Annotated in this window: 56 protein-coding genes and 1 other RNA gene (2 of these 57 cut by a window edge); 30 read left to right on the top strand and 27 right to left on the bottom strand. The window is 58.2% G+C overall.

Features of this window, described 5'->3' with window-relative positions:
* From gshB to NOR51B_RS04180, 6 genes are all read right to left on the bottom strand, one after another.
* On the bottom strand, positions 1 to 124 hold the start of the coding sequence (gene gshB / locus NOR51B_RS04205) for a glutathione synthase (RefSeq protein WP_040482335.1). Its footprint begins 836 nt before the window's first position; only the first 124 of its 960 coding nucleotides appear in the window; the start codon lies at positions 122 to 124; its stop codon lies off the left edge, out of view.
* 124 nt (positions 125 to 248) lie between these two features.
* Positions 249 to 977: a 16S rRNA (uracil(1498)-N(3))-methyltransferase gene (locus NOR51B_RS04200; protein WP_009018985.1), complete on the bottom strand. Its 729-nt coding sequence runs from the start codon at positions 975 to 977 to the stop codon at positions 249 to 251.
* Positions 977 to 1825: a methylenetetrahydrofolate reductase [NAD(P)H] gene (metF, locus tag NOR51B_RS04195; RefSeq protein ID WP_040481752.1), complete on the bottom strand. Its 849-nt coding sequence runs from the start codon at positions 1823 to 1825 to the stop codon at positions 977 to 979. Before metF ends, NOR51B_RS04200 begins: the two co-directional genes overlap by 1 nt.
* 10 nt (positions 1826 to 1835) lie before the next feature.
* Positions 1836 to 3227, bottom strand: a complete 1392-nt coding sequence (ahcY, locus tag NOR51B_RS04190) for an adenosylhomocysteinase (RefSeq protein ID WP_009019652.1) — start codon at positions 3225 to 3227, stop codon at positions 1836 to 1838.
* A 45-nt stretch (positions 3228 to 3272) separates the two neighbouring features.
* Positions 3273 to 4433: a methionine adenosyltransferase gene (metK, locus tag NOR51B_RS04185; RefSeq protein WP_009019174.1), complete on the bottom strand. Its 1161-nt coding sequence runs from the start codon at positions 4431 to 4433 to the stop codon at positions 3273 to 3275.
* Entirely contained in the window at positions 4430 to 5443 is a 1014-nt protein-coding gene (locus NOR51B_RS04180) for an ArsR/SmtB family transcription factor (RefSeq protein WP_154647596.1), read from the bottom strand. Before NOR51B_RS04180 ends, metK begins: the two co-directional genes overlap by 4 nt.
* A 96-nt stretch (positions 5444 to 5539) precedes the next feature.
* Between NOR51B_RS04180 and rpiA the strand changes: the two genes are divergently transcribed.
* Positions 5540 to 6211 (top strand): ribose-5-phosphate isomerase RpiA, encoded by a 672-nt coding sequence (rpiA, locus tag NOR51B_RS04175; protein WP_009021713.1) that lies wholly within the window; start codon positions 5540 to 5542, stop codon positions 6209 to 6211.
* Between the two features lie 7 nt (positions 6212 to 6218).
* On the opposite strand, the gene NOR51B_RS04170 is transcribed toward rpiA, so the two are convergent.
* Entirely contained in the window at positions 6219 to 7634 is a 1416-nt protein-coding gene (locus NOR51B_RS04170; protein WP_009021146.1) for an FAD-binding oxidoreductase, read from the bottom strand.
* A gap of 153 nt (positions 7635 to 7787) precedes the next feature.
* On the opposite strand from NOR51B_RS04170, the gene serA reads away from it, so the two are divergent.
* Both serA and NOR51B_RS15365 read left to right on the top strand, forming a co-directional pair.
* Positions 7788 to 9017 (top strand): phosphoglycerate dehydrogenase, encoded by a 1230-nt coding sequence (gene serA / locus NOR51B_RS04165; RefSeq protein ID WP_009020434.1) that lies wholly within the window; start codon positions 7788 to 7790, stop codon positions 9015 to 9017.
* A 7-nt stretch (positions 9018 to 9024) separates the two neighbouring features.
* Positions 9025 to 9201 carry a hypothetical protein gene (locus tag NOR51B_RS15365; RefSeq protein ID WP_009018860.1) on the top strand — a complete coding sequence of 59 codons (177 nt, stop codon included), beginning with the start codon at positions 9025 to 9027 and terminating at the stop codon, positions 9199 to 9201.
* A 114-nt stretch (positions 9202 to 9315) separates the two neighbouring features.
* On the opposite strand, the gene fba is transcribed toward NOR51B_RS15365, so the two are convergent.
* Genes fba through tkt form a run of 4 tightly spaced genes read right to left on the bottom strand, consistent with a single transcriptional unit; the run spans position 9316 to position 14573 of the window.
* On the bottom strand, positions 9316 to 10365 hold the full coding sequence (gene fba, locus NOR51B_RS04160) for a class II fructose-bisphosphate aldolase (RefSeq protein ID WP_009019819.1): 1050 nt from the start codon (positions 10363 to 10365) through the stop codon (positions 9316 to 9318).
* 19 nt (positions 10366 to 10384) lie between these two features.
* Positions 10385 to 11539, bottom strand: a complete 1155-nt coding sequence (locus NOR51B_RS04155; RefSeq protein ID WP_009019836.1) for a phosphoglycerate kinase — start codon at positions 11537 to 11539, stop codon at positions 10385 to 10387.
* Complete coding sequence (locus tag NOR51B_RS04150) at positions 11536 to 12576, bottom strand: type I glyceraldehyde-3-phosphate dehydrogenase (protein WP_009020350.1); 1041 nt, start codon at positions 12574 to 12576, stop codon at positions 11536 to 11538. Before NOR51B_RS04150 ends, NOR51B_RS04155 begins: the two co-directional genes overlap by 4 nt.
* Positions 12573 to 14573, bottom strand: coding sequence for a transketolase (tkt, locus tag NOR51B_RS04145; RefSeq protein ID WP_009019373.1), 2001 nt, complete (start codon positions 14571 to 14573; stop codon positions 12573 to 12575). Before tkt ends, NOR51B_RS04150 begins: the two co-directional genes overlap by 4 nt.
* A 191-nt stretch (positions 14574 to 14764) precedes the next feature.
* Between tkt and ilvA the strand changes: the two genes are divergently transcribed.
* Entirely contained in the window at positions 14765 to 16300 is a 1536-nt protein-coding gene (gene ilvA, locus NOR51B_RS04140; protein WP_040482333.1) for a threonine ammonia-lyase, biosynthetic, read from the top strand.
* A gap of 312 nt (positions 16301 to 16612) precedes the next feature.
* Here ilvA and NOR51B_RS04135 read toward each other — a convergent pair whose 3' ends face one another.
* From NOR51B_RS04135 to NOR51B_RS04130, 3 genes are all read right to left on the bottom strand, one after another.
* Positions 16613 to 17191 carry a 5-formyltetrahydrofolate cyclo-ligase gene (locus tag NOR51B_RS04135; protein WP_009019738.1) on the bottom strand — a complete coding sequence of 193 codons (579 nt, stop codon included), beginning with the start codon at positions 17189 to 17191 and terminating at the stop codon, positions 16613 to 16615.
* A gap of 105 nt (positions 17192 to 17296) precedes the next feature.
* Positions 17297 to 17477, bottom strand: a non-coding RNA gene (gene ssrS / locus NOR51B_RS15140) — 6S RNA.
* 31 nt (positions 17478 to 17508) lie between these two features.
* The gene (locus tag NOR51B_RS04130) at positions 17509 to 17826 is read right to left on the bottom strand and encodes a cell division protein ZapA (RefSeq protein WP_009021637.1); all 318 of its coding nucleotides are present in this window, start codon (positions 17824 to 17826) and stop codon (positions 17509 to 17511) included.
* A 35-nt stretch (positions 17827 to 17861) separates the two neighbouring features.
* Between NOR51B_RS04130 and NOR51B_RS15360 the strand changes: the two genes are divergently transcribed.
* The 6 genes from NOR51B_RS15360 to gcvH all read left to right on the top strand — a co-directional run bounded on the left by NOR51B_RS15360 (position 17862) and on the right by gcvH (position 22975).
* Positions 17862 to 18008, top strand: a complete 147-nt coding sequence (locus tag NOR51B_RS15360) for a hypothetical protein (RefSeq protein WP_009019639.1) — start codon at positions 17862 to 17864, stop codon at positions 18006 to 18008.
* Positions 18009 to 18183: 175 nt separating this feature from the next.
* Entirely contained in the window at positions 18184 to 18756 is a 573-nt protein-coding gene (locus NOR51B_RS04125; RefSeq protein ID WP_230198400.1) for a UPF0149 family protein, read from the top strand.
* On the top strand, positions 18756 to 20072 hold the full coding sequence (pepP, locus tag NOR51B_RS04120) for a Xaa-Pro aminopeptidase (protein WP_009019424.1): 1317 nt from the start codon (positions 18756 to 18758) through the stop codon (positions 20070 to 20072). The genes NOR51B_RS04125 and pepP overlap by 1 nt, the downstream gene beginning before the upstream one ends.
* 6 nt (positions 20073 to 20078) lie before the next feature.
* Positions 20079 to 21299, top strand: coding sequence for an FAD-dependent monooxygenase (locus tag NOR51B_RS04115; protein WP_009020090.1), 1221 nt, complete (start codon positions 20079 to 20081; stop codon positions 21297 to 21299).
* Positions 21296 to 22498, top strand: a complete 1203-nt coding sequence (locus NOR51B_RS04110; RefSeq protein ID WP_009019383.1) for a UbiH/UbiF/VisC/COQ6 family ubiquinone biosynthesis hydroxylase — start codon at positions 21296 to 21298, stop codon at positions 22496 to 22498. The genes NOR51B_RS04115 and NOR51B_RS04110 overlap by 4 nt, the downstream gene beginning before the upstream one ends.
* Positions 22499 to 22582: 84 nt before the next feature.
* The gene (gcvH, locus tag NOR51B_RS04105) at positions 22583 to 22975 is read left to right on the top strand and encodes a glycine cleavage system protein GcvH (RefSeq protein ID WP_040481751.1); all 393 of its coding nucleotides are present in this window, start codon (positions 22583 to 22585) and stop codon (positions 22973 to 22975) included.
* Between the two features lie 10 nt (positions 22976 to 22985).
* Here gcvH and NOR51B_RS04100 read toward each other — a convergent pair whose 3' ends face one another.
* A complete protein-coding gene (locus NOR51B_RS04100) occupies positions 22986 to 23639 on the bottom strand; it encodes a histidinol-phosphatase (protein ID WP_009019122.1) in 654 nt (217 codons plus the stop codon).
* Between the two features lie 128 nt (positions 23640 to 23767).
* On the opposite strand from NOR51B_RS04100, the gene NOR51B_RS04095 reads away from it, so the two are divergent.
* From NOR51B_RS04095 to NOR51B_RS04040, 12 genes are all read left to right on the top strand, one after another.
* On the top strand, positions 23768 to 24307 hold the full coding sequence (locus NOR51B_RS04095; protein ID WP_009019110.1) for an RNA pyrophosphohydrolase: 540 nt from the start codon (positions 23768 to 23770) through the stop codon (positions 24305 to 24307).
* Positions 24300 to 26573, top strand: coding sequence for a phosphoenolpyruvate--protein phosphotransferase (gene ptsP / locus NOR51B_RS04090; RefSeq protein ID WP_009019596.1), 2274 nt, complete (start codon positions 24300 to 24302; stop codon positions 26571 to 26573). Before NOR51B_RS04095 ends, ptsP begins: the two co-directional genes overlap by 8 nt.
* Positions 26570 to 27385 (top strand): prolipoprotein diacylglyceryl transferase, encoded by an 816-nt coding sequence (lgt, locus tag NOR51B_RS04085; RefSeq protein ID WP_009021508.1) that lies wholly within the window; start codon positions 26570 to 26572, stop codon positions 27383 to 27385. The genes ptsP and lgt overlap by 4 nt, the downstream gene beginning before the upstream one ends.
* Positions 27386 to 27398: 13 nt before the next feature.
* On the top strand, positions 27399 to 28232 hold the full coding sequence (locus tag NOR51B_RS04080; protein WP_009019172.1) for a thymidylate synthase: 834 nt from the start codon (positions 27399 to 27401) through the stop codon (positions 28230 to 28232).
* A 2-nt stretch (positions 28233 to 28234) separates the two neighbouring features.
* Positions 28235 to 28765, top strand: coding sequence for a dihydrofolate reductase (locus NOR51B_RS04075; RefSeq protein WP_009019810.1), 531 nt, complete (start codon positions 28235 to 28237; stop codon positions 28763 to 28765).
* Between the two features lie 196 nt (positions 28766 to 28961).
* Positions 28962 to 29744, top strand: a complete 783-nt coding sequence (locus NOR51B_RS04070) for a DUF3450 domain-containing protein (protein ID WP_040481750.1) — start codon at positions 28962 to 28964, stop codon at positions 29742 to 29744.
* 1 nt (position 29745) lies between these two features.
* Complete coding sequence (locus NOR51B_RS04065) at positions 29746 to 31170, top strand: MotA/TolQ/ExbB proton channel family protein (RefSeq protein WP_040481748.1); 1425 nt, start codon at positions 29746 to 29748, stop codon at positions 31168 to 31170.
* Positions 31171 to 31194: 24 nt separating this feature from the next.
* Positions 31195 to 31713, top strand: coding sequence for a MotA/TolQ/ExbB proton channel family protein (locus NOR51B_RS04060; protein WP_009021524.1), 519 nt, complete (start codon positions 31195 to 31197; stop codon positions 31711 to 31713).
* A gap of 26 nt (positions 31714 to 31739) precedes the next feature.
* A complete protein-coding gene (locus NOR51B_RS04055) occupies positions 31740 to 32144 on the top strand; it encodes an ExbD/TolR family protein (protein ID WP_009020589.1) in 405 nt (134 codons plus the stop codon).
* Positions 32145 to 32148: 4 nt separating this feature from the next.
* A complete protein-coding gene (locus tag NOR51B_RS04050) occupies positions 32149 to 32571 on the top strand; it encodes an ExbD/TolR family protein (protein ID WP_040481746.1) in 423 nt (140 codons plus the stop codon).
* A 5-nt stretch (positions 32572 to 32576) separates the two neighbouring features.
* The gene (locus NOR51B_RS04045; protein WP_009021571.1) at positions 32577 to 33179 is read left to right on the top strand and encodes an energy transducer TonB; all 603 of its coding nucleotides are present in this window, start codon (positions 32577 to 32579) and stop codon (positions 33177 to 33179) included.
* A 22-nt stretch (positions 33180 to 33201) separates the two neighbouring features.
* Positions 33202 to 34524 carry a tetratricopeptide repeat protein gene (locus tag NOR51B_RS04040; RefSeq protein WP_009018925.1) on the top strand — a complete coding sequence of 441 codons (1323 nt, stop codon included), beginning with the start codon at positions 33202 to 33204 and terminating at the stop codon, positions 34522 to 34524.
* Positions 34525 to 34776: 252 nt separating this feature from the next.
* On the opposite strand, the gene NOR51B_RS15130 is transcribed toward NOR51B_RS04040, so the two are convergent.
* The 3 genes from NOR51B_RS15130 to glpQ all read right to left on the bottom strand — a co-directional run bounded on the left by NOR51B_RS15130 (position 34777) and on the right by glpQ (position 37600).
* Positions 34777 to 34983 carry a cold-shock protein gene (locus NOR51B_RS15130; RefSeq protein ID WP_009019767.1) on the bottom strand — a complete coding sequence of 69 codons (207 nt, stop codon included), beginning with the start codon at positions 34981 to 34983 and terminating at the stop codon, positions 34777 to 34779.
* A 194-nt stretch (positions 34984 to 35177) separates the two neighbouring features.
* The gene (gene pyk / locus NOR51B_RS04030) at positions 35178 to 36632 is read right to left on the bottom strand and encodes a pyruvate kinase (RefSeq protein ID WP_009020231.1); all 1455 of its coding nucleotides are present in this window, start codon (positions 36630 to 36632) and stop codon (positions 35178 to 35180) included.
* Complete coding sequence (gene glpQ / locus NOR51B_RS04025; RefSeq protein ID WP_009020928.1) at positions 36629 to 37600, bottom strand: glycerophosphodiester phosphodiesterase; 972 nt, start codon at positions 37598 to 37600, stop codon at positions 36629 to 36631. Before glpQ ends, pyk begins: the two co-directional genes overlap by 4 nt.
* A gap of 144 nt (positions 37601 to 37744) precedes the next feature.
* Here glpQ and NOR51B_RS04020 point away from each other — a divergent pair, with 144 nt between their 5' ends.
* The 5 genes from NOR51B_RS04020 to NOR51B_RS04000 all read left to right on the top strand — a co-directional run bounded on the left by NOR51B_RS04020 (position 37745) and on the right by NOR51B_RS04000 (position 42793).
* Entirely contained in the window at positions 37745 to 38113 is a 369-nt protein-coding gene (locus NOR51B_RS04020; protein ID WP_230198398.1) for a hypothetical protein, read from the top strand.
* 259 nt (positions 38114 to 38372) lie between these two features.
* A complete protein-coding gene (locus NOR51B_RS15355; protein WP_154647594.1) occupies positions 38373 to 38708 on the top strand; it encodes a hypothetical protein in 336 nt (111 codons plus the stop codon).
* A 46-nt stretch (positions 38709 to 38754) separates the two neighbouring features.
* On the top strand, positions 38755 to 40911 hold the full coding sequence (locus NOR51B_RS04010; protein WP_009020702.1) for a TonB-dependent receptor: 2157 nt from the start codon (positions 38755 to 38757) through the stop codon (positions 40909 to 40911).
* 62 nt (positions 40912 to 40973) lie between these two features.
* Positions 40974 to 41534, top strand: coding sequence for a UbiX family flavin prenyltransferase (locus tag NOR51B_RS04005; RefSeq protein ID WP_009020834.1), 561 nt, complete (start codon positions 40974 to 40976; stop codon positions 41532 to 41534).
* The gene (locus NOR51B_RS04000) at positions 41531 to 42793 is read left to right on the top strand and encodes an MFS transporter (protein ID WP_009018857.1); all 1263 of its coding nucleotides are present in this window, start codon (positions 41531 to 41533) and stop codon (positions 42791 to 42793) included. The genes NOR51B_RS04005 and NOR51B_RS04000 overlap by 4 nt, the downstream gene beginning before the upstream one ends.
* A 9-nt stretch (positions 42794 to 42802) precedes the next feature.
* Here NOR51B_RS04000 and NOR51B_RS14820 read toward each other — a convergent pair whose 3' ends face one another.
* Complete coding sequence (locus tag NOR51B_RS14820; RefSeq protein ID WP_009020573.1) at positions 42803 to 43474, bottom strand: cupin domain-containing protein; 672 nt, start codon at positions 43472 to 43474, stop codon at positions 42803 to 42805.
* A gap of 42 nt (positions 43475 to 43516) precedes the next feature.
* Here NOR51B_RS14820 and NOR51B_RS03990 point away from each other — a divergent pair, with 42 nt between their 5' ends.
* Positions 43517 to 44473 (top strand): 2-hydroxyacid dehydrogenase, encoded by a 957-nt coding sequence (locus tag NOR51B_RS03990; RefSeq protein WP_009019938.1) that lies wholly within the window; start codon positions 43517 to 43519, stop codon positions 44471 to 44473.
* On the opposite strand, the gene NOR51B_RS03985 is transcribed toward NOR51B_RS03990, so the two are convergent.
* Genes NOR51B_RS03985 through gor form a run of 3 tightly spaced genes read right to left on the bottom strand, consistent with a single transcriptional unit; the run spans position 44474 to position 47220 of the window.
* The gene (locus NOR51B_RS03985) at positions 44474 to 45058 is read right to left on the bottom strand and encodes a DUF4136 domain-containing protein (RefSeq protein ID WP_040481740.1); all 585 of its coding nucleotides are present in this window, start codon (positions 45056 to 45058) and stop codon (positions 44474 to 44476) included.
* Between the two features lie 21 nt (positions 45059 to 45079).
* Positions 45080 to 45847, bottom strand: a complete 768-nt coding sequence (locus tag NOR51B_RS03980; protein ID WP_009019124.1) for a sulfite exporter TauE/SafE family protein — start codon at positions 45845 to 45847, stop codon at positions 45080 to 45082.
* Between the two features lie 5 nt (positions 45848 to 45852).
* Positions 45853 to 47220, bottom strand: coding sequence for a glutathione-disulfide reductase (gor, locus tag NOR51B_RS03975; RefSeq protein WP_009021103.1), 1368 nt, complete (start codon positions 47218 to 47220; stop codon positions 45853 to 45855).
* Between the two features lie 111 nt (positions 47221 to 47331).
* Here gor and NOR51B_RS03970 point away from each other — a divergent pair, with 111 nt between their 5' ends.
* Positions 47332 to 48468 (top strand): DUF481 domain-containing protein, encoded by a 1137-nt coding sequence (locus NOR51B_RS03970; RefSeq protein ID WP_009020149.1) that lies wholly within the window; start codon positions 47332 to 47334, stop codon positions 48466 to 48468.
* Between the two features lie 15 nt (positions 48469 to 48483).
* Positions 48484 to 49860, top strand: coding sequence for a ribonuclease J (locus tag NOR51B_RS03965; protein ID WP_009021240.1), 1377 nt, complete (start codon positions 48484 to 48486; stop codon positions 49858 to 49860).
* Between the two features lie 81 nt (positions 49861 to 49941).
* Here NOR51B_RS03965 and NOR51B_RS03960 read toward each other — a convergent pair whose 3' ends face one another.
* From NOR51B_RS03960 to NOR51B_RS03940, 5 genes are all read right to left on the bottom strand, one after another.
* Positions 49942 to 51051 (bottom strand): PQQ-dependent sugar dehydrogenase, encoded by a 1110-nt coding sequence (locus tag NOR51B_RS03960; protein ID WP_009019297.1) that lies wholly within the window; start codon positions 51049 to 51051, stop codon positions 49942 to 49944.
* A 102-nt stretch (positions 51052 to 51153) separates the two neighbouring features.
* Complete coding sequence (locus NOR51B_RS03955) at positions 51154 to 52701, bottom strand: MltF family protein (protein ID WP_009020404.1); 1548 nt, start codon at positions 52699 to 52701, stop codon at positions 51154 to 51156.
* The gene (locus tag NOR51B_RS03950) at positions 52698 to 55613 is read right to left on the bottom strand and encodes a S8 family serine peptidase (protein WP_009021614.1); all 2916 of its coding nucleotides are present in this window, start codon (positions 55611 to 55613) and stop codon (positions 52698 to 52700) included. Before NOR51B_RS03950 ends, NOR51B_RS03955 begins: the two co-directional genes overlap by 4 nt.
* Before the next feature lie 17 nt (positions 55614 to 55630).
* Positions 55631 to 56632: an NAD(P)H-quinone oxidoreductase gene (locus tag NOR51B_RS03945; RefSeq protein WP_009021723.1), complete on the bottom strand. Its 1002-nt coding sequence runs from the start codon at positions 56630 to 56632 to the stop codon at positions 55631 to 55633.
* Positions 56629 to 56701, bottom strand: the end of a protein-coding gene (locus NOR51B_RS03940; protein ID WP_009019504.1) for an alpha/beta hydrolase. 872 nt of this gene lie beyond the right edge of the window; only the last 73 of its 945 coding nucleotides appear in the window; its start codon lies off the right edge, out of view; its stop codon occupies positions 56629 to 56631. Before NOR51B_RS03940 ends, NOR51B_RS03945 begins: the two co-directional genes overlap by 4 nt.

Genomic DNA, 56701 nt, shown 5'->3' with positions numbered 1-56701 from the left:
GTTGTTCCATATAGAAGAGTGACCAACCGCGATCCCGGGCGGCCCACAGCAGTCCCAGGGTAGTGTCTTTTTTGAAATTGATCCCGGCGATGGGATCCATTACTACGCCGACGCGACGACTCAAGGTGTTGTCCTCAATTGATGGGAGATTGTACGTTACGAGGTAGCCTCGCCAGCCGCAAGCCACGAATAGCTCGACGTGGCCCATGGTATCAAGCATGGTATCAAGAAAGCGTCGTACGCTTCCCTCAGGTCTGGAGGTCGCCCCAGCGATTGCCCAGAACCGATAGTGCGACAACCGGCGCCGTCTCGGTACGCAGCACCCGGGGTCCGAGTTGCAGGCGCTGAAACCCGGATGCCTCCGCAAGCTCGAGCTCACTCTCGGTCAGGCCACCTTCGGGACCGATCAGTAATGCGACGCGGTCCGGTTTTTCTTCGGGAAGCGCCGTCGCGCTGCGATGATCGAGCACCAATTTCAGGGGTGCCTCGACGCGTTCAAGCCACGGCCTAAGCTGGGTCGGCGATGATACCCCCGCGAGGGTGCTGCGTCCGCACTGTTCACAGGCACTGATAACAATGTTGTGCCAATGGGTGCGTTTTTTCTCCTCCCGCTGGGGGTTCAGCCGTACTTCCACCCGTTCGCTGACCAGCGGTGTAATGTGGGCAACCCCGAGCTCCGTGGCTTTCTGAACGGCCCAATCAAATCGATCGCCCTTTGACAGCGCCAGCCCCAGTTCTACCTCCAGTGGAGAGGTCGTCCCATTGGTTGCTACCGAATGCACCTCGATGCTGACACTGCGTTTTGTCACTGTGGTGATGGTCGCGTGGTAATCCTCGCCGTCGCCGTTGAATACAGTCAGGGGTTGGCCGGAATCCAGACGCAGAACCCGGCCTATGTGCAAGCTGGCGTTGTCGGGGAGCGTAAACTCTGCCCCCTGTGCAAGCGGTAAATCGGCAAATATTCGAGGGGTCCGCATTACGGGGTATCGATCAGTCCCAGATTAGCGGCAATGGTCAGTGTCGGCTCTACCTGATTCATGGTGTAAAAATGCACCCCGGGCGCACCACTTTCCTGCAGGGTGGCGCAAATCTGGGTCACCACTTCGATGCCGAACTTGCGCACACTCTCCTGGTCGTCGCCGAAACCCGCTACCCGCTGACGGATCCACCGTGGAATCTCCGCGCCGCAACTGCCGGCGAATCGCTCGAGGTTGGTAAAGTTGACGATCGGCATGATTCCCGGGTGAATCGGCTGCTCGATCCCCGCGGCCTGGCAGCGATCGAGAAAGTAAAAGTAGCTGTCGACGTTAAAAAAGAACTGGGTAATGGCTTTGTCAGCCCCCGCGTCGAGCTTTTGTTTGAGGTAAAAAATATCGGTCTCGTAGCTCTTTGCCTGGGGGTGGATTTCCGGATAAGCCGCCACGGCAATCGAGAAGTGGTCACCGCTGTGCCGACGGATGAAATCCACCAGTTCATTGGCATGGACGAGGTGGCCGCCACCACCCATACCCGATGGAATATCCCCGCGCAGGGCGACCAATCGAGAAATCCCCATCTCTCGATAGCGCTCAAGCAATGCAGCCATCGCCGCTTCGTCGTCGGCACCAAAGCTGAGATGAGGGGCCACGTCCTGACCCTCCCGCTGGAGACCGTCAACAACCCCTACGGTGGTTTCCCGAGTCGACCCGCCGGCCCCATAGGTCACCGAACAATACTCGGGAGCCAGTGGGGCGAGCGCCGGCAGTGTCTGTTCGACAAGCTTCACTCTCCCCGCCTCTGTTTTTGGCGGGAAGAACTCGAGGCTGACCTCTTGGTTACTGGTCATCGGCGTGTCCTCAGTACTTGTAGCTATCCGGCTTGAACGGGCCATTGGCATCGACACCGATATAGTCCGCCTGTTCGCTGGTGAGCTTGGTGATCACACCACCGAAACCCTGCACCATAAAGGCAGCAACCTGCTCATCGAGGTGCTTGGGCAGTACTTCAACGGTAATCGCCGCCGCTTTTTCCTCGGCGGGAAGGTCGGCGAACTTCTTGGCGTAAACGTGAATCTGCGCCAGCACCTGATTGGCAAAAGAGCCATCCATGATCCGCGAGGGATGGCCGGTGGCATTCCCGAGGTTAACCAGACGCCCTTCGGAGAGCAGCAGCAGATAATCATTCTGTGCGCGGTCGCGATAGATGCGATGAACCTGGGGTTTGATTTCCTCCCACTCCCAGTGCTCGCGCATGTAAGCGGTGTCGATCTCGTTATCAAAGTGGCCAATATTGCAGACCACCGCCGTCGATTTCAGCGCTCGCAGCATGGCGGCGTTGCAGACATCGTAGTTACCCGTGCTGGTGACAATCAGGTCTGTGCTGCCCAGGAGTTGCGTGTCAACGGAAGCATCGGTGCCATCATTCACCCCATCGATGAAGGGTGATACGACTTCAAAGCCGTCCATACAGGCTTGCATGGCGCAAATCGGGTCGGCTTCGGTGATTCGAACAATCATTCCTTCCTGGCGCAACGATTGGGCAGAGCCCTTGCCCACATCGCCGTAGCCGATGACCAGCGCCCGCTTTCCAGAGAGCAAATGATCCAGGCCTCGCTTGATGGCATCGTTCAGGCTGTGGCGACACCCGTACTTGTTGTCGTTCTTTGACTTGGTGACCGCATCGTTAACGTTGATTGCCGGCACTTTAAGCAGTCCCTTGGCCTGCATCTCGTACAGGCGGTGTACGCCGGTGGTGGTCTCTTCGGTAATCCCGTGGACGTTATCGAGCATCTCCGGGTACTTGTCGTGCAGCATCATGGTCAGGTCGCCACCATCGTCGAGGATCATATTGGCATCCCAGGGTTGGCCATCTTTAAGAATGGTTTGCTCGATACACCATTCGTACTCTTCCTCGGTCTCACCCTTCCACGCGAACACCGGGACACCGGCACCTGCAATGGCGGCGGCGGCGTGATCCTGCGTGGAAAAAATATTACAGGAGGACCAGCGGACCTCAGCACCGAGCGCCACCAGGGTCTCGATCAACACCCCGGTTTGTATGGTCATGTGGATGCACCCGAGAATACGGGCACCTGCAAGGGGTTGCTCGCCCCGGAAATGTTCGCGCAGTGCCATCAGTGCGGGCATTTCGCTTTCGGCGATCTCGAGTTCTCGGCGTCCCCAGTCGGCCAGGCTGATATCGGCGACTTTGTAGTCAGTAAAATTTGCAGTGTTTACAGCGGTATTCATGATTCGCGTCCTTGGTCGGTTGCGTGGATTTCGTGTTTGGAAAATTTAGTGGGCGGCGCTTCGCAGTGCATCGGCACGATCGGTGCGCTCCCAGGTGAAGTTGTCGTCATTGCGACCGAAATGGCCATAGCTTGCCGTGGCCTGGTAGATCGGTCGCTTGAGGTCGAGCATGTCGATAATGCCCTTGGGTCGAAGGTCGAAATGGTCGCGTACCAGCGCAACGATCTGCTCATCGCTGATCGCTCCGGTGCCAAACGTATTGACCGAAATGGAGGTCGGCTCAGCCACCCCAATGGCATAGGAGACCTGAATCTCGCAGCGCTCGGCAAGTCCGGCCGCCACAATATTTTTAGCGACATAGCGCCCGGCGTAGGCGGCGGAGCGATCCACCTTGGAAGGGTCCTTGCCGGAGAACGCGCCACCACCATGGCGCGCCATACCGCCGTAGGTATCGACGATGATTTTTCGTCCGGTCAGGCCACAATCACCCACCGGGCCGCCGATTACGAATATCCCGGTAGGGTTGATGTGAAAGCGGGTATCCCCGTGCAGCCACCCGGCGGGTAAAACGGGCTTGATGATGTGCTCCATCACCGCCTCATGGATATCAGCCTGGGAAATGTCGGGATCGTGCTGGGTCGAGAGTACGACCGCGTCAACCTTGATTGGCTTACCGTCGCTGCCATAACGCAGGGACACCTGGCTTTTGGCATCGGGCCGCAACCAGGGCAGCGTTCCGTTTTTCCGCAACTCCGCCTGCTTTTCCACAAGGCGATGGGAGTAGTAGATGGGGGCTGGCATCAGAACATCGGTTTCGCTGCTGGCGTAGCCGAACATAAGACCCTGGTCACCGGCACCCTGTTCCTTGCTGTCGTCCTCGTCGACACCTACCGCAATGTCGTGGGATTGTTTGCCGATCGCATTGAGCACGGCGCAGGATTCACCGTCGAAGCCCACGTCGGAGCTGGTATAGCCAATACCGGTGACCACTCTGCGGACCACTTCCTCGAGGTCGACGTAGGTATCCGTGGTCACTTCTCCGGCGACCACTACCATCCCAGTCTTGACCAGCGTCTCAACAGCCACCCGCGCGTCGGGATCATCCCGGATAATACTGTCTAGAATGGCGTCTGAAATCTGGTCGGCCATTTTATCGGGATGACCTTCGGATACCGATTCCGAAGTAAATAGTGAGTACTCGCTCATTTTAAATCTCCAGTAGATTCGGACCGGCGAAACAACCGGACCTGGATTTGAAAGCCGTTTCGTTGGGCGATGAATACTTCGGCGCTGGCGGTAAGACCGGTACCCTCGGCCCAATGTGACAACTGTGCGGGTTCAAAGCCCAGCCAGAGGTCACCGCAGTGCTCCCGTGCCCACGCCTGGTCATGGGCGCAGAGTTCGCTGATGATCAATGCGCCCCCTGGCTTCAGGTGTGCTGCAGACGCGGCGAATACTTTCTCGGGGTGGGGCGTGTGGTGCAGCACCATATTGGCTACCACGACATCGAAGCACTGGTCTGCGAGGGCGCCGGCGCCGATATCCCCCTCGATAAACGTGACCGCCAAACCGGGGTCGATTTTGGTGCGGGCGATATCCAGCATCGCCGGGGAGTTGTCCAGCGCAGTGAGGTTTGTAACGCGCTCGGCAAGTGCGGGGAGGAGGTCGCCCTCTCCGGGGCCGATTTCCAGTACCGAGGCGTCGTCGGCCAGCGCCAGCGTGTCGAGGAGGTGTAGCGAGGCGTCGGCATAGTCGCTGTAGGACGCGATCATTTCCCTGTTTTCGCGAAACTGGGTGAGGTGGTCGCGAAAGAAATTCAGCGAGTTGAGCTCCCGCTGGTGGTGCACTTTTGCCAGGCTATCCACCAGTTCTTCATCGAGAGCGACGTCGTCAAGAGCCGCATAAACCGCCTGTAATAATGCTTTGTCGGGCCCGTCGGGCACCTGCCGGCGATAGAAAATAGCCGTGCCCTCGCGGCGCCTGACCAGCAGATCGGCGGCGACCAGGACTTTGAGATGGTGGCTTAAAGCGCTCTGTCTGAGATCAAACACATCACACAGCTCGGATACGCTGAAGGAGTCGCCATGCAATACCCGCAAAATATTCAGCCGCAACGCATCGCCGAGTGCCTTGAACAGGCTCGGATAATCGACAGCAGATTTTTGCCCCGCCGCGGGGCGCATGGGCAGGGGGGTAACAGTGTTGACATTGGACATCGGCACAGATTACCAGCGCCTTTGTCTTTTATCAAAATATTTTGATGGAAGCCGCGGTGTATAATCACGCCTATCTTAAGATTGAGTGAACAGCCCTTGGACAAAGCCCAGTTAAAAGCCCAGGTCGCTGCCGCGGCGATTGAGCGTGTTGCCGCGCTGCATAACGATGATCTCGTGCTGGGTATTGGCACGGGTAGTACAGCGGAGGCCTTTATTCAGCTCCTGGGTCCGCTGCGAGCGCGCATCGATACCACGGTGTCCAGCTCGGAACGTTCAAGTACGCTGCTTCGCGAGATGAATATCCCGGTTTCGGATCTCAATGCCGTGGGTGAAGTGGATATCTACGTCGACGGCGCCGATGAGGCCAATGCGGATCTCCAGCTGATCAAGGGCGGGGGCGCGGCACTGACCCGCGAGAAAATTGTTGCGGGGGCTTCCAGGCAGTTCATTTGTATCGCCGACGAGAGCAAGCTGGTACCCACCCTCGGCGCGTTTCCCCTGCCGGTGGAGGTTATTCCCATGGCACGAAGTTATGTGGCTCGCCAAATTGTCGCACTCGGGGGTCAGCCGGTCTGGCGCGAGGACGTAGTCACCGACAATGGCAATGTTATACTCGACGTCTTCAATCTGTTAATCGACCAGCCCCTGACCCTCGAAGGTCAACTCAATGATATTCCCGGAGTTGTGTGCAATGGTTTATTCGCCCTGCGCGCCGCGGACGAACTGTTACTCGGAACACCTGACGGCGTTCGATCCCTGACCCGATAGTCGGGTTTTACTCCGCGGATGGCTGAGCGGGGAACACTTTACCCGGATTCATGATGTTATCCGGGTCAAATGCCGCCTTGATACTCCGCATCAGCCCGATCTCCGCCTCGCTGCGCGAGTACCGTAAAAAGTCACGCTTCAAAAGCCCCACGCCGTGCTCGGCGGAAATACTTCCGCCCTGGGCCGCAATCTCGGTAAAGATTTCCGCCGATACCGTTTTGCAGCGCGCCTGAAATTCATCCATGGGTACGCTCTCGGGCTTGAGAATATTCAGGTGCAGGTTGCCGTCGCCGATGTGTCCATACCAAACTACCTCAAGGTCGGGATAATGGCGGTCGACAATCTCCTCGACGGCGGCGAGAAATCCCGGGACCTTGGCTACCGTGGTTGAAATATCGTTTTTATAGGGTGTCCAGTGGGATAGCGTCTCGGAGATATCCTCCCGCAGGCGCCAAAGGGCGCGAGCCTGCGCGACACTCTGACTCATGACCGCATCGGCGACCCAGCCCGACTCCATGCACCGCTCAACTATCATAAGAATCTGCGCCTCGGTATCCTCTCCGAGATGCTCGAATTCAAGAAGCGCGTAATAGGGTGTGACCTCGTTGAACGGGCGCTGCAACCCCTGCTGCTGAACGACTTTTTGCAGCGCCAGCTCGGAAAAAAACTCGTAGGCCAGCAAGTCGATTTCCGACTGGAAGGCGGCCAGTACCTGCATGATGGACTCCATGTCAGGGAGTCCCAGAACAATTACCTGGGGATTTCGGGGCGGAGTGCAGAGTCGAACCGTCGCTTCGACAATCAGGCCGAGAATGCCCTCGGAACCAATCATCAAATGACGCAGATCAAGGCCCGTATTGTTCTTGACGAGTCCCCGGTTCAAGTCGAGTAACTCGCCGGTGCCGGTGACGACCTTGAGCCCGGCTATCCACTCCCGTGTCATGCCGTAGCGAATCACCTGAATGCCACCGGCGTTGGTGGCGATATTGCCGCCGATCTGACTGGAGCCGCTGGAGGCAAAATCCACCGGATAATGCAGCCCGGCATCACCGGCGCGCTGCTGTATCTGCTCGGTAATCACGCCGGGGCCGCAGCACAGTGTGCGCTCGGTCAGGTTCACGTCCGAGAGGGTATTCATTCGGTCCATGGCGACTACCAGTTCGCCGGCGGCGGCTACCGCGCCACCACTCAACCCGGTGCGCCCACCCGAGGGTACCAGCGGCGCCTCGAAGCGGCGCGCGACCGCAACAATATGCTGTACCTGCTCAATCGTCTTCGGCAGCACGATCGCGCTCGGTGCGGGCTCCGCAAAACGGGTCCAGTCGCGACCGTAATGGGTCAGCGAATCGGCGTCGGTGAGTATCTGATCGGGACCCAGCTGTTGCCGCAGCGCGTCGAGCAGCTCGTTGGAGGCGGTGAACATGTGTTAATCCTGTGGGGTGATAGCGGCCATAATGACGCATTTACCTGCGCAGGCCATGGTAACATCGCCGCCCTTCGTGGGTGCGCCCCGGTCTAAACGTGCCGATGGCGCCTGTACCGCGAGACTCTATTGCCGCGAATCCGAGGAATTACCGTGAGCCAGACCTCGCTCAACAAAGACAAAATCAAGTTCCTGTTGCTCGAGGGCATTCATCCCTCGGCGGTGACCCGGCTGCAAAGTGCCGGCTATACCAATGTGGTGACCCATGACAAGGCACTCTCGGGAGACGCGCTAAAAAAAGCCATCGCCGGCGCCCACTTTGTAGGGATACGCTCGCGCACGCAGCTCACGGAGGACGTGTTCGCTGCCGCGGATAAGCTGGTCGCGGTGGGTTGTTTCTGTATCGGTACCAACCAGGTTGATCTTGAGGCCGCCGCATCGCGGGGCATTCCCGTATTCAATGCACCCTACTCCAATACCCGGTCGGTGGCGGAGCTGGTGATTGCGGAGGCGATTCTGCTGCTGCGGGGCATCCCGGCCAAGAACGCGGCCGCCCACCGTGGACAGTGGATGAAAAGTGCGACCAATTCCTTCGAAGTTCGCGGGAAAACCCTGGGTATTGTCGGTTACGGTAATATTGGTATGCAGCTCGGTGTGATTGCTGAAGGCCTGGGTATGGTTGTCGAGTTTTACGACTCGGTGGCGAAGTTGCCGTTGGGAAATGCCCGGCAGATACCCGAGCTCGACACCCTGCTCGGTCGCGCCGATGTGGTTAGCCTGCACGTGCCCCAGACGCCTTCTACCGCCAATATGATAGGTCCTAGCGAGCTCTCGGCAATGAAGGCCGGTGCCATCCTGATCAATGCATCGAGGGGCAATGTGGTGGATATCGATGCTCTGGCCGAGGCGCTGACATCCGGTCATTTGCTGGGTACCGCGATTGATGTATTTCCGGTGGAGCCCAAATCCAACGACGACGAATTTGTATCGCCCCTGCGCGGCATCGATAACGCGTTGATTACGCCCCATATTGGCGGCAGCACGGTTGAGGCCCAGGCCAATATAGGCACCGAAGTGGCTGAAAAGCTCACCCGCTACAGCGATAACGGCACGACCTTGTCCGCAGTTAATTTCCCTGAAGTCGCGTTGCCCGAGCACGATGACCAGCACCGGTTGCTACACGTGCACCGAAATGTGCCGGGTGTGATGGGCGCCTTCAATAGGATCTTCTCAGAGAGCGGTATTAACATCTGCGCGCAATATTTGCAGACGATCAACGATATTGGCTATGTCGTTGTGGATGTGGATTCGGAATACTCTGAGCGTGCACTGGCACAGCTTCGGGCGATCGAGGGCACACTGCGCTGTCGGGTGTTGTTCTGATTGATCGATGGCAGAGTTAATGGCGGCGTCTTCATTGAAGCACCGTAAGTGGCCACTGCCCTATCCGTGGGATGAACACCGAAGCAGTGCAGCAGTCGACCGGCTTGCTGGAGCGTCGACGCGTGGGCCGCCTGGTACACCGGTGCCGATCGAGCCCGGCGAGCAGCTCAAGCTGCTCGAGTAAAGCGGGGGTTGAGCCGCCGGAGCCAGGTACAATGTGATACACGAAGCCTGTGCGGGGAGCGCGATGATCCCTGAGATCTGCAGTGAAGCGAAAGAAAGGTCATCGCGGCGGGCGTTAGAGTGCGCCGCTGTCGTAGGCGGCTTGAACACCTTCGAGGGACATCGGATTGATTTTGTGTGCCTGTCCCGCGGTGCCAAACGCCTCATAACGCGCGATGCAAATGTCGCGCATCGCCTTCAGGCTTTCGCCCAGGTATTTGCGTGGGTCAAATTCTGCAGGGTGCTCGGCCAGATAGCGCCGGATCGAGCCGGTGGCGGCCAGGCGCAAATCGGTATCGATGTTGACCTTACGTACTCCGTGTTTGATGCCCTCTACCACCTGTTCGACAGGCACGCCGTAGGTTTCGGGTATTTCACCGCCGTTGGCGTTGATAATTTGCAGCCAGTCCTGGGGCACGGCTGAGGAGCCGTGCATGACGAGGTGGGTATTCGGTATGCGCCGGTTGATTTCCTTGATTCGATCAATGGCGAGGATGTCGCCCGTGGGCGGACGGGTAAACTTGTAGGCGCCATGGCTGGTACCGCAGGCAATGGCCAGTGCATCGACGCCGGTGTCGGCGACAAACTGGGCCGCCTCCTCGGGGTCTGTGAGCATTTGGTCGAGGGTCAGTTTGCCCTCGGCGCCAATGCCATCTTCTTCTCCGGCCTCGCCGGTTTCCAGTGATCCGAGACAGCCGATCTCCCCCTCGACGGAGACGCCGCAAGCGTGTGCCATATCAACCACCGCCCTGGTAACCCGCGCGTTGTAGGCGTAGTCGGTGGGTGTTTTGCCATCTTCGCCCAGTGAACCGTCCATCATGACCGAGCTGAAGCCGAGCTGGATTGAGCGCTGGCAGACGGCCGGGGACGTGCCGTGGTCCTGATGGACCACCACGGGTATGTGCGGGAATTCATTCATGGCGGCTTCCATCATCGCCCGCAGGAAGGGGGCTCCGGCGTACTTCCGCGCTCCGGCACTCGCCTGCATGATGACCGGAGAGTCGGTGGCATCGGCCGCTTCCATAATGGCTCGGGTCTGCTCGAGGTTATTGACGTTGAACGCGGGCACCCCGTATTGGTGCTCTGCGGCGTGGTCGAGTAGTTGTCTGAGACTGATCAAAGCCATTTCAATTCCTCCAGGGTTTTCAATTGTGCGCGCGGTCTTCCAGGATCGCTACCGCCGGTAGCGTTTTGCCCTCGACATATTCCAAAAAGGCGCCGCCACCGGTAGAGATATAGGAAACCCGGTCACCAATACCGAAGGCATCAATCGCCGCGAGCGTATCGCCACCGCCGGCGAGTGAGAAGGCGTCGCTGTCGGCGACGGCTTCGGCGATTGCGCGGGTACCCTTCGCAAAGGCATCGAATTCAAAAACGCCGACGGGGCCATTCCATAAAATGGTACCGGCCCCTTTTAGCTGCTCGGCGATAGTGGCTGCCGCTCTGGGGCCAATATCGAGGATCATATCGTCCTCGGCGACTTCTGCGGCGAGCTTGGTCACGGCCGGCGCATCAGCGCTGAATTGCTTGGCAGTGACGACATCGACAGGCAGGGGTATTCGGGTTTTATCCATCAGGCGGCGCGCGGTATCGAGCAACTCGTGTTCACAGAGCGACTGACCGACCGGGTAACCCGCTGCCGCCAAAAAAGTATTGGCAATGCCACCGCCAACAATCAGCGCGTCGCATTTTTCGGCCAGTTGCTCAAGTACGTCGAGCTTGGTTGATACCTTCGAGCCCCCCACGATAGCCACCATGGGTGGTCTCGGAGCGGCGAGTGCCTTCTCGAGTGCGTCGAGCTCGGACACCAGCAAAGGCCCGGCGCACGCTTCTTTCGCAAACTGCGCCACCCCATGGGTCGACGCCTGCGCCCGGTGCGCCGTGCCGAAGGCATCCATGACAAACACATCACACAGTGCCGCGTAATCCCTGGCGAGTGCCTCATCGTTACTCTTCTCGCCCACGTTGAAACGAACATTTTCCAGCAGTGCGATCGATCCAGGTACTATCGCTGCCTGCTTCCACTCTTTGATCAGCGTGACCGGCCGGCCAATCAGCTCTCCAAGCCGAGTGGCTACCGGTGCCATTGAGAATTGGTCATCAAATTCGCCTTCAGTGGGCCTGCCCAGGTGCGACATCACCAGAACACCGGCACCGGCGTCCAGAGCCATTTTCAGTGTGGGCGCTGCGGCCACGAGGCGGGCATCGCTCGAGATAACGCCGTCGGCAATAGGGACATTGAGGTCTTCGCGAATCAGCACTCGCCTGCCGTCGAGGTTGAGGTCGGCCATATGCTTCATGGATTGCGGTCTCCGTTGGCATTCATACGATGCAGCGCCAGCGCTATATCCACCAGGCGGTTGGCATAGGCCCATTCATTATCAAACCAGACCAGCACTTTGACCAGGTGGTCGGCGCTCACCTGGGTTTGGCTGGCATCGACCACACCGGAGCAGGCCTCACCGGCAAAGTCGCAGGAAGCCAGCGGCTCGGTCGTAAAGCCGAGAATCCCCTTCAGTGAGCCTGCGGACGCCGTTTGCAATATATCGTTCACGGTCTCCGCGGAGCAGGGCTCACGGGTATAGACCGCAAGATCGATCGCCGAGACGTTAAGCGTTGGCACCCGCAGCGCATGAGCGGTGAGCTTACCCGAAAGCTCAGGCAGGATGCGCTGTATACCAACGGCCAGCGCCGTATCCACCGGGATTATCGATTGCGAGGCGGCGCGTGTTTTCCGAAGGTCGGTATGGTGGTAAGCATCGAGTACGGGCTGGTCATTCATTGCCGAATGGATGGTGGTGATAGTGCCTGCCGTAATGCCCAACTGCTTATTCAGTACATCCAATACCGGCACAATGGCATTGGTAGTGCAGGATCCGGCGGAAATGATCAGCTGGTCCCGTTGGAGCTGTTCGTTGTTAATGCCCCAGACAATGGTCGCATCCACGTTGGCTTTGGCTGGCTGGGAAAACAGGACGCGGTGGGCGCCTGCGCTCAGGTGTAGTTCGGCGGTGGCGCGGTCGGTGAAAGCGCCGGTGCACTCAAGCACCAGGTCGATATCGTGTTGCGCCCAGGGTAGCTTTTCCACGTCGGGCTGATGGGTCAGGGCAATTGAGCGCCCATTGACGATGAGCGCACCATCATTGCCCTCAAGCGCGCCGGTAAAGCGGCCGTGGGTGGAGTCGTAGCGCGCGAGGTGCAATACGGTGGCAGCGTCCCCGATTTCGTTAATTGCACATAGTTCCAATTCGGAACCAGCGTCGGCGCGCTGGTGCAATACCCGAAAGAAGGTGCGGCCAATGCGGCCGAATCCATTGATGGCAAGTTGCGATTTCAATCGAGGATGACGTCTTCGACGGCGGAAACCACCGCTTCAACGGTGATATCGAAGTGTTCAAACAGCGCGCCGGCTGGGGCCGATTCGCCGAAACTGGTCATGCCAACCACGCGACCATCAAGGCCGACGAACTTGTACCAGTAATCCGTGTGTGCAGCCTCCACCGCCACCCGTGCCAGGGCATCGCTGGGTAAGACCGACTCGCGGTACATGGCGTCCTGGCCACTGAAGGCTTCTGCGCAGGGCATCGATACCACGCGAATTCCTCGGCCCTGCGCCGTCAATTGTTGCGCTGCTTCGACGGCGAGACCGACTTCGGAGCCAGTGGCGATAATAATGGCGTCGAGTTCACTCGCTTCATCCACCAGTACGTAACCGCCTCTCTCGATATTGGCGATCTGATCATCGCTGCGGATCTGGTGGGGTAATCCCTGCCGAGAAAATACCAGGGCTGTAGGGCCGGTATCGCGCTTGACCGCCATTTTCCAGCTGACGGCAGATTCGACGGTATCGCAGGGGCGCCAGGTGCACAGATTGGGTGTGCTGCGCATGGCGGTGAGCTGCTCGACCGGCTGATGGGTTGGACCATCCTCGCCCAGACCAATCGAGTCGTGGGTGTAAACGAACACGGCTCGCTGCTGCATCAACGCCGCCATACGCAGCGCGTTGCGGGCGTATTCCATGAACACCAGAAAGGTGGCACCGTAGGGGATGAAGCCCCCGTGTAACGCAATCCCATTCATCATTGCCGACATGCCAAATTCCCGCACGCCATAATTAACGTAGTTACCGCTGGCGTCATCCCTGCTCAGCGGAGCCGAACCGGCCCATAGTGTCAGATTGGAACCCGCAAGATCCGCCGACCCCCCCAGCAGCTCGGGTAGCATGGGTCCCAACGCGTTCAGGGCCTGTTGCGATGCTTTGCGCGATGCCACATCGGCGCCCTCTTCTGCGCACTGGCGGATATAGGCATCGATGCCCGCATCAAAATCATCCGGCAAGTCACCGCACATGCGCCGTTCGAAACTCGCCGCGAGATCGGGGTGGACACCTTTATAGCTGGCGAAGCGCCGCTGCCACTCAGACTGGGCGGCGGCACCCCGATTACCGGCGTCCCAGCCCGCATAGATGTCATCGGGAATCGAGAATGCCGGATGGGCCCAGCCGAGGGCCTCTCGGGTTGCCGCGACTTCGTCTTCGCCGAGAGGCGCGCCATGGCAGGATTCAGAACCCGCTTTGTTTGGACTGCCCTTACCGATGACGGTCTTACAGCAGATCAACGTGGGCCGTCCGTCCTCGGCTTTTGCAGTGGTGATGGCCGATTCGATGGCCGCTGGGTCGTGGCCATCGACATCCGCGATGACCTGCCAGCCATAGGCGTTGAAGCGAGCGGGTGTATCATCGGTAAACCAGCCCTCTACCTCGCCATCGATCGAAATACCGTTGTCGTCGTAGAACGCAATCAATTTGCCCAGACCCAGTGTTCCCGCCAGCGAGCAGACCTCGTGGGAGATGCCCTCCATCAGGCAGCCATCGCCCAGAAAAACCCAGGTATGGTGGTCAACGATTTGATGCTCGCCCCGGTTAAACTGGGCCGCGAGGACTTTCTCGGAAAGCGCCATGCCAACTGCGTTGGCCAGCCCCTGACCCAACGGGCCCGTTGTGGTTTCCACACCAGGCGCGTAACCGTACTCGGGATGACCCGGGGTTTTGCTGTGCAACTGTCGAAATTGCTTCAATTCGTCCAGCGGCAAATCGTATCCGCTCAGGTGCAGTAGCGAGTAAATCAGCATCGATCCATGACCGTTGCTCAGCACGAATCGATCACGATCCACCCATTTGGGATCGGCGGGGTTGTGCTTTAGGTGGTCGTTCCAGAGCACTTCGGCAATGTCGGCCATGCCCATTGGCGCACCGGGGTGCCCGCTTTTGGCGGCTTGGACCGCGTCCATGCTCAACACACGAATGGCGTTGGCGAGTTCATAACGGGAAGGCATTGCGCGGACTCCGGCTTGGAAAATAAAGGGCCCGTATTGTCGGTGATGCAGCACGTCGCCGCAAATGAAACCGCGGTAAATACGGAGGTTTTACTGAGTCCCTTAAATCAGGAGGGAGAAAAACGGCTGACAATGACGGCGAGGGGTTAAAGCCGTAACATGCGCGATTGTCAGAAAAAGCCAAGCCCATCATGCCAGAGACCTATATCAAACGAATTCTCAATGCCCGCGTTTACGACGTGGCTCGAGAGACACCCCTCGACATCGCGCCGCTGATGAGCCGGCGATTGTCCAATCAGGTGTGGTTCAAACGCGAGGATCTGCAGCCCGTTTTCTCGTTCAAGTGCCGCGGCGCTTACAACAAGATGGTGAACCTGACACCCGAGGCCCGGGCCAAGGGTGTCGTGGCCGCATCCGCTGGAAACCACGCTCAGGGGGTTGCACTGGCGGCCCAGCGGCTGGGTGTGAATGCCAAAATTGTGATGCCCGTGACGACACCCACCATCAAGGTTGATGCTGTGCGCAACCTCGGAGCGACCGTGATTCTTCACGGCGATGCCTTCGACAGTGCGGCACAGCTGGCGGAACAATTGGTCGATGAAGAGGGGCTGACCTTTTTGCATCCCTTCGATGATCCCGATGTGATAGCGGGACAGGGCACTGTCGCCATGGAGGTCGCCCGCCAGGCCAGCGCGCCGCTGGATGTGGTATTTATCTGCTGCGGTGGTGGTGGCTTATTGGCGGGGATGTCCGCCTATTTGCGCTACGTATGGCCAAAAACCAAAATAATCGGTGTGGAACCCGAAGACGCCGCTTGCGCCAAAGCAGCCCTGGAAAAGGGACGACGGGTGCGACTCAAGCACGTGGGTCTTTTCGCTGATGGCTGCGCGGTTGCCCAGGTGGGCAAGGAAACGTTTCGCATCATTCGCGAAAGCGTGGATGACATCATCACCGTTTCAACCGATGAAATCTGTGCCGCCGTTAAGGATATCTTTGAGGATACTCGATCGATCGCGGAGCCCGCCGGCGCCCTGTCCGTTGCCGGCATGAAGAAGTACGTCGAAGAGCACCAGATTACCAATCAATCCTTGCTGGCGGTGGTTAGCGGCGCCAATACCAATTTTGATCGGCTGCGCTACATATCGGAACGGACCGAGATCGGTGAGCGCCGCGAGGCTATCATCAGCGTCAAGATTCCCGAGAAACCCGGTGCCTTCCGCACATTCTGCGCCGCCCTGGGCAAGCGTAATATCACCGAGTTCAACTACCGCTACGAAAGCGCCGCGGTTGCACAGGTATTCGTAGGATTGACCGTTACCCCCGCCACTGACGATTTTGGGCAGCTTTGTCTCAAGCTGCGTGACCTCAATTACGAGGCGGTTGACCTTACCGACAACGAGACCGCGAAGCTCCATGTCCGCTACATGGTGGGCGGTCGGGGCGACCCGGCATTGGGTGAAGAACTGGCGTTTCGTGTCGAATTCCCCGAAAGGCCCGGTGCACTCCTGACCTTCCTAACCGCCCTTGGAGACGATTTCAATATTTCCATGTTCCACTATCGCAATCACGGTGCGGCGTTTGGCAGGATTTTTGTCGGTTTTGTCGTGCCGCCGGGTAAACGCGGTGCGCTGAGAAAGGTGCTCGAAGAGGTCGGCTACCGCTATTGGGAGGAAACGGCCAATGACGCCTACCAGATGTACCTGGGCTCCCTGGAGAGTGCACCATAGGGATGGCTACTCCTGTCGCTTCGGAGAGCCCGCTGACCGGCTCGCGATAATTTTTGGACATAAGATTGGCAATTTCGTAATTTTGCGGGTATAAAACCTAGACTCATTCGGGACAAAGTGTCCCAAGTGCTAACCAGCTCAAGGAATCAGCTATCAGTCATGCGTGATAAAAAGCCGGATATCTTTTGGGTTGTAGCCGTTGTCGTGGCGCTCGGTATCGCATCGACCACCTTAATGGGTGAGCCCACTCCCCAAATGAGCCCGCAGCAAGCGGGGATTATGGTTCGCTAAGGCGCGCCTCCCGGGAGTTGTCTAAAATCTGAAAAACCCGTTCTCGGTGACCAGACCGTGGAGGGGGATGTCGTGAGCTTCTCGTGGGCAGCGAGAGACCTGTTGCCAACTGTACCCAACCCCGACCCTGAACCCGGCGCTGCCGGCGAGCAGACGGTCGTAAAACCCACCGCCAAAACCCAGCCGAATCCCCTCTGAATCGCAGGCCAGTAGTGGCACGATGATCAGCGTTCGCGCGTCTATCCTGGCGGAGCGACTCGATGCAGTGGGCTGCCTTACATGGCCCCTGCCTACCTCCGTGGCCTCACCGGGACGCCAGGCGCGAAGTTCCATAACCCCGGCGGAGATCACCCGGGGCACGGCGGTTTCCTTGCCGCAATCCGCCGCGTGGCAAAGGGTGGGCATCGGGTCGATTTCGCCGGGCAGCGGCAGGTAAGCCGCCACCGTGGTCGCGTCGCGAAATTCTTCGAGTTCGATGATTGCGTTGCTGATAGCGATTGAGCAGTCGGTGCGCTGCGCACTGGATACCTGACGCCTGCGCGCGCTCATGCGCTCGCGCAGTGAGGCTTTTTCGGCCAATGGGTCGTCAAGAGCTGACATGGGGATCCTCGATGGGTTCCCGGCCCGGGGCGGGGGCCGCCGGCCATGCAAAGTGGTCGCTAAGCAGCATCCGAGAGTCGCGCAGGGCGCTCCCGGTTCGAGAGAAAAACACCCGACGTACCGCTGGTAGTTTCGCCCTTGAACCCTGAGGCTCAAGGTGGGTGACCGCCACACCGTATCAGGCTTTCCGATCGAGACGGACCTGCACAACAACGATGCTCGGTGGTCCCCTGGTGTTGCATTATCGGCTCGAGGACTCACTACCTCGCGAATACGCCAGGATGCTCCCAGTATAACGCACTAATTAAGCAATGCCGTTAACTGATTTCGAGTTGTCTCAGCTGGTAAAGCGCTTCATCGAGACGGGTGTTTACCGCTTCGATTCGGTCTTCGTGGTTTTCCAGGGACTGGTTGGGCTTGCCCCCACGGAGGCCGAGGAGCTCGTGACTGAGATTGAGAGCCGCCATAATCGCGACCCGCTCAAGGCCAATTACTTTACCGGTTGCCCTGATATCGCGCATTTGCTGGTCGAGGTAGCGAGCGGCCGCCACCAGCTCGGCCTCCTGTTCAGGAGGGCAGGCAACCTGGTATTCCTTGTCGAGGATTTCAACGGCGACTGACGGCTGGCGACTCATGGTCCGCCCTCAATTTTTCGTAAACGGGAGAGCGTATGATCGATATGCTCGCCTGCCACCCGTTGTCTCTCAAGCAGTTCTCTTCTTTCGCGCTGGAGTTCAGCGGCGCGCAGTTTCAACTGTTGATTCTCTCGGTTCAGGTCGCGAGCGAGGCCGATGAGATCGGTGACCTTCGCTTCTAGCGCTTTGATGAGTTTCTCGGCCACGAGGGTTACACTGCAGACTGGATTCACGAGCACTATAGGGCGAGCTTTCCAGCCGGTCAACGACGGGAAACCTTTTATAATTCAAAGCAATGCCCAGGATTGCGAACGCTGACTATCATTTGGCGTTCCCGGGTCGGGCGAGGGACAAGCAGTGCTGTTTGATTCATTGGGTGAATTCGAGGATATGCCGACCTGGGCGGAAGCGGCCGATGTGCTGTTCGACGCCGGTCTGACCACCAACCCCTCCGAGCTCCACGGTGCCCTGATGGGGCTTTTGGGCAGCGGCGCCCCAGTGAGTGATGGCGATATGGTACCGGCATTGGAGCGCGCCCTGGGTATCGAATGCCGCGGCGAACTGGTGGACCTTGTGCAACGTTTGCATCGAGCCACGGTATCGGCGGTACGGGATAGCAACTACGCTTTTTATCCGCTTTTGCCCGAGGATGATGATGATCTCGAGGCGCGCCTCCTGTCGCTGGGCCTTTGGACGACCGGTTTCCTGACCGGTTTCACCCAAGGCGTTACGATTGCAGGTGCTGGAAGTGAAGGGGTGGCACCCGATACCGCCGAGGCGCTAAAAGACTTCGCGGTCATTGCACAGGTCGATAGCGCCGAACCCGAGACCGATGACGCAGAGCGAGACTTCGAGGAGCTTGCCGAATACGTGCGTTTCGCTGCACTCAATACGGTTGAAAACGCACTTCAAATTCAGGACGGGAATTGATGAAGATAAGTCGCGCCGAGTTCGCCAGACGCCGAAAGCATCTGATGTCGATGATGGACAGCAACAGCATCGCGATTATTCCAGCGGCGCGTGAGGTCACGAGAAGCCGTGATACGGAATTCGTTTTTCGCCAGGACAGCGACTTCCTCTATTTGACCGGATTCGACGAGCCGGATGCCGTACTCGCTTTACTACCTGGCCGACGTCAGGGTCAGGTCGTTATGTTCTGTCGTGATCGCGACCCGACCATGGAACTGTGGAATGGCTATCGCGCCGGCCCCAAGGGCGTCGTGGAGCGGTATGGTATGGACGATGCGTTTCCCATCGACGATATCGATGAGATTCTCCCGGGACTGATCGAGGGTCGCGGCCACATCTATTACTCGATGGGTCACAACGACGCGTTTGACCGCCGGGTGATGCGGTGGGTAAACCGGTTGCGGCGCCAATCCAGAACGGGAGCCAAGCCTCCCGGTGAATTCACCGATCTCGGTTTTCTGTTGCACGAACAACGTCTGATCAAGAGTGCGGCAGAGCTGCGCCTGATGAAGAAGGCCGGTGACATCAGTGCCGGGGCTCACGCCCGTGCGATGCGTGAATGCAGGCCTGACCGCTTCGAGTATCAGCTGGAGGCCGCAATTCTGCATGAATTCGCCGAAAACGGGGCTCGCTCTGCCGCCTATACCAGTATTGTCGGTGGTGGTGCCAATGCCTGTGTGTTGCATTACGTCGAGAATCGCGACAAGTTGCGTGACGGCGATCTGGTGCTGATCGATGCGGGCTGCGAGTATCAGGGCTACGCCGCTGACATTACGCGAACCTTCCCCGTCAACGGGCGCTTCTCGCTCGAGCAGCGGGCAATCTATGATCTTGTTTTTAAAGCGCAGTTGGCGGCGATCAGGAAGATTGCCCCCGGTGGTCACTGGAACCAGCCACACGATGCGACGGTGCGCGTTATCACCCGTGGTCTGATTGAACTGGGTTTGCTCAAAGGCAAGGAAAAGGACCTGATCAAGTCCGGTGCCTATCGCGATTTTTATATGCACCGCGCGGGCCATTGGTTGGGTATGGACGTGCATGATGTGGGCGACTACCGAATCGATGGCAAATGGCGGCAGCTGGAGCCGGGAATGGTAATGACCGTCGAGCCGGGTATTTATATCGCGCCCAATAACCGCAAAGTACCGAAGAAGTGGCGCGGTATCGGCGTTCGCATCGAGGACGATGTGGTGGTTACCGAGTCGGGCTGTGACATTCTCACCGCTAACGTACCCAAAGACGCCGAGGCCATCGAAGCGTTAATGGCAGGGAGCTGATTCTACTTGGCCCAGCAGGTAATTATTGTTGGCGGCGGTATGGTGGGTTTCGCTTTCGCGGTGGCATTGCGTGTGCGCTGCCCGACCATCGTGGTGACCCTGCTGGAGGCGAGAGAGCTGCCCAGTGGTGAGCCCGACCCATTGGATACCCGCGCCTCTGCACTCAACCTCTACAGCAGGCGATTGTTAACCGAAAGTGGCGTTTGGCCGGAAATCGACCCCCACGTAGCATCAATACAGACCATCCATGTGTCGAACCAGGGGCGTTTTGGCAGCAGCGTTATCGACTGCGCCGATGTGGGTGAGGCCCAGCTGGGCTATGTTTGTGAGAACCACCATATTGGGCGTGGCCTGCTGGCACGATCCGAGCAGCTCGGCATCAACCTTGAGGCGCCGGTATCGGTCGAGGGTTTCTCGGAGGATGGCGACGGCTCGCGCGTGACGCTGTCCGATGGCCGCACGCTGCGAGCCGATCTCGTTGTCCTCGCTGACGGCGGCCAGTCATCCCTGCGCGAAAGTCTCGGAATCGGTGTTCAAACCCGTAACGTCGGCCAGGTGGCGGTTGTGGCCAATGTTGCTTTTGCCGGTGAACAGGAACACAGGGCATTTGAGCGCTTTACCGCCAGTGGGCCCCTCGCAATGCTCCCGCTACCCTCGGTGCAACGCCATTCTGCCCGCTTCAATACCGTATGGTCGCTCCCGGAGCCGGCGGCAGAAACCATTATGGATCTGGATCAGCATGCCCTCATGGAACAGCTTCAGCGCGCTTTCGGTTGGCGCCTTGGCGCCATTACCGCCGTGGGCCGCCCCAGTTATTGGCCGTTGGTTCGAACCGTTGCCCGGGAGCAGACCCGTCCCGGTTTTCTCGTCGCCGGGAATGCAGCGCACGGTCTTCATCCGGTAGCGGGTCAGGGCTTCAATCTGTCGCTGCGGGATGCGGATACGTTCGCCGCGGTCGCGGCCGCAGCCGTGTCTGAAGGTCGTTCGGTGGGTAGCCGAGAGGCCCTCGACGAATACACCGAACGGGCTGCGGACAATCAGCGCCGAATTATTGACGCCACTGATCTACTGGCAACGCTGTTCAATCGGCGCGGCTGGCTACTGGACTTTCCCCGCGATGTGGCCCTGGTCGCGCTGGATACTTTGGCCCCCTTACGCCGGCAGATTGCGGCAATGGGGACGGGCCAGCCGTCGTCGATGGCGTCCGTTATGGATGCCGTGCGATGAGTCGCGACGGGCCTGTTGACGTGTTGATCGTTGGCGGTGGTATCGCCGGGCTCGCCCTCGCCGCATCGCTGTCGGGTTCGGGGTTGTCAGTCACCCTGCTGGAGGGTGGTGAGCAGCCAGGATCTGTGCCCCGTGGCGAGGCACTTTCGGAATGGGACTCCCGGGTTAGTGCGCTGACCCCGGTATCGGTGGCAATGCTCGAGGCCCTGGGTGCCTGGCGACATATTCCACAATCGCGCACCGGTCCGTACCAGTTCATGTCCGTTTGGGATGGGCAGGGAACCGGGTCAATCCGTTTCAGCGCTGCCGAGCAGGGTGCCGAGTGGCTGGGTCATATTGTGGAGAATCGGGAAACCATAGCTGCTCTACTGGCGCAGGTTACGGCGTCCTCCCGCTGCGATGTTCGCTGGGCCACGCGGGTGAGTGCGCTCAACCGTACCGAGGAGGGCCTGCCATCGGTGAGTACCGATTCCGGTGACCGCTATAGCGCACGATTGCTGGTGGGGGCTGATGGCGCCCGCTCTCCGATCCGAACACTGGCTTCCATGCGGGTGAGAGAGTGGAGCTACCAACAGCGCGCCATCGTGGCGACGGTGGCTCTGGAAAACGACCATGCCGGCACCTGCTACCAGGCCTTTTTGCCCACCGGCCCCCTGGCATTGCTACCCCTGGCTGACCGCAAGAAATGCTCCATCGTATGGTCGATTGATGATTCCCGGTGGGAGTCGCTCATGGCGCTCGATGAAGCGGAGTTCTGCGCGGCATTAAACGCGGCGATTGCGAACCGGGGCCCGGTCGTGTCCGGTGTAGGAAGGCGCGCTGCATTCCCATTGCGCCAGTGTCACGCCGTCGATTACGTCGATGACCGCGTGGTACTGGTGGCGGATGCGGCGCACAGCATCCATCCGCTGGCCGGACAGGGGATTAACCTCGGCCTCAGCGATGTCCGCGTGTTGGCTCAGGAACTGGCAGAGGCAGCCATCAACGGACTGGATTGGGGCGATCAGACCGTGCTCAGGCGATACCAGCGTCAGCGTAAGACCGAGAACCTGGCGATGATGGCGGCGATGGAAGGCTTCAAGCGCGGATTTGGGTCCGATGTGCCGCTCCTCCGGGTTCTGCGAAACGCGGGACTTAGCTGGGTCGATGGCGCGCTTCCCCTGAAACAGTGGTTGGCGAAGCAGGCGCTCGGGCATTGATTTACCCGCCGCCATTGCGATGCTTGAGGCAGCCACTTACCCTTAGCCGCAGTCCAGTTTTTATTCATTAGAGGTCTGTAAACCATGAGCCATAACCCCCCCGAGTTGAAATACGCGAAGAGCCATGAATGGGCGCGTCTGGAGGAAGACGGTTCGGTCACGATTGGAATTACTGATCATGCCCAGGAGGCGCTGGGCGATGTGGTTTTCGTCGAGACTCCCACAGAGGGCGATGCCATTGCTGCCGGAGATCAGGCGGGAGTGGTCGAGTCGGTCAAAGCCGCCTCTGATATCTACGCACCCGTTGGCGGGGAAGTGATCGGAGTGAATGAAGGACTCGAGGACGAACCCGAGCGTGTCAATTCAGATCCTTATAACGACGGCTGGTTTTTTCGTCTGCAACCCGCTGATACCGGCGAATTGGACGTCTTGATGACCGCGGAGGAATACGCGGCGATGTGCGACGAGGACAGTTGATCGATACGAGCTAGCGCAGGCTTATCACGGGCCACTGATTTTGGTCGGCGATTTGCTTCAGTGTGGTATCCGGATCCACGGCCACGGGGTGCGCCACCTCCCTTAATAGGGGAAGGTCGTTGTGTGAGTCCGAATAAAACCAGGCGTCGGCCATGGATTCGGAGTGCGTCCCCAGCCACTGTTTCAACCGGACCACCTTGCCCTCGCGATAGGACGGCACGCCTACCGACGCGCCCGTGTAACAGCCCCCGATTATCTCAGGTTCGCAGCCGATCAGGTGCTCAATACCGAGCCGGTCAGCGATGGGTCGCGTCACAACGGTATTGGTCGCGGTGATGATCAGCAGCGTGTGTCCGCGGGCACGATGGTCTGCGATTAGCGCGTCTGCCCGGGGCAGCATCAGCGACTCGATATAGTCCGTCATAAATTGATTCTGCAGGACTTCAACCTGAGTAGGATCCATGCCCCTGATGGGGTCGAGCGCAAAATGCAGGTAGGCGAGAACATCGAGCTCACCGCGCCGGTAGTCGGCGGCGAACTGCGCATTTTTCTCCCGATGCGAGGCGCTGTTCGCAAGCCCGATATCGCAGACAAACTCGCCCCATAAATGGTCTGAATCACCGGCGATAAGCGTGTTGTCGAGGTCGAAAATGGCGAGTGTCACGCGGTGATTTATCCTTTTACGGCTTATTTTTTCAAAGCCGCTAACGAAACGGGCGGCAGGTGTGGAAGAATACCATCACGTGGCCGTCACAATGTGGCGGCACCATTTCTTTATAGGGATTTCGGGTTTTGGGTATTGCACAAGACAGCCAGCGAGTGATCGATGCCGACGGCTTCCGTCCCAACGTTGGCATGATTATCGCCAATGACGCGGGGCAGGTGCTCTGGGGCAAGCGGATTGCGGGCCGGGACTCCTGGCAGTTTCCCCAGGGTGGCATCCACCCGGGTGAGAGCCCCGAGCAGGCCATGTATCGCGAGCTCGACGAGGAGGTGGGGCTGTCGCGGGATCAGGTGCGTATTCTGGCCACGACGCGAGGGTGGCTTCGCTACCGCTTACCCGCGCGCTACATTCGTCGCCATGAGCAACCGGTCTGTGTGGGGCAAAAACAAAAATGGTTTTTGCTGCGATTGACGGGCGCTGACAGCGATGTCCGGGTTGATGCCCACCCGGATCCCGAGTTCGTGGGATGGCGATGGGTGAGCTACTGGTACCCGATTACCGGCGTGGTCGACTTCAAACGCGGCGTCTACCGAAGTGCGCTTTGCGAGCTCCACGGTGGGCTTGCGCCGAGGAAAAAGCGCCGCCGTAAGGGACCCCGGCGTGATTGAAACCCTGCGCAAAATCGTTCAGGCGGTCAACAACGCCGATTCGCTGGAGGACGCTCTGGGCTTGATCGTGCGCGACGTCCGCGCCGCCATGAACACTCAGGTCTGCACCATATATCTGCTCGATACGGCGACCAATCGGTTGTTGTTTCGCGCCACCGAGGGCCTGAATACCTCAAAGGTCGGCAAGTTCAGTCTTGGCTTTGATGAGGGTTTGGTAGGCCATGTCGCCACGCGGGGTGAACCGTTGAACCTTGACAATGCAATGGCCCATCCGAGCTTCCAGTTGGTCCCCGGGCTCGGTGAAGAGCCCTTTGAGGCCTTTCTCGGTGCCCCGATCATCCACCAGCGTGCCCTGCTCGGTGTACTGGTCGTCCAGCAGGCCGAGCGCCGGCGTTTCAGCGACGATGAAGAAGCATTCCTGATTACGGTATCGGCCCAGCTGGCCGGGGTTATCGCTCATGCTGAAGCCACCGGTGCGGTTAGCCACGCTTCCGCGACACCGGAAAAGCTTACCCGCTTTGTGGGTGTTCCGGGCTCGCCCGGGATTGCTATAGGCACCGGTGTACTGGTGTCGCCCGCGCCTGATCTGCAAGCGGTGCCGTCGCGCAAAGTAGACGATCGTAAGAATGAATTACGCGCGTTTCGTGCGGCGTTATCCCGTGTTCGGGATGATATTGAAATTGCCGCGGAAAATTTGCGCGAAGAACTTGGACCCGAGGACCACGCGTTATTCGGTGTATACCTTGGCATTCTTGATGACTCGACACTGGGCGGGGAGGTAGCGTCGCTCATCAAGGAAGGGGAGTGGGCGCAGGGTGCTCTTTCACAGGTCATGTTGCGGCACATCCGGCACTTCGAGCGCATGGAGCATTCCTACCTCCGGGAGCGCGCGGTCGATGTGCGTGATTTAGGCACCCGGGTGCTCGCCTATCTTCAGGACGATGATCGAACCCGTGTCACCTATCCGGAAAACACCGTGCTTGTCGCTGAGGAAATAACGGCATCGGCGCTCGGTGAAATTCCTCGTGATCGCCTGGCTGGTGTGGTGTCCATGCGTGGCTCGGCAAATTGCCACGCCGCCATTTTGTGCCGCGCCATGGGGGTGCCAGCGGTTTTGGGCGCCGCTGAGCTTCCCTTTACCCGACTCTCTGACCGCGACCTGGTTATCGACGGCTACAACGGTACGGTGATGGTTAACCCGCGACCGGAGGTACGCCGGCGCTTCGAACAACTGGTGGCCGAAGAGGAGGCGATGACGGCAGAGCTTGCCGAGCTTCGCTATGAGGAGGCAACAACCCTCGATGGCAAGCATCTCCCGCTGTGGGTCAATACCGCCGTTGCTGCCGATGTTCAGCGGGGGCAGGAGCAGGGTGCTGAAGGCGTGGGTCTCTATCGAAGCGAAGTGAGCTTCCTCGTTCGGGACCGTTTTCCCAGCGAGGAGGAGCAGCGACAGCTCTACCGCAACCAGCTCGAGGCATTTGCGCCCGCCCCTGTCACCATGCGGACGCTTGATGTGGGTGGCGACAAGCCGCTGCCCTATTTTCCGATCGAGGAAGACAACCCTTTTCTGGGTTGGCGCGGGGTTCGCGTAACCCTCGATCATCCCGAAATATTCCTTTCCCAGGTCCGCGCCATGCTCAAGGCGAATGAGGGTCTCGGTAATTTGCGTATCCTCTTGCCCATGATTTCAGGTCTGTCGGAGCTTGAAGAGAGCCAGACATTGATTCGTCGCTGCCATGAGGAGGTGCTCAATGAGGGCTGTACGGCGCCTCTGCCGCCGATTGGCGTAATGATCGAAGTGCCTTCAGCGGTTTTTCTTGCCCCCGCGCTGGCGCGTAACGCCGATTTTTTCTCGGTGGGGTCCAACGATTTAACCCAGTACCTGCTCGCCGTTGATCGAAACAATCCCCGTGTCGCCGATCTTTACAACCCCCTGCATCCGGCGGTGCTATCCGCGCTGCTGACCGTAGTCGAGGCTGCCCATACTGCCGGTATCGGGGTGAGTATTTGTGGTGAGCTCGCGGGTGATGCTCGTGCGGCACCGTTGCTGCTTGCCATGGGTTTCGATCAACTGTCGATGAACGCCGCGAGCATACCGAGGATTAAGCAGATTGTGCGCTCATTGCGCAGCGACGATAGTGATGCCTTGTTGCAATCGGTACTCAAGCTTGATTCACCGGAGGCGGTGGTCGACCGCATCGATCACATGATGAATGAGCGTGGGCTTACTCGCTTTATCAAACTGGGTGAGCAGCGCGATCAATGATCTCCTACCCCCAGATTGATCCGGTCGCATTCTCGATCGGACCCTACCTTCAGGTTCACTGGTACGGGTTGACCTATCTCGCGGGCCTGGGGTTTGCGTGGTGGTTGGCGACGCGCCGGTGCCGGCGGCCGGACTCGCCCCTGCGACGAGAGCTCGTCGACGATCTGATTTTTTTTGCCGCGGTGGGCATTGTTCTCGGTGGTCGCGTCGGCTATGCCCTCTTTTACGGCCTCGATCAGTTGTCACAGGATTTAAGCTGGCTGGTTCGCGTTTGGGAGGGCGGTATGTCTTTCCATGGTGGGTTGCTCGGTGTTGTTGCTGCCACGGTATTTTTTGCGCGCAAGCACCGCGTCGCGGTTGGCGATATCGCCGATTTTGTCGCGCCGCTGGCACCGGTGGGGCTCGGATTGGGGCGCCTGGGTAACTTCATCGGTCAGGAGCTGTGGGGTCGGCCAACCGATGTTCCCTGGGCGATGGTATTTCCGAGGGATCCGCTGGGCCTGGCTCGCCATCCCTCGCAGCTTTACCAGTTTGCGTTTGAGGGTTGCTTGTTGTTTATCATCGTCGCCGGATTTAGTCGCAGGCCGCGGCCGCGCTGGTCCGTTTCCGGCGTTTTTCTGGTGGGCTATGGGGTGCTGCGTTTTATCGTTGAGTTTTTCCGTGCCCCGGATTCACATTTGGGATTCGTCGCCTTCGGCTGGATGACGCGGGGCCAGGTGCTGTGCGTGCCGATGGTTGTCATTGGTCTGGCATTGATCGGGTTCGCCTATCGAGCCCGGCCGTCGGGACATCCGAACGCAATAAACCGATAATTCAGAGGGAGATATGCGGGCTTATTTAGAGTTATTGCGCGATATTCGCGACCACGGTGTTGACCGCGGTGATAGAACCGGCACCGGAACACGCTCCGTGTTTGGTCGGCAGTTGCGATTCGATTTGCGCGAGGGGTTTCCTCTGCTCACCACCAAGAAAATCCATTTCAAGAGCGTGGTTAACGAGCTGATCTGGTTTCTAAGCGGAGACACCAATACCCGCTGGCTCAAAGAAAACGGCGTCAGCATCTGGGACGAGTGGGCCACCGAGGACGGCGATCTGGGTCCGCTCTACGGGGCACAATGGCACGCCTGGCCCACCCGGGATGGCGGCAGTATCAACCAGATTGATTACGTGCTTGACTGCCTGCGTAATCGCCCCGAAAGCCGTCGTATTCTTTTTCATGCCTGGAATGTGGAATACCTGCCGGACGAGAGTATGACGCCCCAGGACAATGTTGCCGCGGGCCGGATGGCGCTTCCGCCGTGCCATCTGCTCTATCAGTTTTATGTGGCCAACGGGGCGCTTTCGGCGCAGCTCTACATTCGTTCAAGCGACGTTTTTCTGGGTTTGCCGTTCAATATCGCATCGCTGGCGCTACTGACCCATATGCTGGCCCAACAGGCTGATCTTTCGGTAGCTGAGGTGATTGTCTCCCTTGGCGATGCGCATATTTATTCAAACCACCAGCGGCAGGTAGAGACACAGCTGGCCCGTGAGCCCGGTAGTGCTCCCACGCTCGCGATCGGGCGGCGACCCGATACGATTTACGATTACCGTTTTGAGGATTTCTCGCTGCACGATTATGACCCGCAGCCCCCTATACCCGCACCGGTAGCGGTGTGACGATGGGGCCGATCGCGCATTTGCCTGTAGTTCTGGTGGTCGCTGTCGCTGAGAACGGCGTGATCGGTCGCGGCAATGGGCTTCCCTGGGACCTGCCCGACGACCTGCAGCACTTCAAGTCGGCGACCATGGGCCGTCCCATTGTGATGGGTCGTAAGACCTTCGAGTCGATCGGGCGGCCTCTGCCTGGAAGGACCAACATTGTGCTTACCCGTGACGCCGGGTGGCAGGCGCCCGGTGTCGACACCGTGCACGATTTCCCCGCCGCTATTCAACGGGGCGAGGACCAGGCGATGCTCGATGGTGCCGACGCCCTGATGGTGATCGGCGGTAGTGAGGTATACCAGTTGGCGTTTCCCTACGCGGAGAGAGTGATTCTTACGGCGGTTCATGCCGAGGTGCAGGGCGACGCTTTTTTTGATCTGGAGCAGCTCTCGGATTGGGTTGAGCTATCCAGAGCGGAGTATGCTGCAGGTACGCGCAACAGCCATGACTTCGCCGTGGTTGACTTGTGCCGGCCGGAAGCCGCCTGACTTTGCTGTCAGAAAGCGACTAATCAAATTTGCCTTTGTTACTGACAATCATTTATGGTTCCTACCTCGTCAAAAATGCGAACGTTCAACGATAACTTACAAAGTTTACGCGTCATTGTTTTAACCCCAACGATCTGAAGTATGGTCCTTAAGGATGAGTCTTCAGTTTTTGTCCACGAGAGGAAGTAACGACCCCATGACTATGAATCGTTTCAAATCTGTTCTGCTCGCGGCCTGCGTCGCTAGCGGCGCCCTGGGTGTCGCAGCGTCGGCCAGCGCCGAATCACTTGAACCCATCCTTGAAGTGGGCAAGCAGCGAACCGCTGATGCCAAGGCTTCTCAGGCAAAAATCGATCGGCTTGCGGATGAGACCCGCGACCTGCTCTCTGACTATAAAACGGTCATGAAGCAAATCGATGGCCTCAAGGTCTACAACGCTCGACTCGAGCGTCAGATTGCCAACCAGAATCGGCGCATCACGGATATCGACAGCTCCGTGGCCGAGGCGGCGGTCATTCAGCGGCAAATTCCACCCCTGGTGGCGCGTATGCTGGATGGTCTGGAGCAGTTTGTTGCCCTCGATTATCCCTTTGAGCTCGATCGTCGCGAAGGCAACATTGAGGCGGTTCGTTCGAATCTCGATCGCTCTGACGTGACCTCTGCGGAAGCCTTTCGGCAGGTGCTTGAGCTGTACAGCATCGAGCTTCAGTACGGTCGCGGCATCGAATCCTATGCAGAGACCATCGAGCTCAATGGCGTCGAGCGCGAGGTTAATATTCTTCGCATCGGCCGCATTGCCTTGATTTATCAAAGCACCGATGGTGCAGAGACCGGGGCCTGGAACAACGAAACCCGATCCTGGGAGCCGCTGTCTGCAGGTGACTACGCCAGGGCTGTCCGAACGGGTATTCGAATTGCGAATAAGCAAGCCACTATTGAATTGTTGAATATGCCCATCGCGGCTCCGGAGGCGAACTAAGATGAGTGCTAAGTTTGTGAAAGCCACTGCGCTTGTAGTTATGGGAGCGTTCGCTTCTGCCGGCGCTTTTGCTCAGGAAGAGGGTCAGCCCGAAGTCCCGGCGGGTCCGACTCCGCAGGAAGTCGCGGCGGAGAACATGGATCAGCTGCTGGACCTGGTAAAGCAGGGTCGGGCTCGTGCTGCTCAGGACAACTCAGCTCGCGAGCAGCGATTTGCCCAGGACAAGGCGAATCAGGCGGCAGAGCTTCGTCGCGCTGAGAAAGAGCGGGCAGATGAAGAAGCCCGCTCGGCACGCCTCGAGAAGCAGTTCGAAGAAAACGAACTGCTGATTGCCCGCAAGCAGGAACAGTTGAAGGAGCGTCTCGGTACCCTGTCAGAGCTGTTTGGACACCTGACAGCGGCATCGGGTGACCTCGCCTCCAACATCGATGTGTCGCTGGTGAGTGCTCAGTATCCCGGGCGTCAGCAGTTCCTCAAGGACCTCATCGCCAAGATGAGCGGCACCGACCAGCTTCCCAGCGTTCAGGAGCTGGAAAAGGTCTGGTACGAGATGCTTCGCGAAATCAGTGAGTCGGGCAACATCGCCAAGTTTACGGCTGAGGTTGCAACGCCAGCGGGTGAGCTGAGCAACCGTGAAGTGGTGCGTGTCGGTGCCTTCAACGTCATCGATACTGACGGTAATTACCTCGCCTACGAAAACGAAAAGCTATCCGAGCTGCCTCGTCAGCCCGGTGGTGCGTTCACGGCTCAGGCCGCGGAGCTCGCCAACGCTACCTCGGGTCTGCACCAGTTCGGTGTTGACCCCACGGGTCCTACCGGCGGTTCCTTCCTGGCGGCTATCATTGACAGCCCAACCCTTGAAGAGCGCTGGCACCAGGGCGGATATGTCGGGTATGCCATTACCGCAGTGGGTGCTTTTGCCTTCCTGCTGGCCATCTATCGTCTGATCGTGCTGACCGTTGTTGGCGGCAAGGTGAGTGCTCAGCTCAAGGCCGACAAGGCCAATGAAAACAACCCGCTGGGACGAGTTCTCAAGCTACACGAGGACAACCCTTCCATGGATCCCGAGACGCTCGAGCTGAAGATGGCCGAGGGCGTGCTCAAGGAAACGCCCAAGCTGGAATCAGGCCTCACGCTACTGAAGATTATCGCTGCCGTAGCGCCGCTGATGGGTCTCCTGGGTACGGTGACCGGTATGATTATCACCTTCCAGGCGATCACTATCTTTGGTGCGGGCGATCCCAAAGCCATGGCCGGCGGTATTTCCGGCGCCCTGGTAACCACGGTATTGGGTCTGTTGGTCGCGATTCCGACGGTTCTCCTTCACACAGTGGTCAATGGGCGCGCGCAGCGGGTCATCCACGTGTTGAACGAGCAGGCTACCGGTATTGTCGCCGAACACGCAGAAGCCGAGCACAGTAAGTAATTGGCTGCTGAGGGAGTCTGAACGATGCCAGTTATACTCGATCCCATCTTTGCCTTTATGGATAAAGGCGGCAACGTACTCTGGTTGATTGCGCTGTTGGTGTTCTTCATGTGGACATTGATCTTCGAGCGCTTCTGGTACTTCACCATTGCCTGGAAGCGCGATCGCGCCGCTGCAGTCGACAGTTGGGAAGGCCGAAGCGAACGAAAATCCTGGAATGCCAAACAGATCCGCATGCGGCTTCTGTCCGAGTCCAGACAACTGATCAATGACAACATGAACGTGATCACGACCTGCGTCGCTCTCTGTCCGCTACTGGGGCTGTTGGGTACCGTTACGGGGATGATCGAAGTGTTCAATGTCATGGCAGTAACCGGCGGTGGTGATGCCAAGTCCATGGCGGGTGGTGTGGAGCGTTCAACGATTCCTACCATGGCCGGTATGGTGGCAGCACTGTCCGGGCTTTTTGCCAACACCTATTTGCAGCGGATCGCCGGAAGGGAACAACAGTTCCTCGAGGATCAACTCACGTCAGATCATTGATCTGACGTCTGGAGGATTAACAATCCATGCGCAGAATTGCTAAACAAGCAGAGGAAGAGAGTGCTGAGATCGACCTGACGCCCATGCTGGACGTCGTCTTTATCATGCTGATCTTTTTCATCGTGGTGGCCTCCTTTATCAAGGAGGCGGGTATCGAGGTGAATCGCCCCGACAACAACCAGCCACAGAATCCCGAGGAGTCAACCAGCATTCTTGTGAGAATCGAAGCCGACAACCAGATCTGGATGGAGAATCGACGCGTCGATGCGCGTGCGGTTCGAGCGAATATCCAGCGAATGCTCGCTGAGGACCCCGAAGCACCGGTCACCATCAAGGTGACCAAGGGCGCCGAGGCGGGTGTTGTGGTCGATGTGGCTGACGCGGCGCGAGAGGCCGGTGTCGGTGCAGTGAACTGGGCCTCCGGGGGTTGATGGTATGAGTATGCGGGATCAAGCAACTCGCCGCCCCAAATCGGGTGGCGACGAGGGACAGATCGACCTGACGCCGATGCTCGACGTCGTCTTTATCATGTTGATCTTTTTCATTGTTACCTCGTCTTTTGTGAAAGAGCCTGGCGTCGAGATCTTTAAGCCCCAGGCGACCACTACCGAGGCCTGTGAGCGCGGCACGATTATTTTTGCTGTCGACGATCGTGGCGATATTTACTACAACAAGAACAAGGTTCCGTTGGATCGCGCCCTGAGACTGGCGGAGGCGGCGAAGAAAGACGCTCCGCAGGCCAACGTTGTTGTTCAGGTTGATCGTGAGACACCGGCGTTTGCGGTTGAGGAGCTGATCGATGCGGTCAGGCCCATCCTGAGCGCGCCGCCGTGCATCTCTACGGACGATGAGGTTTAATCGTTATGAATAGCTCTGTTCGAGTTATTGTCGGTGCGGCGCTCGCCGTACCTGTTGCTGTCGGCCTCTTTTTTATCATGCTCAGCCTGGTTGATCGGGATTATGAGCAGGAGGACGTCAAGAACCGTAAGATCGCGGATATCGTTGTTCCGGAGAAAGAGGTTGAGACCAATCTTAAAGAGGTGAAACCCGAAAAGGTGGAGGACCCCGAAGAGCCTCCGCCCGAGCTGGAGCCGATTCAGTTCGATACGGATATCGATATGAATGTCTCAAACAGCGCGCCGGTCGCGAGTGTCGATGTCAGTATCAGTTCCTCCGGCATGGCTTCGGGTGATGGCGAGTATCTGCCCATCGTGAAGGTTGCTCCCATCTATCCGCGACGCGCTCAAACCCGCGGTATCACCGGCTATTGCATCGTCGAATATACGGTGACCACCACTGGGGCAATCCGCGATCCGCAGGCGGTAGATTGCGAACCGTCAGGTATTTTTGAACGTGCGTCGGTGAAAGCCGCGGAGAAGTTCAAGTACAAGCCCAGGGTTGTCGATGGCGAGGCGATCGAGGTCGCGGGCGTCCAGAACAAGTTCACATTTGAGCTCGAGAATTGATCAAGCGAGCAGGGGTTAAGTGATGCTATCGCGTGTTTTAACAGTTTCCGCATTGGCTCTGGCAGTATCCACCGCCAGCGTCGTTATTGATCAGGCGGCGCCGGTTACCGGCCTGGTAAGCGCCGCGGCCGCCCAGGATGACAAGAAGCCACAACGGGAAACACGGCGCACTCCGGCACTGCGCAACAAGGTTTACGAGAAGTTGGCTGAAGCCCAAACCTTCGCCGAAGAAAAGAATTACACCGCTGCTGGCAAAGTACTTGACGGCATGATCGCGGGCGAGGGCAAGAAGGCGCTGAACAGCTACGAGCTTGCAAACGTTTACAATCTGTATGCGTTCCTGCGCTATTCGGCAGAAGACTATGCCGGCGCTGTCCGCTACTACGAGCAGGTGATTGCACAGCCCGATATTCCCCTGGCAATGGAGATAAATACCAAGTTCACCATTGCCCAGCTGTATTTTGTTCAGGAAGACTGGAACAAAGGTATCAATACCCTGCTCGCCTGGTTTGAGTTGACTGATGAGCCGAACGCGAATGCTTACGTACTGTTGGCGCAGGGTTACTATCAGAAGAAGGACTATGACGAGGCGCTCGTCAATGTTGAGACGGCGATCTCAATGTACGAGGCCAAAGGTAAGTTGCCCAAGGAGCAGTGGTACAACCTTGCGCGCTTTCTCTACTTCGATAAAAACGATATCGACAATGCCCTCGCTACACTTGAACTGTTGCTGATGTACTACCCGAAGAAGTCCTATTGGGTTCAGGCATCGCACCTATACGGTGAAAAGAAGCAGGAAGGGAACCAGTTGGCGATGCTTGAAGCTGCCCACGAGCAGGGTCTACTCGACAAGAGTTCGGACCTTGTGACACTGGCTTACCTGTATCTCAACGCCGAGGTCCCCTACCCTGCAGCCAAAGTGATGACCGCTGGTTTTGAGGCCGACGTGATCGAAGACAAGTCGACGAACTACGAGCTGGCGGGCACCGCCTGGCGTCAGGCTCAGGAGCGTAAGAAGTCTATTCCGTACATGGAAAAGGCGGCCAGCAAATCGGATGAAGGGGAACTCTTTGTCCGCCTGGGCAACCTCTACCTTGACGGCGATCAGTTTAAGCAGGCGGTTACCGCACTTGAAAAGGGTCTCAAAAAAGGCGGTGTAAAGCGGCCGGATCAGGCACGACTCGCGCTGGGCATGGCCCATTTTAATCTGGGCAACTATTCGAGCGCGCGCAAAGTCTTTCGCGTAGCCGCGAAAGATGATCGCTCCGAGAGCTATGCGCGGCAGTGGCTGAAATATATTCAGAGTGAGGAAGATCGCCAGAAGCAGCTCGCCAAGGAGATCTGACACCATTTGGAGTGGACGCTCGGGCAGCTTAGTTTGCGCGCCCGTCGAGGCCGGTAAACGTCATTCGAAAATCCCGCCTCTCACTGCCTTGATGATGGAACCACTTTAAGCAGCTCGAGTGCTAATGGCTGGTCTGTCCAGATCAGGTACGCCGTCATACGCTAAACCTATGCAGGGACAGTGACGATCGCTGTCGTTCTCGATGAACCAAAAAAAAGGGGCCCTAAGGCCCCTTTTTTATTACTGCAGGATTCAAGCAGGAACGACGTTCTCAGCCTGAGGACCCTTCTGGCCGTTGGCCACGGTAAATTCTACCTTCTGACCATCGGAGAGGGTTTTAAAGCCATCGCCTTGGATTGCACTGAAATGAACAAAGACGTCCGGGCCGCCTTCCTGTTCGATGAAGCCGTAGCCTTTGGTTTCGTTAAACCACTTTACGGTGCCTGATACTGTTGCCATGTTAAAACTTACCTGTATTGCTGAATTACAAACCCGGTATAAGACCGGGAAACCGTGCTTGTTTAGAACGAAACCGAAAGTTGGAAACCTGCGATGGCTCTGAAAAGCATTGCCGGCGTACCACCGACTTCGCGAGTGTAGCACTGTCTCGGGGCTTGTCGCCCCTTTTTTTGGCCGATTATTTACGGGCCGGATTACTCGACCAGTAGAATTTTCAGGATGTTGGTCCCACCGACCTGGCCGACTGCGCTGCCATTGGTGAATAAAATGTAGTCATCATGGGTGATATAGCCGCCATCTACCAAAAACTCCAGCGTGCGTGATTCAACATCCATAGGATCAAAAGCAGAGGCGTCGAAATAGAGCGGAATCACGCCACGGCACAAGGATAGCTTTTGCAGCGTCTTGTCACTTCTACTCAGCGCGAAAATGGGCAGTCCCGAGCTGAGTCGCGACATCATCGTGGGGGTGTTTCCCGTTTCGGTAATGCTGGCGATTCCCCGCACACCGGGAAAGTGGTTGGCACCATACATGGCGCATAGCGCAATGGTTTCCTGTGCGGATCGGAATTCCCGGTCGAGCCGATAGCGCGAAGTGCGCGCGACAGGGTGTCTTTCGGCGCCCAGCGCAGCATCGGCCATGGCCGCGACCACCTCTACAGGAAATTTTCCGACCGCGGTTTCTGCGGAGAGCATGACGGCGTCGGTGCCGTCGAGAACCGCGTTCGCCACATCAAAGACTTCGGCGCGGGTGGGCATCGAATTGCTGATCATCGATTCCATCATTTGTGTCGCGGTAATCACGAGGCGATCCATGCGACGTGTTCTCGAGATCAGGTCTTTCTGTATACCAATCAGCTCGGCGTCGCCGACTTCCACGCCAAGATCGCCCCGGGCGACCATGATGCCGTCGGAAATCTCGATAATGCTGTTCAGCAGTTCGCTATCGGCGACCACTTCGGCGCGCTCGATCTTCGCGACGATGGCGGGTGTCTGGCCCACATCGAGTAATAGTGCCCTCGCCTGATCAATATCATCTCGGCTGGATACGAAGGATACGGCGACAAAATCCGGTTGCACTTGCGCCATTTCCCGAATGTCGAGAAGATCCTTTTCCGTCAGTGCCGGTGCCGCCAGGCCGCCGCCCAGCTTATTCACACCTTTGCGGGATCCCAGACGCCCACCAATAATGACGGTACAGTCGACGGCTCGCTCGCTAACCTCGTCGACTCGCAGACGTAATTTGCCGTCGTCCAGAAGTAAAATATCGTCGACTGCAACACTTTGAGGCAGTGGCTGGTATTCGACACCGACACCGGAGTGATCACCCGCCTCGGCGTCAATATCGAGATCGAGTCGGAACGGATCACCGGCGACAAGCGAAACAGCGCCATCGGCAAATCCACGAATTCGGATTTTTGGTCCCTGCAGGTCGGCAAGAATACCAACGTAACGACCCTGATGTCTCCCCTGCCGGCGGATACGCCTGGCGACCTCGGCATGGTTCGCGGGGTCTCCGTGACTGAAATTCAGCCTGAAAGTATCCACCCCCGCCTTGATCAGTCGGCCCAGCATGTCCTCGCTTTCGCTGGCCGGGCCAATGGTTGCCAGAATCTTGGTACGTCGTTGGACGGTGGGATGGCCTCTCACGGGGTTTGGTCTCCATTCTGTGAAATGTGGGTATCAATGAACTTTCGGGTTAAATCGACAAAGTCCGTGAAAGCGCCGTCGACCCTGGCATCGATAAATAATCTCGCTTGCAGCGCGTCGAAGGTGGGCGCACCCAGCAGTAGCTCGTCCGCGCGCAAGGTATAGGGATGTATTGCCAATTCCAGCGCCCGGGCGTGCGTCGCGAGTGGCGACAACGCCAGACCGTCGGTACTGAACAGCTGTGGAATCCACGGTCCAATGCCATCGGCGTACTCGGCCACCTGCGCGAGTCCCTGCGGTGTTTGCATGTCATCATAATCGACGCCGGGGGTCTCCTGCCAATCATTGTCCGCGATCAATTGAACCAGGGGTAGTCCCAGCGACTGCTCTGCCAGACGGCGCAGGGTATCCGGATCAAAGCATTGCAGGTAAACCCGGTCAGGTTTGTCGTGAAGACCGTGACGGGCGAGCACGTCCAGCAGCACTCCAGCAATATCCAGACCGGCCGCTTTATGTAATCGCGGCGCCTTCAGCTCGATATAAAACCCGATGCTCTGTTGCCGGGTCCGATTAAGCCCTTCGATAAGATTGATTTCTTCACTCAGCGTGGGTATCCGCAGTCCGAGGTTTACCACGGGGAAACGGTCGGGAAAAACGGCATCGCCGTTGGCTTGACGGCGCTCAACGACCTCCAGTTGTTTGATCTCCGCAAGCGTGAAATCCATCGCGTAGTAGCGGCCGTCATCGCGGCAGCGCGCTGGAAAGACGGTGGCAACATCGGTTGTGGAATCGAGATAAATGTCGTGCAGTACAATAGGAATGCTGTCCGAGGTCAGCACCACGTCCTGCTCAATATAATCAGCCCCGAGCAAATACGCCGCCACTACCCCTGGCAGCGTATGTTCGGGGAGGTAGCCACTGGCCGCACGGTGTGCGATAACAATGGGCCGGCCGCGGGCGCTGGTCATGGGGAAACCTGTAGGCGATAGGTCAGACGAGCAGCGGATAAGCCGCTAACGAACCAATGTGCCAACTTTTGCTCTCCTTCGCTGTCAGGGCTTGCAGTATTGCATTGCTTTGGCGTTGCGCACTATCGCAGTTTGGTCCAGTGCTTGGCGAAAGGGTCAAAAGTCTGCTATCCCTGCGTCATGTGCAACGATGAGCGAACACCAAGTCCCCCGCTGGGTTACTCCTGTGAATGCGATCTGCCGCTCGGTCGGCAGATCGAGCTGGTGGCAGAGTTCCACGCTTACCGTATACGCCCCGCACGAATTGCTTACCGCCTTGGCATCGATATTGCGCTTATTGAGTCATTGGTTGCCGGTGAGCTCGACCCTGAAAAATTTGACCACCTGGTGCGGCATTACCGCGGTCGGCGGCTCCAGCAGCGCCTGAAACAGGCGGATCGAATGCGCGGGCAGCGTAGTTATGAACTTCGACAACGCGCTGCATTGGACTTTGAACGGGAGTCAGAGCTCTAGGCGAGTTCTCGAAACACTGCTCAACCCACTCCCGCTTCTGCTGTAAGCGCTGCAGAGCGCTTTCCTCCGCCGGTCGATGCTCCGCGGCCAGTTCCTTGATGCGTTGCGTTTGCTCCTCGATCGCCGACCGCGTCTTCTGTGCATCCTGTCGCAGTTCCTATGGGGTCGCGGCGGTATCCGCCGCTTAAAATATCCTCAACTCCAAGGGACATTGTTCCTCTTACCTGGGGCTGACTCGTCCTCTGATGGCATTTTAGTTATGCTACGATTCCGCAATCGTTTTACACCGGATGACCCGATAGTCATGCGCCTGTTCACACCGCCCATGAAATTAACCCAGGCTCGATGGTGCCTGGCGGCACTCGTGGTTGCGCTTCTGACGGTCCAGGTGGCGGCGACACAGCACGATCACGCTGTCGACGATCAGTTGGTTTGCGAGAGTTGTCACTCCGGCGCCAAGGCTATTGCCACCGACACGCCGTCGCTTAGTCACCCCGAGGGCCTGTGGCTCGCCGTTGTATCCCGGCCGCTTTTGCAAGTTGCCAGGAACGCGGTTCTTGTTCCTCCTTCCCGAGGCCCGCCTCTCTTTTCCTGAATCCGAATCAGCACCACCCCATTCAGATCAATTCAGGAATCCAGCAATGAAACGCGATATTTTTTGCGGCTGCCTTGTGGCAGCTGCCGTGACCCTGCCCGCAGCGGCGGATGACAGCACCACCAACACCCCGATGGAGCACGTGCTTGTCTCCGTGCCTCTTCATAAAAAAGCGGCGGAGACCGCCCTGCCCGTCACTGTATTGAGCGGCGACGAACTTCGGCGTCTGGTCTCCGGCACATTAGGTGAAACCCTGGGTGATAAACCGGGCATCTCCAACTCATCTTTCGGTCCTGGGGTAGGCCGACCGGTTATTCGCGGGCAATCGGGTCCGCGAACCATCAATCTAACCAACGGTATTGCCGCCGCGGATGTCTCCAGCCTCAGTCCCGATCATGCCGTGGGTATAGAGCCTATGCTGGCGGAGTCGGTTGAAGTGCTGCGTGGCCCGTCGACACTGCTTTACGGTGGTGGTGCCATTGGCGGCGTCATCAACACTCTGGATAACCGGATCCCAGGTAAACGGATCGATGGGCTGAACGGAGCTGTCGAGTACCGCTACGATGATGCGCCTGGAATGAATACCGGCGTGCTGAAGCTGGAGGGAGGCACAGGCGACTTTGCCTTTCACGTGAGCGGGACCTTCCGCGACTTTGAAGACCTCGACGTTCCGGGCCTGGCCATTGACGAGTCAGCGGTCGAGATGCAGGAGGAACTCCTGGGTGGCGAGCATGAAGAAGGCCATGGGGAGGATCACGATCACGAGGAAGAAGAGTTTGACAACTCCGATGGTTTTATTGCCAACACGGATGGTGATGCCGACGTACTTACCCTGGGCGGGGCCTATCATTTTGGTGAGCGCGACTTTTTTGGTCTGGCTTACAACCGTTTTGAGACCAACTACGGGATTCCCCCCGGTGCCCACGAGCATGGCCATGAAGAGGAGCATGACGGGAACCAGGAGGAGCACGACGGCGAAGAACATGTTGGGGATGTGGACGACGAGGAGGAAGAGACTATTCGTATCGATATGAAGCAGGAGCGCTATGACGCCCAGCTGCATATGCATAACTTGATGCCCGGTCTGGTGGACGTGATGCGCGGTTTTCTGACCTACACCGATTACCAGCATGTGGAACTGGAGGGTGTTGAAGTGGGCACCCGATTTAATCGAGAGACCTACGAGGGACGGCTTGAACTGGTGCGCGAAGGCGCTGACCACGGTGTTTTGGGCCTTCAGTGGCGTATTGATGACTTTGAGGCCGTGGGTGAAGAGGCCTATGTACCCGAGACCGAGTCATCGGAGTGGGGCGTATTTTATGTTCAGGATTTTCATACCGACGACTGGTTGTTCGAGGCGGGCGGGCGTGTTGATGCCGTAGAGCGCGATCCTTCCACAGGATCGAGTGAAGACTTCACCAGTTTCAGCCTGTCGGGGACGGCGTTGTACTCGATAGCCCCCGACTGGAATCTGGGCATATCGCTGGCGCGGTCCGAACGCGCGCCTTCAACTGAGGAGCTTTTCTCGAACTTGAATAATACGGGCGAAGCGCTGGTGACCCATGCGGCAACCGGGATCATCGAAATTGGTAACACCGATCTTGACACCGAAGTGTCGATTAACGCGGACGTGTCACTGAGTTGGCATAACGAGCGGTCCTTCGCCGAGTTGACGGTCTTCTACAACACGTTCAGTGATTACATTTTCCTACTGAATTCAGGAGAGGATATCGATGAGACCCCGGTCTATCTCTATGAGCAGGACGATGCTGACTTTTACGGTGTGGAGTTTGAGTCCAGCTTTGAACTTGGCCGCATTGGTGATGGCAGGATCGAAATAGGCATTTTTGGTGACATGATTACCGGTGAATTTGATCGTGCGGGCGATGTACCGCGTCTTCCACCGATGCGTGTAGGTAGTGAACTATCGTGGCGTGACGAGGTAATGGGGGCCTATGTTCGCGTTCTCAACGCCAGTGATCAGGATAATCCGGGTGATTTTGAACCCGAGACGGACGGTTATAGCCGCTGGGACGCCGGTATCGATTACCGCGTTCAGCTGTCCCGCGACAGTGAGCTGTTTGCCTTCCTCAAACTGAAAAACATTACCGATGAAGAGATTCGTCTGAGCACCTCTTTTTTGCGTAACTACGCGCCGCAGCCGGGAGAAAGTATCGAGGCGGGCGTGCGCCTGACGTTCTAGAAGCCAGTCGCATCCGATGCGTCGTCGATCCTGCTACCCTTGTCGCCTGACGGAGGGAAACAATGGATCGGATAGTCATAGGGATTAGCGGCGCATCGGGCGTGATCTACGGGGTCCGCGCGCTGCAATTGCTGGCGCCGCTGCCCATTGAGGTTCATCTGGTGATGTCAAAGTCAGCTGAGCTGACGGTGCATTATGAGCTCGATCTGAAACCGGCGGAGATCCGCGAAATGGCGGACGAATACCACCCCGTACGCAATGTGGGCGCGTCGATCGCCTCGGGTTCTTTTTCGGGTATGGGCATGATGATTGCACCCTGCTCGATCAGGACCCTGGGGGAAATTGTTTCCGGCAATACGTCAAGCCTGCTGACCCGCGCGGCGGATGTGGCCTTGAAGGAGCGGAGACGTCTGGTGCTGATGGTCCGTGAGACACCACTGCATCTGGGCCATCTGCGAAACATGGTTGCGGCGACAGAAATGGGCGCTGTCATCGCGCCCCCCGTACCCGCTTTTTACACTCAACCTGACTCCGTCGACGCGATGGTGACCCAGAGTGTCGGCAGGGTACTGGATCTATTCGGAATCGACGTTGAAGGGACCCGCCGCTGGACCGAATCGTGAAGACGGGCGGCGGCGAATCGAGTCTGGCGCTGTGGCTGGTATTTGTGGTGGTGGTCATCGACCTTATCGGTTTTGGCATCATTATTCCCATCCTCCCGTTCCTCGCACCGAAGCTCGGCGGCAATGCGGTGGATATCGCAGCGATTATTGTTGTGTTCAGTTTATGTGGTGCGCTGGTCACTCCGTTATGGGGGCGACTCTCCGATCGGATCGGTCGCAAGCCCGTGCTGATGATCTGCCTGACCGGCGGAGCCCTGGCCTACGCCATGCTGGGATTCGCAGATGAACTGTGGATGGTGTACTTAGCGCGGGCATTCGCCGGCGTGTGTTCGGGTAATTTGCCGGTGGCGACTGCATTGATGGCTGACTTAAGCCCGCCGCACCGGCGCGCGCGGGCCATGGGGCTGATTGGAACCGCTTTTGGCCTGGGGTTGATACTGGGACCGGTTGTGGGGGGGGTACTGGCGGGGGAGCAAGGTGATTTTAGGGTTCCCTGTCTGTTTGCCGGATTTTCATCGCTTCTGGCAGTTATTCTCGGCAGCTTTCTGATTCCGCGGGAGCCGCGTAATGATTCGGGCAAGAGAGACGGTGAGGACACGCCAGCAATCAAGGTACTTTCGAGCGTTCAACTTCTGGCGCGCGATCGCAGTCAGCTGTTGGTCGCCCAGTATATTTTGCACACCGCTGCCGTCACTGGCGCTCTCTACCTGTATCCCCTGTGGTCAGCGGCGATGCTCGATTGGGGACCCCGGGAGGTGGGCGTATTTTACGGCGTGGTCGGTATTGCCATGGTGCTCGTGCAGGGTGTTCTGATCGGGCCACTGACCACGCGCTTCGGCGTGCTTCCGGTACTGAAAGTCGGAATGGTGGTGTTTGCAGGCTCTGTGCTGGCGGCGGTATTCGCTGATGAGGAGTGGCTGATAGTCACCGCAGGTTTTTTGGCCTTCAGTGGTTCGACGGTGTGCGTCCCGATTTTGAACACGGTGACCAGCTTGCTCGTGAGCACGGAGGAGCGGGGTCAGATGATGGGTATTACGGCGTCCGGCGCCGCCGTTGGGCGAGTTCTGGGACCGTTGGTGACCGGGTTTGTGCTGAGTGTGGGTGGTTTCCCCGTTGGCTGGCTAGCGGTTCTGGTTCCCATTTTGCTGATTCTTTACTGGGCAGTGACGGACGCCAAGCGCTTTGCCCGCTTTGGTATGCGCGATAGTGAGCCGGTGCAAAAGCCATCTCCTGGCAGCGCTGACGGCAGTGGTGATTGAAAGACTGGCTCAGAGGTAAAGCCGGCCCCCCTCCTTAATATAGAGCTGGGCGCTGTTGAGCGCGGTCGCCGGGTACCGGCCGGGCGGCAGCCGCAGCCAGCCGCGATCGCGCAGCTCAGTGCCGTCCACGGCGATAGCACCCTCAATTACGAATACTTCAGCGCCATCAGCAAAGACCAGCGAGCCCCTCCAACCTTCGGGCCAGTGTTCTAAACGCTGGGTGTCCCGGTACGGCTCCTGATGATAGAGCGGCATGGTCTGGACGTCGCCAGGCGACCCCTGCCAGCGATAGTCTTCAGGGGTAATGCCGCACTGCAGGCGTGACTCCCCCGGGTACTGGCGTAGCCGAACCAGCAGCTCACATCCTCCCTCGCTAAAGGGGGCATGCTCGAATCCTTCGGGATTGAGGAGAAAGCTACCTTTTGTCCAGTCGCCGCGTTCATCGGAGAACACACCCTCAAGCACGAGAATCTCCTCGCCCTCGGGATGGGGGTGAGAATGAAAGCGTGCGCCAGGGTCATAACGGACTACGGATGTGACGCGGCCCGACTCCTGGGGGCCTGCGCGATAGAGGCGTTTGCGCCAGACCCCCGATGCGGGGCTGGCTTCCCACTCCATCGCAGCGGTGTCTATGCGCAGGGCTTTATCAAGCCGGGTATTGAGTTGTAACTCCGTGGACATTACCGTCGTCCTCTTGCCCAAAATAAGATGCGGGAGCGTCCTATGTTACCGAAAGTGATTGCCACCATGGCTCCGCCGGAGTCGGTCAGTTCCCAATTGTCAGATTTTTGTGAGTTGCTGACCTGCGATCCGGCGACAGGTGTGATTCCGGACGAATGGCTGCAGTCCGCCGATGGCATGCTTTGCACCCTGAATACGCCCGTGACCGCCGGGCTCTTCTCCCGTGCACCCCAGTTAAAGGTGGTCTCGAGCGTCTCTGTCGGTGTGGATCATATCGATCTCGATGCCGCGACGGCGGCGGCCGTGCCCGTGGGTAATACCCCTGGCGTATTGGTCGACAGCACCGCCGATCTGGCGCTGGGATTGATGCTCGCGGTTACCCGGCGGCTGCCTGAAGCGGATCAATTCGTACGCAAGGGCGAGTGGACCAATGCGTGGTCTACCGGGTTTTTTCTCGGTACCGATCTCAGTCGTTCAACGGTGGGATTGATTGGTCTTGGACCCATCGGTCAGGCCGTGGCGAAGCGGGCATTGGCCTTTGGTGCCCGGGTTATTGGCTGGACCCGGACGCCCCGCGAAATCCCCGGAGTTGAACTGATGTCCATGGACGAGGTGTTGTCTGGCGCCGATATCACGTCATTACACACGGCGCTGGTTCCCGAAACCCGGAACCTGATTGGCGCTCGGGAACTGGCGCTTATGAAGCCCGGCGCGATCCTGATTAATACAGCGCGAGGGGGCTTGATCGATGAGCCGGCGCTGGTGGATGTCCTGCAGGCCGGTCGACTGAAAGCGGGCCTCGATGTCTTTGCGGAAGAGCCGCTTCCTGCGAACAGCCCGCTGTTAACCACGCCGAATACGGTGTTGGTGCCCCACCTGGGCAGTGCAACCGCGGCAACCCGCCAGGCAATGCTCGATCGAGCAGTAATTAATTTGCGCGCGGGGCTGGCTGGGGAGCCTCTACCCTATTGCGTAAACCCCGAGGCTTACGACGCCTGATTACTTCGGGGCATCCGGGAGCAGTCGCAGAGTCCGCTGCACGGCGCTGTCGAGTGTGTTGCGTATTTTTTCGACATTGCGGTGATTGACGTTTTCAACGATTTGGCTCATTGATGCGCTCCAGACCGTATGTAAGTTTTTGCCATCTTCAAACAGGAGATTGAGGGTGTTGAGTTCTCGCGCCTGGCTGAGCGCATAGGAATTATCAACGGTCGCCTGATCGGCACCGCGGTTGATCACGGCCTGCGGTGCCGGATCGATATTACTCGTGCCTGTAGTGAGCTTGCCATCCGCCATCGAAGACTGAAAATCAAAGTTGATGATGAAGTCCGGATTCTCTTTGACCAGCCGGTAACCCTTGTCCGCCATTACCGCATCGACGGAGCGTTGTAGCTGCGGGCCAACGACGTAAAACGGGTCATCGGAGCCGTAGGTATTTTCAATCGCCTTGAACTTCCAGCCATAGGTTTGGTAACCGGCAGCGCTGAATTCCTGGTTGTTGGCGCGCTCCACCTGAACGCTGTTGCAGGCGGTAACGATGAAACCCACGACGATCAGGGTGAAGAAACGAAGTGCACTAGTCATGGGCCTGTGTCTCCAATGCGTTTACGTGAAAAACAATAATTTGATGATCATCGCCGTTATTGCAACGAGCAACACCCGCTTGATCAATACGTCGCCGCGCTTGAGCGTCATTTTCGCACCGAGGTAGCCGCCAAGCGAATTTCCCACTGCCAGTATGCCACCCACCAGCCACATTATCTCGCTGGTGGTGGCAAATACCAGCAATGCAGCCAGCGTGTAGAGCCCGACGATGAAGACTTTGTGCACATTGGTAGTGACCAGATCCAGGCCCATCACCCGGTTCAGGATGGGCATCAGGATAAAACCCATACCAATCTGGATGAATCCACCCCAGAACCCGGCGGCGATCATAAGCAAATGACCATAGAGCAGGTTTTTGGGTGGGGTGCTCTCCGCAGTGACGGCTTTTGCGCCGCCGGTCTGCATCAATATCAATACGGCAACCATCACCACGGCCAGCACCGTGTTAAACACCTCAGGGTTAAGGGTTGCACCGACGAGCGCCCCGGCAACGGCCCCCGGGATTGCGCACGCTGCGAGCGACAGACTCAGTCGGAAGTGGGAAACCCCGGAGCGAAAAAACGTGCTTACGGCGGTGATGTTCTGGGCCAGGATTGCAATCCGATTGGTGCCATTGGCAATCGGGCCCGGCACCCCGAGGAAAATCATCACGGGCACGGTGATGATGGAACCGCCGCCTGCCATCACATTGATGAAGCCGCCAATACATCCGGCACCCACAAGTGCCGCGATATGCCAGGCTTCCAGCACCAATGGCGCCGCATCCAATGGGGTTAGCCCACCGGCGTGCGCATGGTGACAAATTCTTCAGCGGCTGTGGGGTGAATGCCGATGGTGCTGTCAAAGTCCGCCTTGGTGGCCCCCATTTTTATTGCGATCGCCATACCCTGGACGATCTCGCCGGCATCGGGTCCCACCATATGCAGCCCGACGACGCGATCACTGGCTTTTTCGACGATCAATTTCATCATTGACCGTTCATCACGACCACTCAGCGTGTGCTTCATCGGTTTGAATTCGGACTTATAAATATCGAGTTCACCGAATTTGTCCCGGGCTTCGGTTTCGGTATAGCCGACAGTGCCGATATTGGGTTGGCAAAAAACGGCAGTGGGGATGTACTCATACCCCACAGAGCGTGCTTCACCCCCGAACTGGTTGTAAGAAAAGGCCATGCCTTCGGCCAGCGCAAGCGGCGTCAGCTGAGGCCCATCGGTGATATCCCCGAGGGCGTAGATAGACGGCTCATCGGTTTGGAAATCCCCGTCGACCTTGATAAATCCATTGTCTTTAAGGGTTACCGCTGTGTTCTCGAGCCCGAGCCCGTCGATGTTGGGACGACGCCCCACCGCGCATAAGACCGTATCGACGACCTCTGAGGAGCCATCTGTTAAGGTGACCGTGTACTTGTCACCGGTTTTTTCGATGGCGGTCACATTGGTATTGAAGCGTAAATCGACACCCGTTTTTCGCACCTCCGAAGCGGTAAATTCGCGTACGTCGTCATCGAAGCCGCGCATAAAGAGAGCGCTCCGGTAAAGCTGAATCACTTCGGCTCCAAGGCCATTGAAAATGCCTGCAAATTCCGTGGCAATGTAGCCCCCACCGATAATCAGCATTCGTTCGGGGAACTGCTCCAGATCGAACACTTCGTTCGACGTGATCGACAAGTCAGCGCCGGGAAATTCGGGCTTGTACGGCCAGGTCCCGGTGGCCAGCAGAATCTTTTCGGCGGTAAAGCGCTTACCGTCAACGTCAACCGTGTGCGGGTCAATCACTGTTCCCCGTCCACGGACGATCTTGACCCCGGGAGAGGTCAGCAAATTATCGTAAATGGCGTTGAGTCGTGAGATCTCTGTGACTTTGTTGTCTCTCAGGGTGGGCCAGTCGAAGGCGGGCCGTTCACTTTGCCAACCGAACCCGCGCGCGTCTTTAAAGCCCTTGCCGAACTCGCTGGCATAGACGTACAGCTTCTTCGGTACGCAGCCTACGTTGACACAGGTACCTCCCAGGTAGAGATCTTCGGCGACGGCGACGCGAGCGCCAAGCGAGGCGGACATTCGCGCGGCCCTGACCCCGCCTGAACCGGCGCCGATGACAAAAAGATCGTAGTCAAAGTCGTTCTTAGCCGCTGTGGTCATTCGATTTCCAAAAAGTAAATGTTAGACAAAGAAGGAGTCAGCCGTTCAATTGCTGGCTCGATTCACGTAAAGTCGCGGCCTCGAAATTTCTGGCTTTTGACGGAGTGTTTGATGAATATGATAGCGGTTTCGGCGCTTTGGCGCTGCAGGGTGCTTTCCTTTCTGGCGGTGTTGGTTTGTGTTGGACAGGCCAACGTTGTTTGGGGGCAGTCGGTATCGGATCTGGTCGCAGGGGATGACCGGCCTGAGCGGGTGGTGCTGGTCGATGGGTCGGTGATTTACGGTCAGGTGACCGACGTCAACGCAGGGGTAGTGGTGCTCAAAACCAGCTTTAATGATGCGCTTGAAATCGATACCTCGCTGATCAAAAACCTCTGGAGTGCACAATCGGCTGAGCTATTGCTCGACGATGATCGTGTGATCAGCCTCGAGAGTATCGAAGTCCGCGACGGTGAACTCACCTTATCAGAACAGGAGTCGGTGGCCCTTGCCGATCTGGACGTGCTTAATCCCGAGGCCTGGGAGACCGGCAATGGCTACCACTGGCTGGGTAGCACCAGTGCGGCATTAGCGGCGAATCGCGGTAACACCGAGACTAATGAGATCGATATTGCGTTTGATACCACCATGGAGAGCTTGCGCGACCGCTACACACTGCGCGGCAAAATTGAGCAGGATGAGTCGTGGGTGCAAACCGGCACTGATGCCGACGGTAATGCGACCGGAGAGTGGCGGGATACCGCGGACAACTGGCGCGTTACTACCAAATACGACTATTTCCTTTCCGATCCCGATAATTACATCGGTGCCAATCTGAACGTTGAGGCAGACTCACTCGCCAACATCAACCTGCGCACCTATGTAGGTCCTTATATAGGTCGCAAACTCTTCCGGCGCGATAATCTTAAGCTCGATGGTGAAATCGGTTTGATGTACGTCGACACCGATTTTGATATCGAGGTCGACGGGGAGTCTGAAGATTACGCGTATACCGGCTTCAACTGGAACCTGACCGGAGAGAGCAACATTCTGGGTGGCGAGTCGCGTATTTACCTGACTCACGTCGGTATTATCGATGTTGAGGATGCACAACAGCTAATCCTCAATACGACATTGGGCCTGGCGTTCCCGTTGGTTTTTGGACTCGAGGGTGCTGCCGAGATAACACTGGATTACGATGGCGGCGCCGCCGATGGTGCTGAGAATCTGGACCAGGTCTATAAATTCCGGGTGGGCTACTCCTGGTAAAGCGCTGAATTTGTCATGACGCCGGGCGAGGGTGATCACTGGTTTGTGCCCCTTGGTGGGTGCGGCGAGATTGGCATGAACCTCAATCTGTTTGGCCATGCCGGGTCGTGGCTGATGGTGGATTGCGGCATTACCTTCGAGCGTCCCGAGGGATCTGCGGCGCTTCGTCCTTCTATACAAATGCCCGATCCGCGGTTTATTGCCAGCCGTCGCCAGCGCCTCGCCGGCCTGGTGCTTACTCACGCCCACGAGGACCATCTGGGCGCTGTGCCCTATCTCTGGCGAGAGTTGCGCTGTCCCATTTATGCAACGCCCTTTACAGCCTCGGTCCTGCGTGAAAAGAATCGCAGTCGCGGCGATACCGACATCACTGGGGCCCTGATCGAGGTCCGTCCTGGAGATACGCATCAGATAGGCCCATTCAGCGTCGAGTGGATGCCGATTACCCATTCGACCCCCGAGACCTGCGCACTGGGCATTACGACCCCGACGTGCCGTATCCTGCATACGGCCGATTGGAAGCTCGATACCGACCCTGTCGTGGGCGCGCCCTTTCGAGAGGCTCCGTTCAGGTGTTTTGCCGAACGGGGCGTCGATGCGGTTATCTGCGATTCCACCAACGCCCTGAAGCCCGGGCGCTCCCCCACGGAACGCGCGGTGGCAGACGGGCTGCTGGAGACGGTCGCACCGCTGCAGGGCCGGGTCGTTATCGCCTGCTTCGCCAGCAATGTGGCGCGTATGCAGTCGGTATTGCGACTGGCACACGCCACCCAGCGGCGCGTCGGCCTACTCGGACGGTCGCTGCATACGATGTTCCGATGCGCCCGCGCCAGCCACTTGCTCGACCCACGACTGCAGCCTATCGCCGCTGAGCACCTCGGCTATCTCCCCGAGCGTGAGGTTTTGGCCCTGGCCACCGGAAGCCAGGGTGAGGTCGGTGCCGCGCTGCATCGACTGATGATGGATTCCCATCCCCATCTCTCGCTCGCTGCGGGTGACACGGTGATTCTGAGTTCGACCACGATTCCCGGTAACGAGATGGCGGTTAACCGATTGGTTGAGGGCTTAACGGCTCGTGGCATCAGCGTCGTCCAGGCCGATGCCGCGCCCCGCGTACTCCACGCGTCGGGGCACCCGTGCGAGGATGAACTCAAGGATTTGTTTACACTGCTGTCACCGCATTTGGTGGTGCCTGTACACGGCGAGCGCGAGCACATGGTGGCGAACGCTCGCATCGCCCGCGCTGCCGGGGCCCGGCTCGCACTGACCGGCGCTAACGGCGACCTTTTTTACCTGAGCCCCAACCCGGGTGTGCGACGTCAGGCAGCCGATGTGGGCCGGCTGGAATGGTGTGAGGAAAATCGTTCGCTTATTCCGGTGACCGGGGCCTGAGCGATTCGCCGGCGTTGGGTGGGGATTAGATTTTTCACCCGCTAGCCCCCCACGTACAGGGGCACTTCGGTACCCCGTCGATTAGTGGTAGGTCTGCTGTCCGATCCGGTAGAGTTCGCCCTCATCGGTAATTACCAGCACCGATCCGTCACCGGCGATGCGAATATCGCGAACCCGGCCAACGATCTCGGGAAACGGCTCGCTCTGGCCCACCACCTTGCCCTCCTCGAGATCAAGCCGGTACAGCTTCCGGTCTTTCAGGGCCCCCGTGAGTAAATCCCCTGTCCATTCCGGGAATAGCGGGCCTTCGACCCGGGCGAGTCCCGAAGGGGCAATACTGGGCACCCAATACTCAACAGGTTGCTCCATTCCCTCGGCTTCGGTGTAGGGGCTTATGATTTCACCGGAATAGTCGAGCCCGTAGGTAATGGCTGGCCAGCCATAGTTGATACCGGGCTGCAGCAGGTTCAGCTCGTCGCCTCCCATGGGGCCGTGCTCAATCAACCAAACGGTGTCGGTACCCTTGACCCGCAGAAGACCCTGGGGATTGCGGTGACCGTAGCTGTAAACCCGCGGTGCATGATCGGGAAACGGATTATCCGCGGGTAGGCTCCCGTCGGCATTGATCCGCAGCACCTTGCCCAATTCGCTATCGAGGGCCTGCGCCTCCTGGAGATAATCGTAGCCTTCGCCGACGGTGACCAGCAGAGACCCATCGCGCAGAAACGCCAGCTTTCCGCCGAAATGATAGGCGCCCTCCTTATCCCGGTCGACCTCCAGCAGGGTCTCGATGTTATCGAGTCGATCCTCGCCCAGTCGCGCGCGAATAACCGTGGTTCGATTAGCGTCTTCGTCCCCGCCGGCGTAGGTCATGTACAGCCATCGGTTATTCACGAAATCCGGGTGCAATAACACTTCGAATAATCCGCCTTGCGCGGCAAAGTACACCTCGGGGACGCCTTTGATCGGGCTTAACAGGCCCTCGGTGGTCCGGCGCAGCAGCCTTCCCGGCTTTTCGGTAATGAGCAGATCACCATTGGGTAGCTCCGCGATGGACCAGGGTTTATCGAGCCCGGATTCAAGCAGGGAAACGGACACCTTCTCGGCCGCACCCACGTGGCAAGGGAGCATGAGCGCCACCATTAGCGCCGAGACACCGAGTGCTTGCTGTACAGGCCTGTAATTCAACATTATTCCTCTACTCCCGGGGCTCTCTAAGAGCCAAAGCCGAGCTACGAACAAAAGCCGCACTACGAACAAAAGCCGCGCTGCGGGTCGTCCAGCCGGATGGATTCAATTCGTGATCCCCGCCGATTCTCTGGCGGATTCCTTGAGCGCATTCTGGCGCTCGATCATCACGTAGGCTACGTAGTATTTGTAGATATTGGCAACATACTGCACGGTTTCCCTACCAATGATTTCGGCGGCAATGACTTCGACATTATCGAACCAGCGATTGGGATCATAGCCGCGCTCCTCCGCGATACGACGCATCCGTCGGACTTTAGCGGGACCTGCGTTATAGGCGGCCAGTGCCAGCAACGAGCTGTCGAGCGGATCGATTTTCTCGCCACTGAAGTAGCGCTCCCTGAGGAACGCCATATATTTGGCACCGGCTTCAATATTGGGATCTACCTGTTCGATATTGGGAATATTGACGTTTTTGTCGCGGGCGGTGCTTTTGAGCAGTTGCATGACGCCAATCGCACCGGCATGACTCCGGGCCTCCTGTCGCAACTTTGACTCCTGAAAACCCTGAGCAGCGAGCAGGTTGGGGTCGATACCGTATTGTCCACCGTGACGCTGAAAATGATCCGCGAGTTCGAGATAGCGCGCGAGCTCTTCGTCCCTAAGGGCGTTTTCCGCCCAATCGAAATCCCGGACATAGCGGTTATAAAGAATATTGCCGAACAGGGTTCCCTGCCGATTGTCCTCCAGGAACGTGTTCAGAAAGCGCTGCAGTTCGGGGCTGTTCTGGCGCAGTGCCCACCCGAGGCGGGCGCCCTCGCGAAAGACCAGATCGTTGCGGACGGCAATATCATCAAAAACACCCTTCCACATCAACGGCTTATAGTCGTCCACAATGGTCCATGGCAACAGCCCGGCGTTGACCATTTCAATCACGTCTTCATCTTCCAGCAGTTCTGACAGGGGCTCTATAGCGATCGGTTCGAGTCCACGTTCGACGAGTTTACGACTCAATCGCAGGGCGCTGCTGTGGTAGCTCGAGGACGGGCGCAGGAAGAGCGTTTTACCTGCGAGATCGTCCAGTTTTTCGATGATAGGCGCACTCGGCCCAGTAACCAGTATTTCGCTGATGGGCTTGCTCGCTGGAATCGTGAAATCGACCCTGGCATTGCGCGCCTCGGTAATGGTTGTACCGGCAATCACAATATCACCCCTGCCCTCGATCAACGCACTGAACAGCTGGGCTCGGGAGACGGGTATGGGCACCACGTAGACCTTGAGGAGTCCGGTGTCATAGGCCTCGTTGACAACCTTTTCCAGACGCTTGGCAATTTCAACGACGGTTCCCTGGGGGCCGTCGTCGAGGTAGTAGCGCCCGGGCCCGTATACAGTAAGGACCCGGATTACCCTCGCTTCTACCAGTGTATCGATATCACCGGTGCGCACGGTGGTCAGTTCGAGTGCCGTCGGTTGTCCAGAAGATGCGGGTTTCGGCTCCACTTCTGTTAAGCCTTCGGCTTCAAGATTCTCGATTTCGAGGGCAACCGCAGATTCCTCGGTTGCGGGTGGCGCCGACGCCATCGCCGGCGCGCCGCCGTCATCAGCGCAGGACAGCAAGAGTAGGAACATCAGACCAATGGCACTGGATTTCACGGTGTTATCCTCGATTTAACCCTGAATTCAGAGTTGTCTTTGCTACTCTTGCTACTCGACGCAGTGACGGAACGCAGGTCGATAATGAAGTCGCTGGAAAAGTCGATCGACTCGCGATCGGTATCGACCTCGAGCAATACTGGCGAATCGATGGTTCGAAAGGCGCCACAGGTATCGCCAGCATCACAAATCTCAAAATCGTTGTCGTTGTCGGTGCCCGCCCAGATTTCGTAAAGGCCTTCGGGCAGCTCGGCAAGCTGGTACTGGTAATCAACCTCCGGTCGCGCCCTCGTTTCTGCAACGGCCTCGTTGGTAAGCGGATCATAAACCAGCACATAAACCGTACCAATATCTCCGGTCGAATCGCTGTCGACTTGCATGGTGATATCGACGTTTCGATTGCCGCTGCTCGACCGGAAAGTCACCGTGGCGCGATAGGTACCATCGGCCAGGGACTGTCGGTTGACCCCAATGCGCCACACTCCCAGCCCATTGGCATCGGTAGCTCCGCCGCGTGGAGTCACCCACGGCTGGTTAGCGACGACCTCAGTGACATCGAGCGACCCGCCGCCCGCATTACTGACTACCAGCTCCAGTTCGCTCCGAACAGCGCCGAAATTGAGCGAGCCGGTTGAGACCGTCAATAGGGGTGTACGCTCGACGGTGCTGCCGAGGCTTTCGAGGGCCGCGTCTACCGCCTTCTGCGCGTTAATCACCCCCCAGCCGTAGGTATCATCTCGACCGGGTTCCCCCGTATCGTCGCTGAGTTGCCCCTGGTTCAACAGGGCGACAATATCGCTGCCGGAAAGATCGGGATTGACCGATCGCATCAGCGCCAATACACCCGCGACGTGGGGCGCCGCCATTGAAGTACCCGCGGCGAACACGTAGGCGGGCTGGCCCTCGCTGACGCCGAGGCTCAAGACGCCATCGGGATACCCGTCACCATTCAGGTCGGACTGCAGGTCGCCGCCGGGGGCTGTCAGATCAAGGGCGGGACCCTGATTGGAGTAGTCGGTTGCACGGCCCTGCAAATCCACAGCACCCACTGCGATGACATCATAGTAGCCGGCGGGAAAATCCACCTGCGAGTTGCCGTCATTACCGCTGGCGGCGACCACCAGAACACCCTGTTCGGCCACCCTCGAAAAAAGAGCCTGTTCCGTGTTGGAGAATCCGCTCCCGCCCAGGCTCAGGTTGATGATCGCGGCCGGCTGTGCCGGTAATATTCCCGAATCATTTTCCAGACCTGCAGCGAAACGAACGGCCTGCAGCACATCGTAAGTGGTACCGCCATCATCGCTCAGGGCGCGCAGGGGCATGACTCGCGCATTATAGGCAACACCCGCGATTCCCAGGCTATTGTTGCCCCTCGCCACTACGGTGCCCGCGACGTGAGTGCCGTGGTAGGAGGCGCCACCCGGGTCAGCAACGGGGGCTCCTGTTTCCTCGTCAATCACCCGCCCCTCGTCGGTGGGATCGGGATCAATGCCGTCACCGTCTCCCGCGGCTATGCTATCGCTGATGAAGTCGTAACCGGACACCAGCCTGCCGTCGAGTTCTGGGTGAGCGATGACACCGCTGTCCAGGACCGCAACAATCACCCCCGGGTCACCCGCTGTGATGTCCCAGGCGCTGGCGAGTTTGATCAACGGGTAGTGCCACTGCAGCCCTAAAAACTCATCGTTGGGGGTGCTGAATGCCTTGACCACCCGATTGGGGGTGGCGCCGGCAACGCCGGGATATCCCCCGAGTCGTTTGGCCAAAAGCCAGGTGCCCCATTGGTCTTTCAGCGCCTTATCGTGGGATAGGGCGTTGTGTATTTCAGTTACCCGTACATCCTGCGAAGAGCCTGGGCCGAATGCCTTATCGCCTGCCAGCAGGCGCTCGCGGCCCAGACCACCGCCGCGCTGGCGCAACCCGAAACGTTGCAATGCTGAGCGTCGGCGCGATGCGGCTTCATCAGTCTTGAGTACGCCTTCACCCGAGAATTGGGCGATGATTTCACCCGGCACCACCCGTGATCGCGATCCGATATTGGCATTACCGACCACAAGGTTATAACTGGACGCTCCGGCGAACAGAAAAGGGTTCAGAAAATAGACGCCATTGGCCGGGAATGCCACTTGTTCGATCTCGCCCGTGTCGACGGAGAAGTCGATGATCTCGCCCTGCTCGTTGTAGAGGTACAGGTCGATGTCGGCGGTGTCGAAATCAGCGATGATCAGGGTGGCCGATTGGCCGGCGAAGGCCTCAATGCGAAAGAAATCATCGAGATCGCCCGTAGCGGCCAACTGCCCGGAGGGTCCTTCTCCCGGTGCGTTGAGATAGCCACCGATGGTTGCTGGATTACCGAGACTCTGGGCACCGGACAGCGTGTTGTTGTCTCCCAGCCCATTGTCGCGATTGTTGGTGTCGTCGTCGATCACCGATCCGGCGAGCACCGAGAGCTGCCCCGAAACACTAAAGGCGTTTTTGTTGAGGGTTGCGAGCGCTTCGAGTGTCGCCTCGCCGTCGCTTGCCGCAGTGGTAACACAAAGCGGCGTGGCCAGGTCGCCAGCGGTGACATTGCAGGTGCCGGTCTGGTTGGGACACAGGTTTCGATCACCAGTGCCCCAGCCGGCGAATTGGTAGCCTGACGCCGTGGTGGCGCTGAAATTCTCGCTGAACCCGTCCACGGTAATGGTGAACTCACAACGTTGGCCGGCAGCGCAGTTGAATTGGGCACTTTCCGACTCGATGGCGACGCCCTCGGCGGCGAGCAGTACGAGTTGGCACTGATTGGGGGCTGGGGGACTGGCACTGTTATTTTCGCCACCGCCACCGCCACCGCCACCGCCACCACAGGAGAGCAGGCTCACTGTCAGTAGCAGGGTGACTAAACCGCCCGGAGTTGCGCGCTCAATACCCATAGGCCATGACCATCTCGTCAGGCCAGGTCAATCTGACAGTCGAGCAGGAGCTTGCCGGTGTGCGTACCCGTTTGCATCGCCTCCTGTGCCTCCAGCGCCGCCGCGAGTGGGTAGGTTGCGTGGATGACCGGTTGGATCCGGCCCTCCGCAATCAAGGGCACAATATGCGTTCGAATATCGATGAACGCCTGGGTCTTGTCCTCCGTCGATAATCGACGAAGCGTGCTGCCCGTCAGTGTCAAGCGCTTCATAAACAGTGTCGCCAGATTGATCTGGCTTTTGACACCGCCCATGATGCCGATACAAACAATGCGACCGTCCACGGCGGCGAGGTCAAAGCAGGTTGACGTGAAGTCACCGCCGACCATGTCGAGTACCACGTCAATCTTGCCGCTGTAGCCCGCCTCATCGAAGGCTTCTCGCAGGTCCTGGTCGCGGTAATTGATCACCGCTTTACAGCCCAACTGACGCAGCATTTCGCATTTTTCATCGCTGCCGGCGATGCTGACCACCTCGCCGCCCATGGCGACGGCCATCTGAATACCCAGTGTGCCAATGCCACTGGTGCCGCCGCTCATCAGCAGTCGTTCACCCGCGCTAAAGCCGGCGCGGACAAACACGTTGGACCAAACAGTAAGCAAGGCCTCTGGTAGTGCGGCGGCCTGCTCGAGGCTCAGATTTTCGGGTACTGAAATGCAATGATCGGCACGGGCTATACAGTGACTGGCGTAGCCACCACCGTGGGTGAGTGCACAGACTTTATCGCCTACTTTGAGTGGGTCGACATCATCACCTGTTGCCAACACAATTCCCGAGACTTCAAGGCCCATGACGGGAGAGGCATCGGCGGGTGCCGGATAAAGTCCTTTGCGCTGCAACAAGTCGGCCCGATTGATACCGGCGAAGGCGACTTCGATGAGTACTTCGCCGTTTGAGGGCGTTGGAATCGCATCGGTATGCAGTGACACCGATTGGTCATCCTCAATATGGGCAAAGGTGCGTTGTGTTGCTGTGTTCAAGGGCTGACTCCGTATTGCTGATTATCCAAGGGTGTCCGTTGAATAGATGATGCTGAGCTGGAGTTGGTC

Origin of the sequence: Luminiphilus syltensis NOR5-1B, assembly GCF_000158175.1 — a bacterium.
GTDB classification, from domain to species: Bacteria; Pseudomonadota; Gammaproteobacteria; order Pseudomonadales; family Halieaceae; genus Luminiphilus; species Luminiphilus syltensis.
The sequence above is the reverse complement of the archived record's forward strand: the minus strand, read 5'-3'. Positions and strand labels throughout refer to the sequence as shown.

What these genes read in the sequence shown, in the direction of transcription:
- ilvA (WP_040482333.1), top strand. Translation starts at nt 14,765, where the DNA reads ATGCCAGAGACCTATATCAAACGAATTCTCAATGCCCGCGTTTACGAC.
- NOR51B_RS04170 (WP_009021146.1), bottom strand. Translation starts at nt 7,634, where the DNA reads ATGTTCACCGCCTCCAACGAGCTGCTCGACGCGCTGCGGCAACAGCTG.
- NOR51B_RS04080 (WP_009019172.1), top strand. Translation starts at nt 27,399, where the DNA reads ATGCGGGCTTATTTAGAGTTATTGCGCGATATTCGCGACCACGGTGTT.
- NOR51B_RS15130 (WP_009019767.1), bottom strand. Translation starts at nt 34,983, where the DNA reads ATGGCAACAGTATCAGGCACCGTAAAGTGGTTTAACGAAACCAAAGGC.
- NOR51B_RS04110 (WP_009019383.1), top strand. Translation starts at nt 21,296, where the DNA reads ATGAGTCGCGACGGGCCTGTTGACGTGTTGATCGTTGGCGGTGGTATC.
- NOR51B_RS04045 (WP_009021571.1), top strand. Translation starts at nt 32,577, where the DNA reads ATGAATAGCTCTGTTCGAGTTATTGTCGGTGCGGCGCTCGCCGTACCT.
- fba (WP_009019819.1), bottom strand. Translation starts at nt 10,365, where the DNA reads ATGGCTTTGATCAGTCTCAGACAACTACTCGACCACGCCGCAGAGCAC.
- NOR51B_RS03985 (WP_040481740.1), bottom strand. Translation starts at nt 45,058, where the DNA reads ATGACTAGTGCACTTCGTTTCTTCACCCTGATCGTCGTGGGTTTCATC.
- NOR51B_RS04010 (WP_009020702.1), top strand. Translation starts at nt 38,755, where the DNA reads ATGAAACGCGATATTTTTTGCGGCTGCCTTGTGGCAGCTGCCGTGACC.
- NOR51B_RS04060 (WP_009021524.1), top strand. Translation starts at nt 31,195, where the DNA reads ATGCCAGTTATACTCGATCCCATCTTTGCCTTTATGGATAAAGGCGGC.
- tkt (WP_009019373.1), bottom strand. Translation starts at nt 14,573, where the DNA reads ATGCCTTCCCGTTATGAACTCGCCAACGCCATTCGTGTGTTGAGCATG.
- NOR51B_RS03950 (WP_009021614.1), bottom strand. Translation starts at nt 55,613, where the DNA reads ATGGGTATTGAGCGCGCAACTCCGGGCGGTTTAGTCACCCTGCTACTG.
- NOR51B_RS04040 (WP_009018925.1), top strand. Translation starts at nt 33,202, where the DNA reads ATGCTATCGCGTGTTTTAACAGTTTCCGCATTGGCTCTGGCAGTATCC.
- NOR51B_RS04200 (WP_009018985.1), bottom strand. Translation starts at nt 977, where the DNA reads ATGCGGACCCCTCGAATATTTGCCGATTTACCGCTTGCACAGGGGGCA.
- gcvH (WP_040481751.1), top strand. Translation starts at nt 22,583, where the DNA reads ATGAGCCATAACCCCCCCGAGTTGAAATACGCGAAGAGCCATGAATGG.
- NOR51B_RS04065 (WP_040481748.1), top strand. Translation starts at nt 29,746, where the DNA reads ATGAGTGCTAAGTTTGTGAAAGCCACTGCGCTTGTAGTTATGGGAGCG.
- metK (WP_009019174.1), bottom strand. Translation starts at nt 4,433, where the DNA reads ATGAGCGAGTACTCACTATTTACTTCGGAATCGGTATCCGAAGGTCAT.
- NOR51B_RS03970 (WP_009020149.1), top strand. Translation starts at nt 47,332, where the DNA reads ATGAATATGATAGCGGTTTCGGCGCTTTGGCGCTGCAGGGTGCTTTCC.
- NOR51B_RS14820 (WP_009020573.1), bottom strand. Translation starts at nt 43,474, where the DNA reads ATGTCCACGGAGTTACAACTCAATACCCGGCTTGATAAAGCCCTGCGC.
- ahcY (WP_009019652.1), bottom strand. Translation starts at nt 3,227, where the DNA reads ATGAATACCGCTGTAAACACTGCAAATTTTACTGACTACAAAGTCGCC.
- glpQ (WP_009020928.1), bottom strand. Translation starts at nt 37,600, where the DNA reads ATGACCAGCGCCCGCGGCCGGCCCATTGTTATCGCACACCGTGCGGCC.
- NOR51B_RS03990 (WP_009019938.1), top strand. Translation starts at nt 43,517, where the DNA reads ATGTTACCGAAAGTGATTGCCACCATGGCTCCGCCGGAGTCGGTCAGT.
- NOR51B_RS04050 (WP_040481746.1), top strand. Translation starts at nt 32,149, where the DNA reads ATGAGTATGCGGGATCAAGCAACTCGCCGCCCCAAATCGGGTGGCGAC.
- NOR51B_RS04070 (WP_040481750.1), top strand. Translation starts at nt 28,962, where the DNA reads ATGACTATGAATCGTTTCAAATCTGTTCTGCTCGCGGCCTGCGTCGCT.
- NOR51B_RS04155 (WP_009019836.1), bottom strand. Translation starts at nt 11,539, where the DNA reads ATGAAGCATATGGCCGACCTCAACCTCGACGGCAGGCGAGTGCTGATT.
- NOR51B_RS04005 (WP_009020834.1), top strand. Translation starts at nt 40,974, where the DNA reads ATGGATCGGATAGTCATAGGGATTAGCGGCGCATCGGGCGTGATCTAC.
- NOR51B_RS04135 (WP_009019738.1), bottom strand. Translation starts at nt 17,191, where the DNA reads ATGTCAGCTCTTGACGACCCATTGGCCGAAAAAGCCTCACTGCGCGAG.
- NOR51B_RS04130 (WP_009021637.1), bottom strand. Translation starts at nt 17,826, where the DNA reads ATGAGTCGCCAGCCGTCAGTCGCCGTTGAAATCCTCGACAAGGAATAC.
- NOR51B_RS15365 (WP_009018860.1), top strand. Translation starts at nt 9,025, where the DNA reads ATGGCAGAGTTAATGGCGGCGTCTTCATTGAAGCACCGTAAGTGGCCA.
- NOR51B_RS15355 (WP_154647594.1), top strand. Translation starts at nt 38,373, where the DNA reads ATGCTACGATTCCGCAATCGTTTTACACCGGATGACCCGATAGTCATG.
- gor (WP_009021103.1), bottom strand. Translation starts at nt 47,220, where the DNA reads ATGACCACAGCGGCTAAGAACGACTTTGACTACGATCTTTTTGTCATC.
- pepP (WP_009019424.1), top strand. Translation starts at nt 18,756, where the DNA reads ATGAAGATAAGTCGCGCCGAGTTCGCCAGACGCCGAAAGCATCTGATG.
- lgt (WP_009021508.1), top strand. Translation starts at nt 26,570, where the DNA reads ATGATCTCCTACCCCCAGATTGATCCGGTCGCATTCTCGATCGGACCC.
- NOR51B_RS04055 (WP_009020589.1), top strand. Translation starts at nt 31,740, where the DNA reads ATGCGCAGAATTGCTAAACAAGCAGAGGAAGAGAGTGCTGAGATCGAC.
- NOR51B_RS03965 (WP_009021240.1), top strand. Translation starts at nt 48,484, where the DNA reads ATGACGCCGGGCGAGGGTGATCACTGGTTTGTGCCCCTTGGTGGGTGC.
- NOR51B_RS04180 (WP_154647596.1), bottom strand. Translation starts at nt 5,443, where the DNA reads ATGTCCAATGTCAACACTGTTACCCCCCTGCCCATGCGCCCCGCGGCG.
- NOR51B_RS15360 (WP_009019639.1), top strand. Translation starts at nt 17,862, where the DNA reads ATGATCGATATGCTCGCCTGCCACCCGTTGTCTCTCAAGCAGTTCTCT.
- NOR51B_RS03960 (WP_009019297.1), bottom strand. Translation starts at nt 51,051, where the DNA reads ATGTTGAATTACAGGCCTGTACAGCAAGCACTCGGTGTCTCGGCGCTA.
- metF (WP_040481752.1), bottom strand. Translation starts at nt 1,825, where the DNA reads ATGACCAGTAACCAAGAGGTCAGCCTCGAGTTCTTCCCGCCAAAAACA.
- NOR51B_RS04075 (WP_009019810.1), top strand. Translation starts at nt 28,235, where the DNA reads ATGGGGCCGATCGCGCATTTGCCTGTAGTTCTGGTGGTCGCTGTCGCT.